The sequence below is a fragment of the uncultured Microbacterium sp. genome, from assembly GCF_945952435.1.
Classification (GTDB): Bacteria; Actinomycetota; Actinomycetes; order Actinomycetales; family Microbacteriaceae; genus Microbacterium.
The window spans coordinates 1-56,457 of record NZ_CAMFHZ010000022.1 but is presented as its reverse complement, the minus strand read 5'-3'; the positions used below and the strand labels follow the sequence as shown (position 1 = coordinate 56,457).

Sequence of the window (56,457 nt, the reverse complement as noted above, 5' to 3'; positions counted from 1 at the left end):
GGACCCGCACGGCTCCGACAGCGCGACGCCCGGATACATGACCCGCGGGATCTCCCACCGGGACGACTACTACTACCGTCGCGTCTTCACCGACGCCGTGCTGCTCGTCGACGCCGTCCAGGGCTTCGACTTCGTCGATCCCGCGCGGATCGCCGTGACCGGCGCGAGCCAGGGCGGGGGGATCAGCATCGCCGCGGCCGCGCTGCACCCCGGCATCGCCGCCACCATGCCGGACGTGCCCTACCTGTGCGACTTCCGTCGATCCGTCGCGCTGACGCCGGAGCCCCCGTTCCGGGAGATCGAGCGGTATCTCTCGGTGCACCGGGATCGGGTGGAGCAGGTCTTCGAGACGCTGTCGTCCTTCGACGGCGTCAACTTCGCGCGACGGATCAAGATCCCTGCCCTGTTCTCGGTCGGTCTCATGGATCCGATCGTGCTGCCGTCGAGCGTTTTCGCCGCCTACAACCATGTGGCGTCGGACGACACGGCGATCGAGGTCTACGAGTTCAACGGCCACGAAGGCGGATCCTTCGCGCAGTGGCTGCGCCAGACCGCCTGGCTCGCCGAGCGGTTCTGACGTCACCCCCGCCCCGCGCGGGCGGGCCGGCCGGCCGATCCGCAACGTCGGCGAAACATGGGATCCGTACAATCGAGGACGCCACAAGCACGCTCTCCCCGAGGACCACCACCATGTCCAGCACGTCCCCCGCGCCCATCACCGTGTCGATCCGCCGCGAGGTCGACCCCGACCGCATCACCGAGGCCACGGCCTGGGTGCAGACGGGGGTGAACCTGGCGAGCCGCTATGCGGGCTTCCTCGGATCGGGGTGGGTGCGCGAGGGAGCAAGCTCCCACCACTGGCACATGCTCTACAGGTTCGCCGACGAGCCCTCGCTGGAGGCCTGGGAGGCGTCGAGCGAACGCGCCTGGTGGCTCGCGATGGGCGAGGAGTTCGTCCGCAGTGCGGAGACCCGCCGCCGCACCGGTATCGAGGGGTGGTTCGACGAACCATCGACCGAGACGATCACCGTGCCGAACGGGACAGGATCGACGACCGTGGTGGTCGCGCCGTCGCCACCGCGCTGGAAGCAAGCCGTGTCGATCTGGCTCGGCTTCTTCCCGGTGAACCTCGTCTTCACGTACCTGATGAGTCCCGTGCCCGGGTGGAACGAGCTGCCGATCTGGCTGCGCGTGATCACGACGACCGTCGTCCTCACGCCGATCATGACGTACTGGGTGCTGCCCTGGGTGACCCGCAGCCTGCGGCACTGGCTGAACCGTTAGCTGCGCGCGGGCGACCGGGCTACGCCAGAGCGTCGACCAGGAGTCGACTAATTGCCCGACGTGCGCGACCGGACGCCCGGACGGGACGCGATATGTCGGGTGATCGCACGATTCTCGGGCGATCGAAACGGATCCACCCTCAAAACCCGCACACACCCGACATATCGCGCCAGGCTGCCCCACCCAGATCGCGCCGAGAGCTGGGCCGCCGACACGCGCGCACGGGCCGGACCGCCCCTACAAACCCGACATATCGCGCCGCGAACCAGACCGAAGCGAGCGCTCAGTCCTCGACGTGGCGCTCGGCGGGGCCGTCGTAGACCGAGAGAGGGCGGATCAGCGCGTTCGATGCCGCCTGCTCCATGACGTGCGCCGTCCAACCGGTGACGCGCGACGCGACGAACAGCGGCGTGAACGTGAGCGTGTCGAAGCCGATGAGGTTGTACGCGGGACCGGACGGGTAGTCCAGGTTGGGGTGGATGCCCTTGCGCGCGACGAACTCGTCGGCCAACGCGGTGTAGAGCTCCGCGACGTCGGGACGGTCGAAGTGCGCGACCAGCTCGTCGAGCGCCGCCTTCATGGTGGGCACGCGGGAGTCGCCGTTCTTGTAGACGCGGTGTCCGAAGCCCATGATCTTGCGCTTCGACGCGAGCGCCTCGTCGAGCCAGGCGTTGACGCGGGACGCCTCGCCGATCTCGTCGAAGATGTGCAGCACGGCCTCGTTCGCCCCGCCGTGCAGCGGCCCCTTCAGCGCCCCGATCGCACCGACCACGGCCGAGTAGAGGTCGCTCAGGGTCGACGTGATCACCCGCGCCGTGAACGTGGAGGCGTTGAAGGAGTGCTCCGCGTACAGGATCATCGAACGGTTGAAAGCGTCGACGACCACCGGATCCGGCTCCTCGCCGAACGTCATCCAGAGGAAGTTCGCCGAGTAGTCCAGATCGTCCCTGGGCTCGATGAGGTCCTGTCCCCGGCGACGACGCTGCCCGTACGCGACGATCGCGGGAAGGGCGGCGAACAACCGGACGCTGCGCTCCAGGTTCTGCTCGGGAGTCCCGCTCGCGTCGAGGACCGATCCGGATCCGACCGCATCCGACGCGCCGAGGAGGCTCACGGCGGTACGGACCTCGTCCATGGGATGCGCCTCGAGCGGCACGAGGTCGATCGCGGTCCGGACGTTCTCGGCGAGCGCACGGTGCTCCCGCTCGGTCGCACGCAACGTCGCGAGCTGGACCGCGGTCGGCAGCTCGCCGTTCCACAGCAGATAGGCGACGGCCTCGAACGGCTGGGTGGCCGCGAGCTCCTGGACGGGGTAGCCGCGGTAGAGCAGGCTGTTGGTCTCCGGATTGACCTTGCTGATCGCCGTCGTGTCGACGACGACTCCGGCGAGGCCCTTCTTGATCTCGGGATCGGTCATGTCACTCCTTCGTGTCCTTCGGCCCGTCGCTGCGCTCGTCGCTCGGCACCCGGGTCGGATGTCGCTTCGCCGCCCTCAGCGAGCGGTCTGGTCCAATGTGAAGTTGAAGACGTTCGTGTCGAAGTGGTTGTAGCCCTCGTAGTCGATGAGGTCGTACAGCTCCGCCCTGTGCTGCATCTCGCCGAGCTTGCCCGTGAGGTGGCCCTCGTCGTTCAGCGTATCCAGGGCCCGGGCGGTCGCGCCCATCGCGATCCGGAGCATCGACACCGGCCAGATGACGATCTGCACGCCCGCGTCGCGCAGCTGATCCGTCGTGAACAGCTCGCTCTTGCCGAACTCGGTCATGTTGGCGAGGATCGGCACGTCGAGCGCGCTCGCCATCCGCTCGAACTCGTCGAGCGTGCGCATCGCCTCGGGGAAGATCGCATCGGCGCCCGCGTCGACCAGGGCCTTGGCCCGATCCACCGCGGCATCCATCCCCTCGACCGCACGGATGTCGGTGCGCGCCATGATGAGGAAGTTCGGATCCCGACGCGCGTCGACCGCGGCCCGGATCCTCTTGGTCGCGGTCGACTCGTCGACGACCGCCTTGCCGTCCAGGTGGCCGCAGCGCTTCGGATTGATCTGGTCTTCGATGTGCGTCCCGGCCAGCCCCGCGTCCTCGAGCGTCTGGATCGTACGCGCCACGTTCATCGGCTCTCCGAAGCCGGTGTCGGCGTCGATGATGGCGGGCAGCTCGGTCATCCGGGCGATCTGCTGCCCCCGACCCGCCACCTCGGTGATCGTGGTGAGGCCGATGTCCGGAAGGCCGAGGTCGGCCGAGAGCACGGCGCCCGAGATGTAGACCCCGTCGAAACCCTTCCGCTCGATGAGCCGGGCGCTCAGCGGGTTGAACGCGCCGGGGAAGCGCAGCAGCTCTCCTGCGGCGAGTCGCTCACGCAGGATCCGCCTCTTCTCGGCGGCGGTGGTGGCCGCGTACAGCATCAGTTCCTCCCTCGGTCGATCCCGCATCCAGAACACGACGCAGGAGAAGCCGTCGCGATTGCCACAGATCCGGCGCGGAGCCGCAGAATCTCCTGCGTCGTGTCCGCGGGCGACATCAGAACAGGCCCTTCGGAGCGGGAGCGGCGGCGAGGACGCCGGGAGCGGCGACGATGGTCAGTGCGCCGACCTCCTCCGGGGTCAGCTCGGGCAGGCGCTCGGCCAGGCCCAGGAACCGCTCGATCTCGGACTCCTCGAGCACGGGCTCTGCCAGGATCCGGAACTTGCGGATGTAGTCGGCACGCGCGAACGGCCGCGCGCCCAGCGGATGCGCGTCCGCGACGGCGATCTCGTCGACGACCGTCTCACCGTTCGTCAGGCGGATCTCCACCCGTCCCCCGAACGCCTTCTCCGCGGGGTCGATCGAGTGGTAGCGGCGGGTCCACTCCGCATCCTCCGCCGTGGTGATCTTGTGCCAGAGCGCCACGGTGTCCTCGCGCTGCGCCCGCTCCGGGGCGTAGGAGTCGACGTGATGCCAGGTGCCGTCCTGCAGGGCGACCGCGAAGATGTAGGGGATCGAATGGTCCAGCGTCTCGCGCGAGGCGTGCGGGTCGTACTTCTGCGGGTCGTTCGCGCCGGATCCGATCACGTAATGCGTGTGGTGGGACGTGTGCAGCACGATCGACTCGACCTGCGCGGGATCCGCGAGTTCGGGACGCTCGCCGTGCAGCTTGCGCGCGAGGTCGATCCAGGCCTGCGCCTGGTACTCGGCGGAGTGCTCCTTCGTGTAGGAGTCGAGGATGGCCCGCTTGGCCTCGCCGGCCGTGGGCAGCGGCACCTCGTAGGAGGCGTCCGGTCCGTCGAGCATCCACGCGATCACGCCGTCCTCCCCCTCGTAGATCGGGCTGGGCGACGTCTCCCCGCGCATCGCGCGGTCCACGGCCTCGACGGCCATCTTGCCGGCGAACGCCGGGGCGTGCGCCTTCCAGGTGGAGATCTCGCCCTTGCGGCTCTGCCGGGTCGCGGTCGTGGTGTGCAGCGCCTGACCGACGGCCTGGTAGATCGTGGGCACGTCGAGTCCCAGCAGCGTGCCGATGCCCGCAGCCGCCGAAGGGCCGAGGTGGGCGACATGGTCGATCTTGTGCGCGTGCAGGCTGATCGCCTTCACGAGGTCGATCTGGATCTCGTATCCGGTCGCGAGCGCGCGGGTGAGCGCGCGTCCGTCGGATCCGACGTGCTGCGCGACGGCGAGGATCGGGGGGATGTTGTCGCCGGGGTGCGAGTACTCGGCGGCCAGGAACGTGTCGTGGTAGTCCAGCTCGCGGACGGCGACACCGTTGGCCCACGCCGCCCACTCCGGGCTGGTGCGCCGCTCGAGCGGGCAGCCGAAGATCGTGGATCCGGCTCCGTTGACCGACACCGGGTGGTCGAGCGCCTGCTGGCGGGCCGCGCTGACCGGGCCGCGCGTGAGGGAGGCGGCGGCCACGGCGGCGTTGTCGATCACGCGGTTGATGATCATGTCGACGACGTCCGCGTCGACCTCCACCTCGTCGGCGGCGATCTCGGCGATCCGCCAGGCGAGCTGCCCCTGCCGCTCGAGCTGCTCGTCGCTGCGGTGCACGCGGAGGTGATGGGTGGTGGTCATGCTCGTTCCTTCGTGTCGGTGTTCGCGCCGTCGCCGGCGGCGGGCTCCAGCGATGCCAAGATGCTCGCGAGTGCGTTGTGCAGGTGGACGTGGGTGGCGTGCGCGGCGAGCTCGCCGTCCCCGAGGCCGATCGCCTCGGCGATGAGCCGGTGCTCGTTCACACTCGCGGTGAGGCGCTGAGGCTTGTCGCGGGCCATGCGGCGCACGCGGACGAGGTGCGTGCGCACGGTGCGCAGCGCCGCGGTGAGGTAGTCGTTGTCGACCGCCGCGTCGAGCGCGGCGTCGAACTGCCGGATGAGCGCGTAGTAGCGTTCCCGGCCGTCTTCGTCGTCCAGCTCGTCCGTCGCGGCGGCGAACCGTCCGGCGAGGTCCAGGAATCCGTCGCGACCTCCGGACGCCGCCGCCGATCGCGCCGCCGTCTCCTCGAGCGCGCGGCGCAGTGCGAAGAGGTCGCGGATGTCGTCGGCGTCGATCGCCGAGACGACGGTCACCCGGGGCGAGACCTGTGCGACGAGTCCGTCGGCGGCGAGACGGCGCAGCGCCTCACGCAGCGGGGTGCGGCTGACGCCGAGGCGTTCGGCCTGCTCGACCTCGGCGAGCACCGTGCCGGCCGCGAGGGATCCCGACTGGATCTCGTCGAGAAGTGCGCGGTAGGCGAACTCGCCTGCGCGCATTCCTTCCGCAACGATGCTCATGCGGTCATTGTATACACAAACGACTCTGAAGTGCTCTCCAGGGATCCCAGATCCTCCCTACGTATACAGATCAGCCGCTCACCGCCGGTTCCGCGATCGGTTCCCGAGCTCCCGGGATCGGCTCGCCGAGCTTGACGAGCACGACGCCGCCCAGCACGAGGACACCGCCGAACGCCTGCAGCAGATCGGGCAGCTGGCCCAGCATCAGCCACCCGAAGAGCAGTGCGGCGACGACCTCCGCAAGCGCCACGAACGCCGCGAGACGCGATCCGAGTCGGCGGGTCGAGGCGATTCCGAGCACGTAGGCGATCGCGGTGGCGACCACGCCCATCGCCAGGACGGGCACGGGCCAGGGCACGGTTCCGAACCGGTACGCCACGACGTGCGTGTTCCACGCGACCGGCAGCAGTCCGACGAGTCCGGCCGCTCCGAGGCCGAGTGCGCCGAGGACGAGACCGGATCCCGCCAGGGCGATCGGCGGCAGCCCGGTGTCGTCGCGCTCCGAGAGGAGGAAGTACGCGGCCGCTCCGACCATCGCGGCGAGCGCCCAGGCGAGTCCGGGAAGGTTCACTCTGGCGCCGAAGACGTCGAGCATGAGAACGAGTCCGACGAACGCCACCGCCGCGCCGAGGACGCTGCGCCGACTCGGTCGCTCTCCGCGGCGCACCCACAGCCAGAGCACGACCGCGACGGGCGCGGTGTACTCGATGAGCAGCGCCATGCCGACGTCCATCACAGCCACGGCCTGGAAGTAGCAGAACTGCGTCGCCGCGACCGCGAGCAGCCCGTAGGCGGCGACCGTGCCCGCGTGGCGCCGCAGCGCGCGCCATCGCCCGCGCAACGCGAGGACCGTGGGCACGAGCAGGACGAGGGCGGCGACCCCGACCCGCGCGAGCACCGCGGCGCCGGGGCTCCATCCGGCGTCCATCAGACCTCGCGCCCAGCCACCGGACATGCCGAAGGAGAACGCCGCGGCGATCGCGAGCAGGAGCCCCCCGCGCGCATCGCGGGACGTCGGCGCTTCCGCCATCACGTCACTGGTGATACCTGCCATGACATGTGACGCTACGATGTGACGCAGTAAGATGTCAATATGGTTTTCGCCGATGACACCGAGGAGTCGCTGCGGGCCGCCGTCGATCTCGTCAACTCCGCAGAGGATCCGGACACCCTGCAGGATCCCGCCGACCTGGACGCCTTCCTCGTCGCGCACCCCTACACCGGGCGCATCGACCGCGACGAGGCGGAGTTCATGGCACTGCGCGCCCTGCGCCCGCGCCTGCGCACCATGCTGCTCGCGCCGCGCGACGCGATGGCTCGCGAGGTGAACGCCGCGCTGGCGGGCGTCCCCCTCGCGGCGCGCCTGGTCCGTCACGACGACGCGGACTGGCACCTGCACGCGGTCGCCGACGACCGCCCGCTCCCGGACCGGATCCTCGTCGAGACGGCGATGGCGCTGATCGACGTGATCCGCGCCGACGAGGGGTCGCGGATCTCGGTCTGCGCCGACGACACGTGCCTCTCGCTCGCCCTGGACCTCTCCCGCAACCGCTCCAAGCGGTACTGCTCCGTGACCTGCGCGAACCGCAATGCGGTCGCGGCCTATCGCGCCCGCCGCGGCGCGGGCACGAGACGCGGCGGCGGCTCCGGGCCCACACCGTAAACCTCGGGGCACCCTCCTCCGAGGGGTCGCGGGCGAGCCTCCGCCCCCGGGAGGTGCGCGACCGCTCCGAACCGGAGGCGGGCCGGATCCGCTGCGCGGGGATCCGGAACCTGCGGGAGGATTCGCACGCGTCGGACGTCCGGCGCCGGCCGCTACCCTCGAACAATGACCGACTGGACCGGATCCGCCATCGCGAAGCTCGAGGCGGACGGGAACCGCAGCGCCGACACGCACCTGCACGTCTTCCCGCTGCCGCCGGAGTGGGGCATCGATCTGTACCTCAAGGACGAGTCGGTGCATCCGACCGGCTCCCTCAAGCATCGCCTCGCGCGCTCGCTCATCCTCTATGGTCTCGTGAACGGCCGGATCCACGAGAACACGACGCTCGTCGAGGCGTCGAGCGGCTCGACCGCGGTCTCCGAGGCGTACTTCGCGCGCATGCTGGGACTGCCCTTCGTCACGGTGGTCCCGCGATCGACGAGCCAGGAGAAGATCGATCTCATCGAGTTCTACGGGGGACGGTGCCACTTCGTCGACTCCTCCCCCGAGATGGCCCCGGAGGCCGAGCGGCTCGCGGACGAATGCGGCGGCCACTTCCTCGATCAGTTCACGTATGCCGAGCGGGCGACGGACTGGCGCGGCAACAACAACATCGCCGAGAGCGTGTTCAGCCAGCTGGCGCACGAGCGGCATCCGATTCCGACCTGGATCGTCGTCGGAGCGGGCACGGGCGGCACGAGTGCGACGTTCGGCCGGTACGTCCGCTATCGCCGCCACGGCACCCGGATCGCGGTCGTCGATCCGGAAGGGTCCGCGTTCTACGAGGGCTGGCGCACCGGGGACCCGACCGTCACGACCGGATGCCAGAGCAGGATCGAGGGCATCGGCCGGCCTCGAGTCGAGCGGTCGTTCGTCCCCGGGGTGATCGACGAGATGTTCCCCGTCCCCGACGCCGCCTCGGTCGCCGCGATCCGGCTCCTGCGCTCTCGCACCCTGCACTGGGCCGGCGGATCCACCGGCACGAACCTCGTCGGGGCGTTCCAGCTCATCGCACGCATGCGCGCCCGGGGCGAGCAGGGCAGCGTCGTCACGCTCATCTGCGACAGCGGCACCCGCTACCTCGACACGTACTACTCCGACGACTGGGTCGCGGCGCAGGGCTGGGACCTCGCCCCGCACCGGGCGCGCCTGGAGCACTTCCTCGACACCGGGGTCTGGGACGCGGACTGAGCCGCGACGACCGACGGGCGGCGCGCGCGCCTGACCCGTCGACGCGTGCGCGACGCCTCGGCGGCGGCGCGGCACGGGGCTACGCTGTCCGCATGATCACGCTCATCCTCACCCTCGTCGGAACCGATCGCCCCGGCCTCGTGGCCACCGTCGCCGACATCGTCGACGAGCACGGAGGCAACTGGGAGAACAGCCGTCTCGCCGAACTTTCCGGCACGTTCGCCGGCGTCGTGCAGGTGACGGTTCCCCTCGACAGGGTGGAGGAGCTGCGCGCCTCGCTGAGCGGGCTCGAGGGCCTCATGACGATCGCCGTGCACGCGGGACCCGGATCCGCCACCGCCGACGAGCTGCAGCGCCTGCACATCACAGTGCTCGGCAACGACCGCACCGGCATCGTCCGCGAGATCTCGAGCGTGCTGAACCGCCGGGCGCTGAGCATCGAGAGCATGACCAGCGAGACCCGCGACGCCGCGATGGCGGGCGGCCGTCTCTTCGAGGCCGCCGTCGTGGCGACCGTGCCCGCCGACGCGGATCCGGAGACGCTGCGCGGGGACCTCGAGCGCCTCGCGAACGATCTCCAGGTCGACATCACCGTCGCCTGACCGGGTACGGGGCGTTCGGCGCCGTACCGGTCCGCGCCGTACCGGTCCGCGCCGTACCGGTCCGCGCCGTACCGGTCTGCACCCGTACCGTTCTCAGGATGGGCTCCGCACGAGGAGCGCGTGAGACGTGGTCGCGCCCTTCGGAGCGGATCCACCCTGAGAACGGTCGGACAAGCACCGACGACAGCGTGCGTCAGACGAGGCGTTCCTTCGGCGAGACGTCGTCCGTGTCGGCCGGATCGTCGTTCACGACCCCGGCGAGCGCCTCGTCGATCGCGCGGAGCGTGTCGGCGTCGAGCACCACGCCGGACGCCTTGACGGTGTCGGCGAGCTGCTCCGGACGGGACGCACCCACGAGCGCCGCGGCCACGTTCTTGTTCTGCAGCACCCAGGCGATCGCGAGCTGAGGCATCGTGAGCCCCGCGTCGGCCGCGATCGGCTTCAACCGCTGCACCGCGGTGAGGATGTCGTCCTGCAGGAACCGCTGGATGAAGTGCGCGCCGGAGTGCGGATCCGTCGCCCGCGATCCCTCGGGAACCGGCTGACCAGGCAGGTACTTGCCGCTCAGCACGCCCTGCGCCATCGGCGACCAGACGATCTGCGAGATGCCCAGCTCCTCCGAGGCCGGGACGACCTTGCCCTCGATCACGCGGTGCAGCATCGAGTACTGCGGCTGGTTCGAGATGAGCTGCACGCCGAGCTGCTTCGCCAGCGCGTGGCCCTCGCGCAGCTGCTCCGCGGTCCACTCCGAGACGCCGATGTAGAGCGCCTTGCCCTGGCGGACGACGTCCGCGAAGGCCTGGAACGTCTCCTCGAGCGGCGTCTCGTAGTCGAAGCGGTGCGCCTGGTACAGATCGACGTGGTCGGTGCCGAGACGCGTCAGCGATCCGTCGATCGACTCCAGGATGTGCTTGCGGCTGAGCCCGGTGTCGTTCGGCCCCTTGGGACCCGTCGGGAAGTAGACCTTCGTGAAGATCTCCAGGCTCTCCCGGCGCTGCCCGGCGAGGGCCTTGCCGAGCACGACTTCGGCGGCGGTGTTCGCGTAGGTGTCGGCCGTGTCGAAGGTCGTGATGCCCGCGTCGAGTGCGGCGTGCACGGTTTTCACGGCCGCGTCGTCCTCGACCTGCGAGGCATGGGTGACCCAGTTGCCGTAGGTGATCTCGGAGATCTTCAGACCGCTGTTGCCCAGGTATCGGTAATTGACCATGGATCCAGCGTAGGCGCGCCCCGACCGGGTGCGGCCGGTTGCGCCCTGCACCGAGCGACACATCAGCTCCCGTCGCGAAAAGTGCCGCTTTCCGGTTGTCTTTCCGGCAGTTTTCGCGACGGGAGCTGGTTCGAACCGGATCAGAGCCCAACGGGGATCAGGGTGCGCCCGGCAGCGGGAGAGCGTTAGACGCGGGCGTTCTCGGGCCGCTCGACCGACGCCGCCGCGCGGGGCGACGAAGGACCCGGATGGGCCGACGCGACTCCGGGGTGCGCGGGGACCGGCCAGGACGGGGCGCTCCCCGGCGCGGACGACGACGCGGCGACGTGCGCGTGCTCGGCGGCGGACGGCGGGACAGGCTTTGCGGCGGCCGGCGGGACGGGCGGTGCGAACGGCGCCGGGACAGGCACCGCGGACGGCGGGACAGGCGGCGCGGCCGCGCGGACCGCCGGGGCCGGATCCGCTGCGGCCGCGGTCTCGGCCTCGTGCGCCTCGGCGAAGGAGCGGTGCTGCGCCTCCTCCGCGATGATCGCGGCACGGTCGCGATACCCCTTGGAGGTGACCCGGTCGAGCTCGACCTGCTTGGCGATCGCCTCGGCCTTCTCGTAGAGGGAAGGATCTCCCCAGCTCGTCAGGACCTTCACGATCACGGGCAGCAGCTCGATCATGAAGAACAGCGCGGCGATGAGCCAGTGCGCGAAGCCCAGCACGGGCTCCTTCGCCGACAGCCGGTCCAGGGCCGAGATCTGGCTGAGCAGACCGATCGCCCCGGCGTTCGTGCCTGCCACGGAGGCCGCACGGGCGTTGTAGGCGTCGAGCGCGGTCTTGTAGGCCTGCTCGGCGGCGGGCAGCTGATCCTTCGCCTGCTGGCGGTTCTGCGTCTCGGAGGCCGACGTCGCGGACTTGGACGAGCTGTCAGCCGACTCGACATCGGCGTTGGCCTGGCGCAGCTGCGCGGCGAGCGAGTCGTAGGTCTGCTGCGCCTGGTCGAGCTGCGACTTCGCCGCGTCGCTGCTGGCGCCGTCGCCCTGCACCCCGGTGCAGCCGGGAACCGTGCCGGCGCCCTCGCCGGTCAGCTCGCACTGGTAGAGCGCGCGGGCCTGATCGATCACCTTCTGCTGCGCGGCCATCTGCGCGGTGATCTGCGTCACCGTGCCCTGGGCCGCCTTCTGCGAGGCGGAGTCGCTGGACGTGCCCTTGACGATGCCGGTCGACGCCTGGTTCTGGAGATCGGAGACACGTTGCGACGCGGCGTCGAGCGCCTTCTTCTCCGGACCGTCCTGCACGGCTTTCTGGTCGCTCTGCGCCTGCACGAGGTTCGTCGCGGTGACCTCGCGGGCGATGTCGTTGTGGAAGGCCTGCAGCACGATCGGCTCCGCCACGACGAACCCGATGATGGCGGCCATGAGCACGCGCGGCACCGCGAGGCCGATGAGACGGCCGACCTTGCGCGTGGAGCGCATGGTCGAGGTGAGGAAGCGGTCCAGGTTGAAGATGAGCAGCGCCCAGACGACCGCGAGCGGCGCCGCGATCCAGACCAGCACCTGCACACCGGTGGTGAGCGCGAAGAGCATGGACAGCGCGGAGACGAGGGCGGTGCCGGCGAGCACGAAGAACATCTGCACGAAACGCGGCTGCTCGCTCGGGACCTTGTCCAGGATCGCGCCATCGGCGCCGCCGAGGATCGCGAGACGACGCAGGAACCAGCCCTGGGGGCGGGGGGTCTTCGGCTCCTTCGGAGTCCTGGGGGCACGGGCGGGGCGGGGGGCCTTGGTCCTGTCGACCTTCTCCCCGCCCTTCTCCGCGGTTCGCGGAGGAAGGGGGGCGGGATCCGGGACCACGAGCGGCTCCGGAGCAGCGGCCGGCTCCGGGGCGGCGGCCGGCTCCGGGGCGGCGGTCTGGGCCGGAACGGCCGGCCCCGCGGCCTCGGTCAGGAAGGGCTCGTCGGCCGGCTCCGCGCCTTCGGGAGCGTAATCGCGGACGTGATAGAGCGGCTCGTCGGGCGTGGTTCCGGGGTCGCCCTGTCCGTCGACGTCGAAGGAGATCCGGCCCTGGGAGTCCATGCGACCGGGTCTGTGCGCGGAATAGGACATCCTGACAGGCTAGAGCCCGCCGGCTGTATGGGAACCGGACGACCCCTGGGCGCCCGCCCAGCGGATCCGAGGTGCCGGCTCAGCGCAGGCTCCCCCGCGCACACGGCACTGCGGCTCAGCGCGCGCTCCACCCGCCGTCCATCGTGTAGGACGCACCGGTGACGGACGCCGCGGTCGGCCCGCACAACCAGCGGACGAGATCCGCGACCTCCTCGGGTTCCAGGAGCCGCTTGATCGCCGACTCGACGAGCATGACCTTCTCGATCACCTCGGACTCGGCGATGCCGTGCGTGCGGGCCTGATCGGCGATCTGCTTCTCGACGAGCGGGGTGCGCACGTATCCGGGGTTGACGCAGTTGCTGGTGACGCCGTGCGGGCCACCCTCGAGCGCCGTGACCTTCGACAGGCCCTCCATCGCGTGCTTGGCCGTCACATAGGCGACCTTGTATTCGCTCGCGCGGAGGCCGTGCACCGAGCTGATGTTCACGACACGCCCCCAGCCGCGTGCGTACATCCCGGGGAGCACCGCGCGGGTGAGCAGGAACGGCGCGGTCACCATGAGGTCGATCATCCGCCGGAACGTGCGCGGATCGAATTCGACGATCGGCGCCACGGTCTGGATCCCGGCGCTGTTGACCAGGATGTCGGCGTCGAAGGCGCGGGTCGCGAGCGCGTCGAGATCGCCGAGATCGACGGCCAGCGCCTCCCCGCCGATCTCGTCCGCGACCGCCGTCGCGGCGTCGCTGTCGCGATCGAGCACGATCACGCGCGCGCCGCTGCGCGCGAGCACCCTGGCGCACGCGGCACCGATGCCGCTGCCTCCGCCGGTCACGAGCGCTCGGCGCCCTTCCAGGTCCGCGTCGCCGCGGCCGGTGGGATCGACGTCGGTCATCACGGGTCGCTGCTCTGCCATTCCAGCACGGTACTTGACTCGGATGCACGCGTCCAAGGGGCGCCACTATGCAAAACTGCATACATGGACGCGCGGTTCCCCACACCCCCGCTCAGCGCCGACGACCTGCTCGTGCTGCTCGCCGTCGCCCGCAGCGGACGGTTCACGAGCGCGGGGCAGCAGCTCGGCCTGAACCACACCACGGTCGCCCGACGCATCGCGGCCCTGGAGGCCCAGCTCGGCGGGCGCGTGCTCTCTCGCGACGGAGCCGGATGGGAGCTGACGCCGCTGGGATCGCGGGCGCTCGCCGCTGCGGAGGGCGTGGAGCGGGCGCTCGAACGTCTCGACGCCCGCGACGGCGCACGGGTGGGCGGCCTGATCCGACTCTCGGCGACCGACGGCTTCAGCGGCTTCGTCGCGGCGCCCGCCATGTCGGCTCTGCGCAGGGTGCACCCCGACGTCTCGCTCGAGGTCATCACGTCGACCCGGCAGGCCTCGCATCAGCGCACGGGCGCCGACCTGGAGGTGGTCGTCGGCCGCCCGCAGGTGCGACGGGCCCGCGCGATCCATCTCGCCGACTACGCGCTCGGCCTCTATGCGAGCCGGGACTGGCTGCGCGACCACCCCGCGCCCCGATCCCCGGAAGACCTCGTGGGGCAGCCGCTCGTGTACTTCATCGAGTCGATGCTGCACGTCGACTCGCTGGACGACGCGCGCAGAGCCGTACCGGGGATGCTCGACGCGGTCGCGAGCACCAACGTGTACGTGCACGTCGACGCGACACGCGGCGGCGCGGGCTACGGCCTCCTGCCCGCCTTCCTCGCCGACCGGCACGACGACCTGATCCGCGTGCTGCCCGACCGGATCGACGAACGGCTCCCGTACTGGCTCATCGCGCGCCCGGAGGCGCTGAACCAGCCGGCGATCTCCGCGTTCCTGGAGGCGCTGCAGCAGCGCCTCGCCGACGTGCGCCCCGCGCTGCTCGGCGAGCGCTGAGGCTCCCTACCCCTCCCCGCCAGCCCCGCCCTTCGCGCGCACGCCACTACGCGCTTCCCTCCCCTCAGTGCCTTTCCCTCCTCCCAGCAGCGTGAGCACGGGGAGGGAAAGACACGCAGGGGAGGGAAACGCGTCAGAGCCGGGACCGAGCGAGCTCGGACGGGAGCGACCGGGGCGGGCACGACCGGGGTGGGCGCGAGTGGGGACCGAGCGAGCGGAGCGGGAGCGAGCGCGGACGCGTCCCGGCGGATCAGGCCATCGCGGCCGCGGCGGCCTCGTCCTCGGTCGTGGCGACGAGCTGACCGCACGCGCCGTCGATCTCCTTGCCGCGGGTGTCGCGGAGGGTGGTCGGGATACCGGCGTCGTTGAGGCGGCGGACGAACTCGTCCTGCACCTCCTTCTCGGACGCGGTCCAGATGGATCCGGGCGTCGGGTTCAGCGGGATCGGGTTCACGTGCACCCAGCCGCGGCCGCGGGCGTTGAGCTTCTCCGCGAGGAGGTCGGCCCGCCAGGCGTGGTCGTTCATGTCCTTGATGAGCGCGTACTCGATCGAGACGCGCCGCCCGGTCTTCTCGAAGTAGCCGCGCGCCGCGTCGAGCGCCTCGTCGACCTTCCACCGCGAGTTCACCGGGATGAGCTCGTCGCGGAGCTGATCGTCCGGCGCGTGCAGGGAGAGCGCGAACGTGACGGGGATGTCCTCGTCCGCGAGCCTGTTGATCGCCGGCACCAGTCCGACCGTGGACACGGTGATGCCGCGTGCGCTCATGCCGAGGCCCTCGGGCTGCGGCGCGACCATGATGCGCACGGCATCCATCACGCGCTTGTAGTTGGCGAGCGGCTCGCCCATCCCCATGAACACGATGTTCGAGACCCGCTCCATCGAGTGGTCGTCCGCCTTCTTGCCGCCCAGCCCGCCCTCGGCGATGAGCCGGTTGGCCCGCACGATCTGCTCGATGATCTCGGCGGTCGACATGTTGCGGGTGAGTCCCGCCTGACCCGTGGCGCAGAACGGGCAGTTCATGCCGCACCCGGCCTGGCTCGACACGCACAGCGTGATACGGCCCGGGTAGCGCATGAGCACCGACTCGACGAGTGCCCCGTCGTGCAGGCGCCAGAGGAACTTGATCGTGTCGCCGCGGTCGGTCTCGAGGCGGCGGACCTCGGTGAGCAGCGGCGGCAGCATCCCGGCCACGAGTTCGTCGCGCTGCGCCGCCGGCAGATCGGTCATGTGCGCGGGATCCGACGTGTAGTGCGTGAAGTAGTGCGTCGCCAGCTGCTTGGCGCGGAACCCGGGCAGGCCCAGCTCGGTCACCTTCGCGATGCGCTCGGCCGGGGTGAGGTCGGCGAGGTGCACGGGCGGCTTGCCGCGGCGCGGGCTCGCGAACTGCAGCAGCGGACGCCCCTCCGCGTCCTTCTTCTGCGTCCAGCCCTCGGTGGCGGGACGCACCTGCGCGGCGCGCGTGGAGGTGCGCCGCATGGGCGCATCGGAGGGCGCGGACGCAGGAGTGTCGCTCATGCTTCCAGGGTACGGCCTGGAGGGTGCGAGCGGGCTGGGCACCGAGGCCCGCCCGCCCGCGCGGATCAGTCGAGGAAGATGTCGGGGAACAGCTGGTCGTCCGGGGTCCCGGGCGTCGCGGCGTAGGCGGAGAAGTCGGTGACCCCCTCACCCTCCAGCACGTCCTCGACGATCAGGGTCTGCCCGGTGTATTCGCGCGCGGGCTTCGTCAGCACGGTGTACGCGGCGTCCGCGTAGATCTCCGGCGTGCGGCTGACCCGCATCATCCGATCGCCGCCGAGGGCGAACTGCACGGCCGCGGTCGCGATCGTCGTGCGCGGCCAGAGGGTGTTCGCGGCGATCCCGGCGTCGGCGAACTCGGCGGCGAGGCCCAGCGTGGTCATCGTCATGCCGTACTTCGCGAGCGTGTAGCCGGTGTGCGCGCCGAGCCAGCGAGGGCTCAGGTTCAGCGGCGGCGACAGCGAGAGGATGTGCGGGTTCGCCGCGTCTTTGAGCACCGGCACCGCGGCCCGCGACAGCATGAACGTGCCGCGGACGTTGACGTCCTGCATGAGGTCGTACTTCTTGGCGGACAGGTCGAGGGATCCGGAGAGGTCGATCACGCTGGCGTTGTTGACGACGATGTCGATGCCGCCGAACTCGCCCTGGGTCGTGAGCACGGCCTCGGTGACGCTCTCGTCGTCACGCACGTCGCCGACGATCGCGAGCGCCTGACCGCCCGCGGCCCGGATCTGCTCCGCAGCGGTGTGGATCGTGCCCTCGAGCTTCGGATGCGGGGTGTCGGTCTTCGCGAGCAGGGCGATGTTGGCGCCGTCTGCCGCGGCGCGCAGAGCGATCGCGAGGCCGATGCCGCGGCTGCCGCCCGACATCAGGATGGTCTTTCCGGCGAGGGGCTTGTTCTCGGTCATGCGTTCCTCGGGTCTCTCAGGTCTCTGGAGGACGGTCAGGGCTGTTCCCGTCGCAGAAGATGTCGCTCCGAACGGCGGAAAGCGGCATCATCTGCGACGGGAGCAAGGATGTGGGATCCGCTCAGCGCGGGGCCATGCGGATCGCGCCGTCGAGGCGGATCGTCTCGCCGTTCAGATAGCCGTTCTCGACGATCTGCTGCACGAGCGCGGCATACTCGTCCGGGCGCCCGAGACGGGACGGATAGGGCACCTGCTCTCCGAGCGAGTCCTGCGCCGCCTGCGGGAGCCCGGCGAGCATCGGCGTCTCCATGATCCCGGGGGCGATCGTGCAGACGCGGATCGCGTAGCGGGCGAGCTCACGGGCGATCGGCAGGGTCATCGCGTGCACGCCTCCCTTGGAGGCGGAGTACGCCGGCTGTCCGATCTGCCCGTCGAACGCGGCGACGCTCGCGGTGTTCACGATGACGCCGCGGTCGCCGTCGGCGGTCGGCTCGTTCGTGGACACGACTGCGGCGGCCTGGGAGATCACGTTGAACGTGCCGACGAGGTTGATCCGCACGATCCTCTCGAAGGCCGCGAGATCGGCGGGGTTGCCGTCGCGGTCGAGCACCTTCGCGGGCGGCGCGATGCCGGCGCAGTTCACCACGATCCGCACCGGGGCCGCGGCCTGGGCGAGGGCGACCGCCTCGGCGATCGCGGCCGGATCGGTCACGTCGGCGGGGGCGAACACGCCGCCCACCTCCTCGGCGATCGCCGCGCCGCGGGAGGACGGCAGGTCGACGATCGTGACGACGGCGCCCGCGGCGGCCAGGCGACGTGCCGTGGCGAGGCCGAGCCCGGACGCACCGCCCGTGACAAGGGCGCCGGATCCCTGGATCTGCATGGATGTTCTCCTTCGAACCTGCAACTGAGTCTCAGCATACGTGAGTCTGCGTCTCAATACTTCGCCGGCCCGCGTCTGCGAGATCTCTATGGCGCGCCGGCCGTGACATGCCCATCTCAGCACGGGAGGACGTCCGTCCGCGACCGGGCGAGCGCGGGCGGCGAACGGCCGGCGCCCACGATCGCGTCGCGCACCGGCGAGGATGGACGCATGACGATCCCCTCCGGCGAGGTGCGCGTGCCCGCACGCGTCCGTGCCCTCGCGCGCGGCGCGGCCCTCACCCCGGTGTGGGAGAACGGGATCGGTGGTCTGACGTTCCGCACCGACGACGGCCGCTACCTCAAGCACGGCCCCCGCCATGCGGAGACGACCCTGCGCGACGAAGCGGAGCGGATGCGGTGGGCATCCGCCTGGACCCCCGTGCCGCACGTGCTCGCCCAGGGCGAGGATGATGCGGAGGAGTGGCTGGTGTCCGTCTCCCTCCCCGGGCGCAGCGCCGTGGATGCCCGGTGGATCGCGCGGCCCGAGATCGCCGTGCCCGCCGTCGGACGGGCGCTGCGCGCGCTGCACGACGCGTTGCCCGTCGCCGAGTGCCCGTGGAGCTGGGGGGTCCCCGAGCGGATCGACGCCGCCGCACGCCGAGGCGTCGTCGTCCCCCAACGCCTGCACGAGCCCCCGCCCATCGATCGGCTCGTCGTGTGCCACGGGGACGCCTGCGTCCCGAACACGCTGCTCTCCGACGACGGCGCTTGGCTGGCGCACGTCGACCTCGGAGCCCTCGGCACGGCCGACCGCTGGGCGGATATCGCCGTCGCGTCGATGAGCACGACCTGGAACTTCGGGCCGGGCTACGAGGACCTGCTCATCGAGGCGTACGGGGTGCGACCGGATCGCGCGCGCATCGCCTACTACCGGGCCCTCTGGGACGCGACCTGAGCGGATCCGCTCCGCCCGCCGCGCGGATCGGTCCTCACGCGCCCGCCCCCTCGCACCCGCCCCCTCACACCCGGCCCCTCACACCCGGCAGAGGATCTCCCCGTGCAGAATCGAGAACCAGCCGTCGTCCTCCCCCGCCCAGGCGCGCCAGCCCGCGCTGATCCGTTCCAGGTCGTCCCCCGTCGCCGCCCCCGTGTCGAGGAGCTGCCGGGTGATCGCGGACCCGAGGATCCGGTCGGCCCACATCCCGCCCCACCACGCCCGGTCCTCGGGACTGGCCCAGCACCACGTGCTGGATGTCGCCACCACGTCCTTCAGGCCCGCCGCCCGCGCCCAGCCGAGCAGACGTCGCCCGGCATCGGGGGCCCCGCCGTTCGCGCGCGCCGCATCCTGGTAGAGCTCCCGCCAGCGGTCGAGGGCGTCCGATTCGGGCCACCAGCGGAAGCCCCCGTAGTCGCTGTCGCGGACCGCGACGATCCCGCCCGGCTTCGTCACGCGCGCGAGCTCGCGCAGCGCCTGTACCGGATCGGCGACGTGCTGGAGCACCTGGTGCGCGTGCACGACGTCGAAGCTCGCGTCGGGGACGTCGAGGGCGTGCACGTCTGCCACTCGGAACGCGATGTTCGTCACGCCCCGTTCTGCGGCCGTCGCCCGGGTGAGCGCCAGCTCGTCCTCGCCGATCTCCGTCGCGACCACCTCGGCGACGAGCCCCGCGAGGTCCGCGGTGATCGTGCCAGGGCCCGCACCCACGTCGAGCAGGCGGTCGGACGCCCTCAGATGCGGCAGCAGGTAGGCGGCCGAGTCCTCGGCGGTGCGCCGCCGATGCGAACGCAGCACCGCGTCTGCGTGGCCGTGGGTGTAGGGGGTCATCGGGCTCCTCCTCGGGTCGTGCCCAGCCTCTCGCCCGGCGCTCCGGCGCGGAAGACCGTAGTCTTCCTAGGAGCGCCGCACCCTCTCACGGCGCGGATCGGGGAACTCGGATGGCGAACGCGCTGGGCGACTTCCTGCGCGCGCGACGCACCGACGAACGGCTGAGCGGATCCGCCCCCGCGGGTCGGCGCCGGATCACGGGCCTGCGCCGCGAGGAGGTCGCGGCCGCGGCCGGCATCAGCGTCGACTACTACGTGCGCCTGGAACAGGGACGCGAGACGCACCCGAGCGACGCCGTGCTGCAGGCGCTGTCCGACGCCCTGCACCTGGACCGGGATGCGGCGGATCACCTGCGCCGCCTGCGGGAGCCGCACCCGCTCCCGGCGCGGATCCCGGACGACGCACTGCTCGCCCGTATGGCGCTCCTCGTCGAGACCGTGCGCCCGAGCCCCGCCTATGTGCTCGACCGGCTCAGCACCGTGATCGCCGCGAATCCCGAGGGACTCGATCTGCACGAGGGCCTCGCCGCGCTGCCGCCGGCACAGCGCAACACGGTCCGCTCGCTGCTGCTCGATCCGCGCAGCCGGGAGCGCTTCGTCGAGTGGGAGGATCTCGCCCGCGGCGCCGTCGCGCACCTGCGGGCGGCGAACGCGCACGACCTCGCCGATCCCGAGCTCGTGGCCCTGGTCGACGAGCTCAGTGCACAGAGCGACCTGTTCGCGACCTGGTGGGGAGAGCACGTCGTGCAGCGCCGCCGCGCCGCCGTCACGCACATCCGCACGGCCGCAGGGACGGTCGAGAAGCGCAGCTACGAGGTGCTGCACCTGCCGGAGGACGGCGTGCGGATGACCCTCTGGCTGCCCGCGGGGTGATCGGCTCGCACGGATCTCGCGCGGTCACTGCTGCCGAGAGGAAGGCACCCGCGGGTCGCGATCCCCGGCGTCCGTCCTGACGACGATCACGACCACACGAACCGGAACGTGCCGGTCAGGACCGCCGCCGCGATCGAGAGCGCCATGATGCCCACGCCGCCCGCGAGCGCGACGGCGTCGCGGGCGTGCAGCCGCGAGGGGCGGGACCAGGTCCGCAGGACGTCCGCACCGAACCCGCGCGCCTCCATCGCAAGAGCGAGCGCCGTCCCCCTCCGCACCGCGAACACGAGCAGCACGAACGACATCGTGAAGAAGCGGCGCAATACGCCGCGATCCCCCACCCCCCGCGCGCGACGGGCGAGGGACATCGTGCGCCAGTCGTCGACGAACAGCCCCAGCATGCGGGTGCCGGCGAGCACGCCGAGCACGAACCGACTGGGCAGGTGCGCGACCTGTGCGAGCGCATCGGCGAGCTCTGTCGGATCCGTCCGGGCGAACAGCAGGATCGTGGGCAGCCCGAGCGCGATCACCCGCAGGCTCACCGCGATCGCGAGCTGGATCGATCCCTCGCTGATGCGGGCGACCCCGAACGAGAGGAACACCTGTCCGGCGGGTGCCGCGTAGAGCAGCATGCTGACGCCCGCGACGGGCGCGACGAGCAGCAGCAGTCCGATCCGGCGCAGCACCGTGCGCACGCGCAGCCCGGTCAACGGCACGCACAGGAGCTGCAGCGCGATCGCCACGAGGCCGCTGGTCACGTCGATCGAGGCGAAGAGCGGGACCGAGAGCACGAGGGCCAGCAGCACCCGGGTGACGGGGTTGACCCCGTCGATCCAGGCGCGCGGGGTCACGACCTCGCGCCGGTCGCGCGCGGTGCGCGCACCACGCTCCGGGCCGCCCGTCCGAGCAGGCTGCGTGCGATGGGTGACGGGCGCCGTCACGAGCGGCCCCCCGCGCCGACGGAGACGCCGCGAGAGGATCCCGGTGCGTCCGGGCCGGCCGCGTCCGTTCCGAGCTCGATGCGCCGCCCCCCGAGGTGACGGATCACATCCTCGTCGTGGGTCACCGCGATCACCGTCGTGCCGCGCGCGATCTCCTCCTGCAGAAGGGCGACGAGGCCGATCCACCCGCGCCGGTCCTGCCCGAACGTCGGCTCGTCGAGGACGATCACGGCGGGCGCCGCCGCGAGCACGGTGGCCACGGACAGTCGGCGCTTCTGGCCGCCGGACAGGGTGAAGGGATTGGCCTCGGCGAGCGGGGCGAGGCCGAGCCGGTCGAGGAGCCCGTCCACGACGGCGTCGATCCGTGCGGCGGGCCAGCCCAGCGCACGCGGACCGACCGCGAGTTCCTCGCGCACCGTCTGGGTGAGGAACTGGTGCTCCGGCTCCTGGAACACCATGCCGATCCGGGTGAGCAGGGATCGCGAGCTCCAGCCGATCGGCCCCGGTCCGAGGCGACGACGGAACCCGCCGCGCGGCGGTCGCAGATCGTCCGCCGCCCGCACGTCGCCCGCGAGCGGCGCGAGCAGACCGGCGAGGGTCAACGCGAGGGTGGACTTGCCGGTGCCGTTGCGACCGGTGATGACGGTCGCGCACCCCCGCGGGATCGCGAGCGCGAGTCCCCGCTGCACGGGATGACGGCGATCCCGCGTGATGGCGAGGTCGCGGGTCGTGAGGATCGGCTCCGCCTCGCGGTCCGCCGGCGGAAGGATCGGCAGCTCGACCGGGCGCCCGGGCACCCACACCCCGGCCGCCGCGAGCGCGTCGCCGTGGCGGCCGAAGACCTCCTCGGGCGTTCCGTCGGCGAGCAGGCCGCCGTCGGAGGCCAGGACGACGACCCGTGTCATCAGGTGCGCCCACACCGCGGTGCGGTGTTCGATGACGACGAGCGTCGCACCGGTCGACGCGACCGCCCGCTCGACGCCCTGGCGCACCTCGTGCACGCCCGCCGGATCCAGGTTCGCGGTGGGCTCGTCGAGCAGCAGCAGGCCCGGGCGCATCGCGAGCGCGCCGGCCAGGGCGAGCCGCTGCTTCTGCCCCCCGGAGAGTGCGCTCGTCGAGCGGTCCTGCGCCACGGGCAGGCCGACGGCGTCCAGTGCATCGGCGACGCGATCCGGGATCTCCTCCGGCGGAACGCCGAGGTTCTCGCAGCCGAACGCCACGTCGTCGCCGACCTTCGACAGCACCACGCCCGCCTCCGGGTCCTGGAGGACGAGGCCGATCCGTCCGCGCTGGTGCGCGGGATCCCGGCCGTCGACGTGGAGGACGCCGGAGCGCTCCCCCTCCTCGTCATCCCCGAGCAGGCCGGCCATGCCGCGCAGCAGCGTCGACTTGCCCGCACCCGAGGCCCCGAGCAGGAGCACGCGCTCCCCCGGCTCGATCGAGAAGGAGACGTCGCGCACGGCGGGGAGCCGGCGCCCGGCGTAGCGCCAGCCCCAGCCCTCGGCGACGACCCGGGCCGCGGTCATCTCAGACCTCGCGGCGACGCTCGCGTCCGGCGGCGAAACGACTCAGGGCGCCGGTCGCGGCGAGCGCCCGCACGAGCAGCCAGCCGAGAAGCCCCGCCAGGAGCGCACCCGAGATCACCAGCGCACCGAGGTAGATCGCGTTGAACTCGACCGACTTCAGGATGTTGGGGGAACTGCCCCAGAACATCTCGAACAGCCAGGATCCGCAGGAGGCGACGACTCCCGCGAGCATCGCGACCGGCAGCGAGAAGCGGCGGTAGAGGAACAGGGCGAAGACGATCTCGGCGCCGAGTCCCTGAGCCAGGCCTTCGAGCACGGTGGAGACGCCCCACATGTTGCCGATGAGCATCGACACGATCGCCGCGACGACCTCGACCACGATCGCGGCACCGGGCTTGCGGATCACGAGACCGCCGACCACGCCGCCGAGCAGCCAGATCCCCACGGCGATCCCGCCGAACCCCGGGGTGAGAGCGTCGGCGGCGGTGAACCAGGCGAAGCCGATCGTGTTCCAGATCCAGAACACGAGGCCGATCGCGACGCCGAGCACGGCGGCGACGACGATGTCGACGACGCGCCAGCTCAGACGGCGCGACGCAGCAGCGGTGACGGTGCGCCCGGGGGCGGGCACGGTGGCATGCATCATCAGAAACTCCTCCCTGCGCCGGCATGATCCGGATCAGGTTCGACGGTCGAAGCGCGATTCGCTCCCTCTCAGCCCGGCTCGCCGGACTCCCGTGGTGATCCGCCCATCATAGCCCCGTCGACGGCGAGGCGCGTCGCCGTCGACGGCGCACGCATGAACCCGGACGGTACGGTAAGACCGTGAACACCGACGAACGACCCAGAGCCGGGACGGGCGACACGGGCGTCGTCGAGACGGTCCCGGATCCGCGTCGCGTCGCCGCGGCCCCGGGCGACGCGGCCCCGAGCACGCCCAACTCCCCCGCGGCCCCCGCGCTGAGCTGGGTCGACGCCGACGGGATCGCCGCCCGCACCGGCGCCGTGGCGACCGTAGACCCGGCGGCGCGCGCGCTGCTCGCCGACGCCCCGCGCCGCTCCCCGCTGCGCCCGGGGGTGCTCGTTCCGATCACCGGGCTCGTGCTCGTCGCCCTCGGCTACGGCGTGACGACCGCCGTGTGGCCGCTGAACGCGGTCGAGCCGGTGGCGTCGGCCGTGTCGTTCGCCCCCGCGCCCGCCCCCGCGGCCGCGGTGACCTGGCCCACGGCCGGAAGCGCCGCGGTCTCGATCGCGGGCATCGGCACGATCGCCTCCTCCGAGGAGCGCGCGCCGATGGCCAGCATCACCAAGCTCGTCACGGTGCTCGCCTCGTTCGAGAAGCTGCCGTTGCAGCCGGGCCAGGACGGCGCCACCTTCGCGTTCACCGACACGGACAGCGCGAACTACTGGAGCTATCTGCGCAACGACGAGTCGGCTCTCGACGTGCCGGCCGGCGGTTCCCTGACCCAGTACCAGTTGCTGGAGGGGATCCTGCTCGGATCGGCGAACAACTACGCCGACCGCCTCGCCCGCGAAGTGTGGGGAAGCGACGCCGACTACGCCGCGGCGGCCAACCAGTGGCTGCGTCAGCACGACCTGTCCGACATCACCGTGACGACGCCGTCCGGCTTCGACTTCGGCAACGTCGCGACGCCCCGAGCCCTCATCGAGCTCGGCCAGCTCGCGGTGCACAATCCGGTGATCGCCGAGATCGTGAAGAAGAAGAGCGTCGAGCTGCCGGGTGCCGGAACCGTGACCAACACGAACGGACTCATCGACGACGCCGGCATCATCGGCATCAAGACCGGGACGATCGGCGACGGCGACGACACCCGGTACAACCTGCTCTCGGGCATGGACGTGACCGACGGATCCACCACCGTGCGGGTGTACGCGACCGTCCTCGGGGAGCCGAGCGATGCGGCCCGCGTCGACGCCTCGCGCCGACTGTACGCCGATGTCGAGGCGGCGCTGAAGAACCAGCCCCAGACGGTCGTCAAGGGCACGACTCTGGGCACGGTCGACACGGCATGGGGAGAGACGACGCAGGTCGTGGCCGCGAAGGACGCTCGTGTCGTGCTCTGGAACGGGGCGGCCGCCTCGGGCACGACGAAGTTCGATCTGGGCGACGAGTGGACCGCCGGCGAGCGGGCCGGTGAGCTCACGCTCAAGGGTCCCCTGGACAGCACGTCCGTGCCCCTCACCCTGCGCACCGCGCTGCACGGGCCGAGCCTGTGGTGGCGCCTGACCCACCCGCTCGAGCTCTTCGGTCTCGATGAGGACTCCCCGCGCGCGTCGGCGTCGGCACGGGGGTAGGACGGCACGGGGCCGGTCGGCACGAGGCCGGTCGGCACGGGGTAGGTCGGCACAGGGGGCGGTTCGGCGTCGTGCGGTGGCGGCCGTCCGTGTCGGTTGTTCGCGACGTTCGTCCGTGACGGTCGCCGGCACTGGCCGACAGCCGCGGCTCTTCGTGCCGCTCACCGACACCGGTCGGCAGCACCGGTTCTCCACGGCGGTCACCTGTTCCGCCTGTCAGTGCGCTTCTTCGCGCCCGCCGCCGGTACCGGTGGTCAGCGTCGATTCTCCACGGCGGTCGCCCGTTCCGGCCGTCCGCACCGATCGCTTGGCGGGGGTGCCGCCGTTGTCCGAACGCGGAGACGCCGCCGACCTCGCAGGATCGGCGGCGTCTCCGGGCGTTCAGACTCTGTCTTCTCCGAGGTCGCTGACCGGCTCCTCGGCGACCGTCTCGGTGCGCTCCGCGACCGCGACCGGAGCGGTGATGGATCCGGGAACCCCTGCGGCACCCGCCTCGATCTCGGCCGCGACGGCGGGAGCCCCCTCGGCCGTCGGCACCGCGCCCGTGACCAGCGCCGCGTCCGCATCGGTGTCGGCGGCGGCCTGCTCGAACTGCGACTGGTAGAGCCGCCAGTACGCTCCCTGCGCCGCGATGAGCTCGTCGTGCGTGCCCTTCTCCACGATGTCTCCGTGCTCCATCACGAGGATGAGGTCGGCATCACGGATCGTGGACAGGCGGTGCGCGATCACGAACGAGGTGCGCCCGTTGCGCAGCGCCGCCATGGCGTGCTGCAGGAGCAGCTCGGTGCGGGTGTCGACCGCGCTCGTGGCCTCGTCCAGGATGAGGATCGAGGGCTGGGCGACGAACGCGCGCGCGATGGTGATGAGCTGGCGCTCACCGGCCGACACGTTCGACGCGTCCTCGTCGAGCAGGGTGTCGTAGCCCTCGGGCAGCGCGTGCACGAAGCGGTCCACGTACGTCGCCTTGGCGGCCTCGGTCACCTCCTCGTCCGTGGCCGTCGACCGTCCGTAGCGGATGTTCTCCCGGATGGTTCCCGCGAACAGCCAGGGATCCTGCAGCACCATCCCGGTGCGCGAGCGCAGATCCGACCGTTCCATCCGGGCGATGTCCTGCCCGTCGAGCAGGATGCGGCCGCCGCTGAGCTCGTAGAACCGCATGATGAGGTTGACCAGCGTGGTCTTTCCCGCCCCGGTCGGCCCGACGATGGCGACGGTCTGGCCCGGTTCCACCCGGAAGGACAGGTCCGTGATGAGCGGGTGATCCTCGGTGTACGAGAACGCCACGTGCTCGAACTCGATCACGCCCTTGCCGTCGCGGGCGGTGGCGGCGTCCTCGGCGTCCGGATCCTGTTCCTCCGCGTCCAGCAGCTCGAAGACGCGCTCCGCAGACGCGGTGCCCGACTGCACGACCGCCGCCATGCCACCCAGTTCGCTGAGCGGCTGCGTGAACTGCTGCGAGTACTGGATGAACGCCTGCACGTCGCCGAGCCGCAGCTGACCGCTCGCGACCATGAGCCCGCCGAGCACCGCGAGACCGACGTAGGTCAGGCTGCCGATGAAGGTCATCGCCGGCATGATGATGCCGGAGAGGAACTGCGCCTTGAACGCCGCCTGATAGAGCTCCTCGTTCTCGTCCTGGAACTTCGCGAGCGCGTCCTTCTCGCGCCCGAACACCTTCACCAGCGCGTGGCCGGAGAACGCCTCCTCGACGCGGGAGTTCAGACGGCCCACCTTCTTCCACTGGATCCCGAACGCCTTCTGCGAGCGCGGGCCGATCACGCCGAAGATGACGCCCATGAGCGGCAGGGCGACGAGGGCGACGAGGGCGAGCTGCCAGGAGATCGAGAACATCATGACGAGCACGCCGACCACGGTGAGCACGGACGTCAGCGCCCCGGACAGCGACTGCTGCATGGTCTGCGTGATGTTGTCGATGTCGTTCGTGACACGGGAGATGAGCTCGCCGCGCTGCACCTTGTCGAAGTACGACAGCGGCAGACGGTTGATCTTCGCCTCGACGTCCTCGCGCAGGCGCCACATCGTGCGCACCATGATGACGTTGATGACGTAGCCCTGGATCCAGCTGAGCAGCGCCGAGACGACGTAGATCGCGAGCACCGCCGTGATGACACCGCGCAACGCGTCGAAGTCGATCCCGTCGCCCACCCGGAAGGGGCTGAAGGCCGCGACCATGTCGGCGAACTGGGTCTGACCCGCCTGCCGCAGCGTCTCGACGACCTGCGCCTGCGTCGTGCCCTTCGGGAACCCGGGCTGACCGTTCTGCCCGTTGCCGAGGGTGAGCGAGACGAAGCCCTCGTAGATGAGGTTCGTCGCGTTGCCGAGCACCTTCGGCGCGGCGACCGACAGCACGACGCCGATCGCGCCGAAGAAGGAGACGAGCAGGAACCAGACCGCGCTGGGCTTGAGCAGCCCGATCATGCGCCGGAAGCTCGGACCGAACTGATTGGCCTTGCCGGGAGCGGGGCCGTCGAACATGCCGCCGCCCTGCTGGCGCGCCTTCTCCGCCTGCTCGGCCTCCTCCCTCTCCGCGTCGGTCATCTCGACCGTCGGCGCGGAGCCGGCCCGATCCGCACGGCGGCCGGACGCTCGTGTGGTGCGGGCGGACGTGGTGTCGATGTCGTCGGTCATGCGTCGACCCCCAGCTGGGATTCCACGATCTCTCGATACGTGTCGTTGTGGGCGAGCAGCTGCTCGTGGGTTCCGACGCCGACCATCGTTCCTCCCTCGAGGACGACGATGCGGTCCGCGTCGGTGATCGTGGAGACGCGCTGTGCGACCACGATCTTGGTGACGTGCGGCAGGTTGCGCCAGAGCGCCTGTCGCAGGCGCGCGTCGGTGGTGAGGTCGAGCGCCGAGAACGAGTCGTCGAAGACGAGGATCTCGGGCTGGTGGACGATCGCGCGGGCGATCGCGAGACGCTGGCGCTGACCGCCGGACACGTTCGTGCCGCCCTGGGAGATCGGGGCGTCGAGGCCGAGGGGCATCTCGGACACGAAGTCCTTCGCCTGGGCGATCTCAAGCGCGGCCCACAGCTCCTCGTCGGTCGCCTCCTCCCTGCCGTAGCGCAGGTTCGACGCGATCGTTCCGGTGAACAGGAACGGCCGCTGCGGCACGAGTCCGATCGTCTTCCAGAGCGCGTCGACGTCGGCCTCGCGCACATCGATACCGCCGACCGCGGTCTTGCCGCCGGTGACGTCGAAGAGACGCGGGATCAACGAGACGAGGGTGGTCTTGCCCGCGCCGGTGGAGCCCACGATCGCGACGGTCTCCCCGGGTTCCGCCGCGAAGCTGATGCCGTGGAGCACCGGCGATTCGGCCCCGGGGTAGGTGAAGGACACGTCGTCGAACGCGACGGATCCGGGGGTCGGGAACCGGGTCACCCCGTCCACGGGGCGGGTCATGCTCTGCTCGGCGTCGAGGACCTCGCCGACACGCTCCGCGGACACCGCGGCGCGGGGGATCATCATCGCCATGAAGCTCGACATGATGATGCCCATCATGATCTGACCGATGTACTGCATGAACGCGAACAGCGTGCCCACCTCGACGGTGCCGTTGTTGACGTCGATGCCGCCGAACCAGATCACGCCCACGATCGTGACGTTGAGGATGAGCATGAACAGCGGGAAGAGCAGGACGAAGAGGGATCCGACGTTGCGGCCGACGACCATGATGTCGGTGTTCGCGCCCCGGAAGCGCTCCTCCTCGATGCGCTCGCGCACGAACGCGCGCACGACGCGCACGCCGGTGAGCTGCTCGCGCATGATGCGGTTCACGTTGTCGAGCTTGCCCTGGTAGCTGCGGAACAGCGGGACCATGCGTCCGATGATGATGCCGGCCACGATGAGCAGCACGGGCACGGAGATCGCGATCAGCCAGCTCAGCTGCAGACTCGTCTGCAGGGCCATGATGATGCCGCCGATCGCGAGCAGCGGGGCCGTGATGAACATCGTCGACCCCATCATCGCGAGCATCTGCACCTGCTGGACGTCGTTCGTGTTGCGGGTGATCAGCGAGCCGGCGCCGAACTGGGAGACCTCTCGCTCGGAGAAGCCGCTCACCCGGGCGAAGACGTCGGCGCGGATGTCGCGTCCGAGGCTCATCGCGGCGCGTGCGGCGAAGTAGGTGGCGATGATCGAGGCGACGATCTGACCGAGCGACACCGCGAGCATGAGGCCGCCGTGCGACCAGATGAAGGCGGTGTCGGCGTTGGCGACGCCCTTGTTGATGATGTCGGCGTTGAGGCGCGGCAGGTACAGCGCGGCGAACGCGCTGCCGAACTGGAACACCAGCACGCCGAGAAGCAGCCACTTGTAGCGCTTCAGATAACGGAACAGGATCTTCCCGAGCACAGGCGGACTTTCCTTGAAGGGAGCGGACTTCCCGGAGGAAGGAGGAGAGGCCGACGGGCGGCCACGAAACACCCTGCCACGCACCACCGACGTTCACATCCCCCATGCGGCGGATCGGATCGGATCTTCGCTCAGGGCGAACGAGGCTCGAGCGGGACGGAATTCTCAGATCGGAGCGAGAAATTCCCGTCTGCGAGGCTCGGAGATCACCGAGATATGAGGAGCGGAGGACGAGGACCCTCGAGGCGCGCGACGCTGATCTTCACCTCGGTGATCTCCGCATTCAGTTCCGCTCGCGCCTCCGACAGGTTGCGCTCGACGCGTTCGATCCGCGCAGAGAGCGAGTCCTCGACCTGATCGATCCGCGTCGACAGCGCATCGTCGACGCGGTCGATGCGTCTCACGACCCAGGCGAAGCCGCCGAACATGCCGAGCCCCAGGGTGACGACCACCGCGAGCGCGGAGACCACCGCCCCCACGAGTTCGACCGACATGTGCATGCCCCCATTCTGCGCGTCCGCGCGCCCCCATGCCAGCACCGTATCCGGACGCGACGTGCGCCGACGCCTTCCTACGGGATCTGTGGAGCACCCAGCCGTGAACTCAGCAGTGGGGGAAGATCATGCCGCTCACGCCCAGAGCGGCACGGAGGGGACGAAGTCGCGGGCGCCCGCCGCCGCGTCGGGGGCGAGGTCCGCGAGAGTCTGCGGATCCCAGTGCGGATCGCGGTCCTTGTCCACCAGTTGCGCACGGATCCCCTCCACCAGGTCGGGGTGGTGGTTCACGAACCAGAGCACGCGACGGTACTCCCCCGCCAGCGCATCCCGCAACGATGCGGCGGCACGCGCCTCGCGGACCGCCTCGAGAGTGACCGCCAGCGCGGTCGGCGCGAGCGACTCGAGCAGATCGGCGGTCGCGGCGGGGGTCAGTCCGGCGGCGGAATCCGCCCCGTCCGAGGACGATGCGATCGCACGCAGGCGGTCCACGATCTCCGACACGGTGCCGGCCGAGAAGGCCTCGTCGATCCAGGCGCGCGCGGCGGGAAGGGTCGAGGGATCCGGCGTCTCGTCGAAGAGCATCACGATCTCGCTCGGACCCGTCGGATCCGCCCGGTGGGCGAGGGCCTCGCGGAGCGCCTCGAGCCGTTCCGAAGGGACGAAGAAGTCGGCGAAGCCGGTGTAGAGGGCGTCCGCGCCGCTCATGCTCGCGCCGGTCAGCGCGAAGAACTCGCCGAGCCGACCGGGGGCGCGTCCGAGCAGCCAGGTCCCTCCGACGTCGGGGGTGAAGCCGATCCGCGTCTCCGGCATGGCGAGCTGCGAGCGCTCCGTGACGATCCGGATCGCGGCGTGCCCTGCGACCCCGACGCCCCCGCCCATCGTGATACCGTCGGCGATCGCGACGACGGGCTTGGGGAACTCCGCCAGCGCCGCGTTCATCGCGTACTCCTCGCGGAAGAATTCGACCGTCTGCGCGCTGCGCCCTGAGACGATCTGGGCGTGCAGCTCGCGCACGTCGCCGCCCGCGCACAGGCCGCGCTCGCCAGCGCCGTCCACGAACACGATCTCGATGTCGCTGTCCTCGCGCCAGGCGTCGAGCGCCGCCTGCACGAGCCGGATCATCCCGACGCTCAGCGCGTTGAGCGCACGGGGGCGGTTCAGCGTGATCCGCCCGAGCGCGCCCTCGGTGCGCACGAGCACCTCCTCTGCGGTCGCGACGGCGGATCCCTGGACGTCTTCGGCGGTGCTCACGGGTGACACGTTACCCCGGCGTCACCGCACCGGCGGACCGGCGCATCCCGCGGAATACACCGGGTCTGCACGCGATTTCACGACCGATCCGACAAGATAGAGGGGAACTGCTTTATCGACGAGAGGCCTCGGATGACCGACGGACAAGTGCTCGAGTTCTCGCGAGCGACGAAACGCTTCGGGGCTCTGACCGCCGTCGACGATCTGTCCGCGCGGATCGAGCCCGGTGCGGTGACCGCGTTCCTCGGCCCGAACGGCGCAGGCAAGACGACCTCGCTGCGCATGCTGCTCGGTCAGGTCCGCCCCACGAGCGGCACCGCCACGATCGGCGGCGTCCCGCATGCGGAGCTGCGCCATCCGCTGCGCACGATCGGATCCGTGCTCGAGGAGGCGATCTACCGCCCGCGCCGCACGGCGCCGCGCCAGTTGACGATCGCCGCGAAGGCCAACGGCATCCCCCTGTCCCGCGTGGACGAAGTGCTGCAGCTCGTGGGCCTGCAGAACGAGACAGAGACGCGCATCGGGGCGTACTCGCTCGGCATGCGGCAGAGGCTCAGCGTTGCCGGCGCTCTCCTCGGGGACCCCGGTGCGCTCGTGCTCGACGAGCCGGCGAACGGTCTCGACCCGGAGGGCATCCGCTGGATGCGCCTGCTCATGCGCCGCCTGGCCGACGAGGGACGCACCGTGCTGGTGTCCTCGCATGTGCTCAGCGAGATCGAACAGATCGCCGACAACGTGCTCGTGCTCGCCAAGGGCCACCTCGTCTATGCCGACAGCATCGGCAAGCTCAGCGATCCCGCGACGGAGTCGGTCGTCGTCGACGCGGACGACCGCGCCGCGCTCGCCGCCGCTCTGCGCAACGCCGGACTCGCCTTCGACGTCCTGCGCTCGGGGCTCACCGCGCACAACACCGATGCGGCGACCGTAGGTGCGATCGCGGCGAACGCGGGCATCGCTCTCACCACGCTCCAGCAGCGCGGGCCCAGCCTGGAAGAGGTCTTCCTCGACATCGTGCACGGTCGTCGCGCGCCGTCGACCGGCGCACTCCCCGTCGTGGGCGCCCCGTCCGCCCCGTCGTCGGACGACGCGGTCGAGCCTGCGGCGACGATCGCGCTGCCGGTCGCCGCCGTTCCCGACGCGGAGCAGGCGTCCGAAGGCGCGGACGAGTCCGGCAGCGGTGCGGGTCCGGATGACGGCACCGCGGCCGAGGACGACGGCTCCGAGGACGCCGAGACCCGCGAAGGGCAGCCCGACGAGGGCCTGTTCGGCACCGCGGCCGCGCCGGTGATCGCGGCCGCCGGGGCCGGTGTCGCCGGTCTCTTCGGCGCGGCTCCGACCACGCCGGAGGTCGCCGCCGAGCTGTTCCCCGTTCCGACCACTCGCCGCGAGGCAGCCGAGTTCGCCGCGGCGAAGTCCGCCGAGGGAGAAGCCGCGAACGAGGCAGAGCCGACTCCCGCGGCGCCGTCGACGGTCGAGGTGACCGAGGGCGGCGCAGGAGCCGCGTCGGTCGCCGACGACGCCGATGACGAGCACCCGGCCGACGGGAACCCCGAGACCGACGGGTCGTCCGCGGAGGGATCCACCGACGACACCGACGGATCCGCGCCTCGGGACGGATCCGAAGATGCCGAGACCGCTGAGCACGCCGCGGAGGCGAGCGAGGACAGTCGCGGGGAACACTCGGCGGAGACCGAACGCTCCGACGACGCCGGATCCGACGACCACAGCGGCGAGCAGGGCGCAACGGACGACGAAGGCGGATCGGACGACGAGGCCACGGCGATCGCCGCCGGCGTCGCGCTGACCGCCCCCATCGCGGCTTCCGGCTACGCCCCGGGTGAGTCCGACACCGACACCGACACCGACACCGACACCGACACCGACGAGCCGATCACGCACGCACCCGCGGAGGAGGCCCTCGGCGCGTTCCGCACCGGAGCGCTGACGATCGCGGAGGCGGCTCCCGTCTCCTTCGACGATCTCATCACCGGCGTCCCTTCGACCGGCCAGGAGGCGCCGGACGAGGAGCGCCAGGACGCGCACGAGCACTCCGCCGACGCGGAGAGCACCTCCGCATCCGTGGACCGCGACGGGGAGAGCGCCGGCACGACGGAGAGCACCGACGACGAGAACGCCGATGGGGAGAGCGCCGAATGGGAGAGCACCGGCGGCGAGGACGCGGACGGCGAAGAGCCGGCACAGGGCGACGCACCGACCGCGGCCACCACGGTCATCGGCACCGCGGGTTCCGGGGACGCGTTCGGGACCCCAGAGCCGAGCACGGAGACGACCGAGATCGCCGGTATCGAGATCTTCGCGGCGCTCGCGGAAGGGCGCACGCAGGAGATCCAGGTGATCTTCGACGGCGCGCACGACGAGGACTCCGACGACGTGACCGAGGGCGAGATCCCGCAGGACGAGATCCCGCACGACGAGGACCCGCGCGCCGCAGCGGTCAGCGCCTCGCTCGCCGCCGCCGCCCGCGCGTTCTACGACGACGAGGCCCCGGCGTACGCCGCGGGCCCCGAGGCCGAGGCCGAGGCCGAGGAGCAGCGCGACGCACGGGACGAGCACGCGGAGGGCGACGCACCGCACGAGCACGAGGCGCCCTCCGAGCAGGACCCGGACCACGAGGTCCGACCGCAGCACGACGGCGAGCACCGCGAGGACTGAGCCGCGGCGCACTCGCGCTCGATGCGGCGATCGTCTCCGGACGGTCGCCGCATCGCCGTTCCGGCGCCTCTCTCCCTACCCGAAACGGCCTCTCTCCCTGCCCGAAACGGGAGGGGCGTGCGGATCCCCCGGCTGAGCGGACGGCTCAGACGGGACGGACGGCGGGCTTTCCGCGACGCCGAGGGGCGCCCTGCACCGGGATCGACGCGGTCGCGGCGATGTCGGTCACCTCGGCCAGCTCGGCGCTCGCGTCCAGACGCAGGGCCTGCGCGAGAGCCGGACCGTGCCGGGTGGTGAGGACCAGGCGCTGGAACTCCGCGCCCTCCAGGTCGATCACCACGCTGGGCTTGTGTCGACGGATCAGGACGAAGTCGTCGCCGTTCGCCGACTTCCAGGTGCCCGCCGCGAGGAGCAGCGGCACATGGGTTCCGGGGCTGCCGACCCCGCGCAACCAGGTCCAGGCGTCATCGGTCAGCTGGACCTTGACGATGCACTCGCGCGGGATGTGCAGGTTCTCCCGGCGGAACGAGACGGCGCGTTCGAGCGGCGAGAGCTCCACCTCGAGGCGGGTCCGATCGAGCAGCAGCGTCACCATCTCTCCAGTCTGCCAGCGCACCCCCGAGATCTGCAGGGGTGCGCCTCACAGGAAGGCAACGATCGTCGAAGACGGTCCGTCGTCGACGACTCGGAGCCTAGGGCGTCGCTCCCGCGGCGGCCTCCGCGGCGAGCGGAAGGGCGGCCTCGATCGCCGACAATTCCTCCTCTCCGTGCGCGGCGGTCAGGAACCAGGCCTCGTACACGCTGGGCGGCAGCGCCACGCCCTGCGCGCGCATGGCGTGGAAGAACGGGGCGTAGCGGAACGCCTCCTGGGCCTGTGCCTGCGCGTAGTCCCGCGGTGCTGCGGACGAGAACGCGACGCCGAAGAGGTTCCCCGCCCGCGGCACGGCGTGCACCACACCCGCGGCGGTCAGCGCGTCGTCGAGCGCGGACGAGAGCCGGAGGGAGGCGGCGTCGATCCGGGCGTACACGTCGTCGGTCGCGAGGCGCAGGGTCGCGAGCCCCGCCGCGACGGAGAGCGGGTTCCCGCTCAGCGTCCCCGCCTGGTACACGGGGCCCGTCGGCGCGAGCTGATCCATGACGTCCGCCCGGCCGCCCAGGGCGGCGAGCGGCATCCCTCCGCCGACGACCTTGCCGAACGTGATGATGTCGGGCAGGTACTCCTCGCCCGTCGTCTGCTGCAGGCCCCAGAACCCCGCGGGGTGCACGCGGAAGCCGGTGAGCACCTCGTCCAGGATCAGGAGGGCCCCGTGGTCGTGTGCGGTCTCTGCGACGAGACGGTTGAAGCCCGGCTGCGGTGCGACGACGCCCATGTTGGCCGCGGAGGCCTCGACGATGACCGCCGCGATCCGGTCCCCGTACTCCGCGAACACCGAGGCCAGCGCCTCCGGCGAGTTGTAGTCGATGACCAGCGTCTGCGCCGCGATGGGAGCAGGGACTCCGGCGGATCCGGGCAGAGCGAGCGTGGCGACGCCGGATCCGGCCGCGGCCAGCAGCCCGTCCGAGTGCCCGTGGTAGTGCCCGGCGAACTTCACGAGCAGATCGCGCCCGGTCACGCCCCGCGCGAGGCGGATCGCCGTCATGGTGGCCTCGGTCCCGGTCGAGACCAGACGCACGCGTTCGATGGGTCGCGCCTCTCCGACGCGCACGCGATCGGCGATGAGGGCCGCGAGCTCCACCTCGCCCTCGGTCGGCGCGCCGAAGGACAGACCCCGCGTCGCCGCCTCCTGCACGGCGGCGACGACCTCGGGATGCGCGTGCCCGAGCAGCGCAGGACCCCAGGACGCGACGAGATCGACGTAGGTCGTGCCGGCGGCGTCGGTCACCGTCGCACCGGCCGCGCTCGCGAGGAAGCGCGGCGTGCCGCCCACGGATCCGTAGGCGCGGACGGGCGAGTTCACCCCGCCCGGGATCACGGCACGGGCGGCGTCGAACAGGTCGTCATTGCGGTCGGTCATGCATCCATTCTCCCGGAGGTGGCTGTGCCGTTCCTGCCCCCCTGCCCGCTCCGGAAGCGCCTGGGTCGCCGCACAACCCGCTCCCGTCGCGATCTCTGCCGCTTTCCCTTCAGCTTTCCGGCCGTTTTCGCGACGGGAGCGAACTGGCGACCCGAGAGCAGCGCGGGAGCGACCCGAGAGCTGTGCGACGAGCGACCGAGCGACGGAGGCGTCAGCCCCGGGAGATCCAGCGGGCGGCCTCGGTCGCCCAGTACGTCAGGACCGCGTCGGCACCCGCGCGACGGATCGACAACAGCGACTCCAGGATCGTCCGCTCGCGATCGAGCCAGCCGTTCTGCGCGGCGGCCTCGATCATCGCATACTCCCCCGACACCTGGTACGCCCAGACGGGCACCCGCACGGCATCGCGTACCTCGCGCAGCACGTCGAGGAAGGCCATCGCCGGCTTCACCATCACGACGTCGGCGCCCTCGGCCTCGTCCAGCAGCGCCTCGCGCACGCCCTCGCGCCGGTTGCCCGGGTCGAGCTGATACGTGCGCCGGTCGCCCTGCAGCTGGGAGTCGACCGCCTCACGGAACGGTCCGTAGAAGGCGCTCGCGTACTTCGCCGCGTAGCCGAGCAGGAGCACATCCTGGAAGCCCTCGGCATCGAGCGCATGCCGGATCGCCGCGGTCTGTCCGTCCATCATGCCGGAGAGCCCCAAAAGCCGGGATCCCGCGCGGGCCTGGGCGAGCGCCATCGACGCGTAGCGCTCCAGCGTGGCGTCGTTGTCCACCGAGCCGTCGGCGGCGAGCACCCCGCAATGGCCGTGATCGGTGAACTCGTCCAGGCACAGATCGGTCTGCACGACGAGCGCATCGCCCACCTCGGCGGCGAGCGCCGCCGTCGCGACGTTGAGGATCCCCTCCGGGTCGTCGGCGCCGGATCCCTGCGCATCGCGGACCGCGGGGACGCCGAACAGCATCACGCCGCTGACGCCCGCCTCTGCGGCCTCGACCGCGGCTCGGCGCAGCGAGTCGAGGGAATGCTGGGCGACGCCCGGCATGGACCGGATCGCGACCGGCTCGTCGATGCCCTCGCGGACGAACAGGGGCAGTACGAGGTGCCGCGGCAGCAGATCTGTCTCCCGGGCCAGCGCACGCACCGGAGCCGACTGACGCAGACGCCGCGGACGCACGTCCGGGAACCCGGCCGTCTGGCCCAGCCCGTCGATGCGGCCGCTCACGGCGCGAACTCGTCGGCCGCGTGCGGGAGGGTGAAATGCGAGACGGCGTCGATCAGCGCGTCGACCGTCTGCCTGTCCGCGATCACCGTGATCGGCAGGCCCGCCCTCTTCGCGTCCTTCGCCGTGCGCGGTCCGATCGCGGCGAGCAGCGTCTCGTCCGGGATCTCGGGGAACTGCTCGCGCACCTGCTCCGCGACGGATCCGCTGGTCACGAGGATCGCGTTGATGCGTCCGTTCTCGACGTCGCGGCGGATCCGCTCGGTCACCGGCACACCCACGGTGCGGTACGCCACGACGCTGTCGACGTGGTGCCCCGCCTTGATGAGCGACTTGGTGAGCACGGGCTTCGCGATCTCGCTGCGCAGGGTCAGGATCCGCTTCGGCTCCGGTTCGAGGGCGATGATCTGACGGGCCATGCCCTCTGCGGAGTTGTCGTCCTCGGGGACGAGGTCGACGTGATACCCCACCGCGGCCAGCGCGGCGGCGGTCGTCTCGCCCACGGCCGCGATCTTCGTCGAACGGGGGATCTCGGCTCGCTCCGCGAAGAGCACGTCGACCGTCGTGGCGCTCGTGATGGTCAGCCAGTCGTAGGCGCCGGCCGCGAGCTGGGCGAGCGCGTCGTCGAGCGTCGCCTGATCGGTCGTCGGTGCGAAGTTGATGAGCGGGGCGACCACGGGGACCGCGCCCTGCGCGCGCAGGCTCGCGGCGACGCCGTCGCCCCAGGGACCGCCGCGCGGCACGAGCACGCGCCACCCGGCGAGGGGCTTGGCTTCTTGCTTCGATTCAGTCATGTCATCGGGTTCAGGCGCGGGGAAGGAGGTCGGCCGCTCCGCGTTCGAGCAACCGTCGGGCAACAGAGAACCCGACCTCGCGCGCCGCGCCGATCGGGTCCGCATCATCGGCAGAGTCCGCTCCGTTGCCCCTGCCGTTGGGATGAATATACTCCTGGTCGGCGGCGCCCACGTCCACGTTGCCTGGACGCGGATCCTCGCCCTCTGGCCGCGGGGCCCGATCGAGCCGCTCGGTGACGTCGAGTCCGATCCGCCAGCCGTCGCGCGGCGCGTACACCACCGCGCGGATCCGCAGCACCCCGTCGACGAGCTCGGCGTGCGCGGCCATCGGCGCCTGGCATCCGGCGTCCAGGCCCGCGAGCACGGCCCGCTCCGCCGTGACGGCGATCCGCGTGGCCTCGTCGTCCAGCGTGCGGATCGCGGTGAGCAGGTCGGCGGGCGCGTCGGCGGCGGTCTCGACCGCGAGGGCACCCTGGCCGGGGGCGGTCGGCCATTCGGCGAGGCCGAGCGGCTCGGCGTGCAGCGCCCCGAGGGGATCGCCGTCGAGGCGGTCGAGCCCGGCGGCAGCGAGGATCACCGCGTCGAGCTCGCCCTCCGCGACCCGGCGCAGCCGCGAGTCGACGTTGCCCCGCAGATCGACCGTGTGCAGCCGCGGGTTGCGCACGTGCACCTGCGCGATGCGACGGGGGGAGCCCGTGCCGATCGCGGATCCGGCCTTCAGCTCGTGCAACGGCGTGCCGTCGCGGGTGACGGCGACGTCCCGCGCATCCGCGCGCGCGGGGATCGCGGCGATCGTCAGGGCCGCGGGCACCGTCGTCGGCAGATCCTTCAAGGAGTGGACGAGCAGGTCGCACTCACCGCGCAGCAACGCCTCCCGCAGCGCGGTGGCGAACACCCCCTGACCGCCGATCTCGGAGAGCGACGCCCGATTCACGTCCCCCTCGCTCGTGATGGGGACGAGCTCGACACGACGGCCGGAGGTCTTCTCCAACGCGGCGGCGACATGGCCCGACTGCGCCTGGGCGAGCGCGCTGCGCCGGGTGCCGAGGCGGATCGGCGCGCCGGATCCGGTCACTGCAGGACCTCGGGGATCTCGTCGAGGCGGAGCCGCCGGCCGGTGTAGAACGGCACCTCCTCCTTCACGAAGCGGCGGGCGTCGGTGTAGCGCAGGTCGCGCATGAGGTCGACGAGCTCCGTCAGGTCGTCCGCCTCGAGAGGGAGCAGCCACTCGTAGTCGCCGAGCGCGAACGACGCGACGGTGTTCGCGATGACGCCGCGGAAGGCGGCGCCGCGACGGCCGTGCTCCGCGAGCATGCGCCGGCGCTCGGCCTCCTCGATGAGGTACCACTCCGGCGTCCGCACGAACGGGTACAGGCAGAGCCAGTCCTTCGGCTCGACGCCCCTGAGGAACCCGGGCACGTGGGCGCGGTTGAACTCGGCATCCCGATGCACGCCCAGCACGTTCCAGACCGGGACGAGGGAGCGCAGCAGCTCGGTGCGGCGCAGCCGGCGCAGCGCCTTCTGCAGTTCCTCGGCGTCGGGTCCGTGCAGCCACACCATCAGGTCGGCGTCGGCCTTGAGCCCCGACACGTCGTAGAAGCCGCGGACCGAGATGCCTCCGCGTTCGACGAGCCCGACGATGTCCTCGAGCTCCGTCGCATCGGTCTCGGTCACCGGTGCGGAGGGGTCCCGACGCCACACGGCCCAGAGGGTGAAACCCTGGGGCGATCCGACGTCGTCGGGGGCGGACACGGGCGAGTCAGCAGCTTCGGCCATGCTTCCCAGTCTGCCCCCTCCCGCTGTGAACCGTGACCACGGTCCGCTCCGCCGGGACCGCTGAGGCGGGGCGGATCAGCGCGCGATGCTGCGGGCGACGGCCCAGACGATCCCGCCGACCGCCGCGGCGACACCGAGCACGGCCGCGCCCGCACCGACCGGATTGCGCTGCGCGAACGCGCGCGCCTTCACCCCGGCCTTCTGCAGCTGCCGGGGGACGTTGCCCTTCTCCTCGATCGCGAGCAGCGCCGCCTTCAACTCCGCCCGCGCCGACGCGACGGGATCGGTGAGGCCGTTCGGCACGGCCGTGCGGGGCAGGTGGGCGTCAACGGCCATTGCCGGCCTCCTTCACGATGCGGACGTCGGTGGCGACGGCCTGAGCAGGATTCTCCCGGCGCAGCACCTTGCGGAACTTCAGCAGGCCGAGGAGCGCGAAGACCACCACGGCGAGCAGCAGGATCCCGAACGTGATGATCGCGGAGAGCCACACGGGGAACCACGAGGAGAGGCCGGCGATCGAGAACACCAGGATGACCGGCACGGTCCAGAACAGGAAGAAGAGGGCCACGAGGAACCAGACGCTGCCGATCCCCGCGTCCTTCGCGGTGCGGGACACCCAGGCCTTGGCCGAGTCGATCTCGGCCTTGACGAGGTTGCTGACGAGGTCGGGGAGGTCGCCGAGCAGCGTCAGCAGGCTGTCGTCGGCGCGATCCCGGTAGTCCTTGGCCATGTCAGGAGCCGTTGCGCGAGGCGGGCTTCGCCGCGTTCTTCGAGGAGGACGGCTTGGCCGCCTTCTTCGCGGGGGCGGCGACCTCGGCGGCGGCCTTCTCGGCGGCGCGCTTCTCGGCGGCGGCCTTCTCGGCCTCCTCCGTCGCGTCCTTGACCGTCTCCGCCACGTCATGCGCCGAGGTGCGTCCCGCAGCCACGGCGGCGTCGACGCGCTCCTGCGCCGATCCATCGGCCGTAGCGGCCTTCACGACCTTCACGCCCGCGTTCCACAGGGCCTGCGGCACCGCCGCGGCCTGGGCCTTCGCGAACTCCTGCACGCGGGTGACCTGCGTCTGCACCGGATCCAGGTGCCAGACCTTCAACCACTGCTTCTTGATCTGCTCGTAGCGCTCGCGGCCGGCGCGCGTTCCCAGGACGTATCCCACGCCGAGTCCGACGACGAGTCCGATCTTCCCCTTCATGGGGTCTCCTCACTGCTCGACCATGCGGATGCCCAGCCTATCGCCGTATGCCGTTGTCGGCATCTATCGGCGGGCGGGGCTTGACTTCGGGCGCGGGACACGGTTCGCTGTGCGCCCCGTGCCGGGTGCCAGGGGAGCCGGTCAGCCCCAGAGCAGGGCGTGCCGGAGCCGCTCCGCCTCGGCCTTCGCGTGCGGGACGACCTGCGCGAGACCGGTGCCGCTGAGCCAGGCACCCGTCGCCGCGACCCCGTCGACGGCACGGATCGCCGCCGTCGCCGCATCGCGCCGTTCCACGGCGCCGAGCACCGAGGACGGCTGCGCCTGCACATACCGCGCACGATCGCTGCCGCGCAGCTGATCCGCGGTCAGCTCCACGCCGAGCAGGGCGCCGGCTTCGGCGAGAGCGAGAGCCGCGGCAGCGGCGTCGTCCAGGGCGGCGGTCGCCGGCTCCTCGTCCTGGGATCCGAACGACACCCGCACGACGTGGCGCGACCCTGCGGCTTCGCGCAGCCACCGCCACTTCGCGGTGCTGTGGGTGAGCGCCTTGGCGGTGTGCGAACCCGGGACGGTGAGCACGCCCGACCCCCGGGGCGCGGTATCGAGCACCGGCGCGTCGAGCACGAGGGTGACGATCTCGATGCGGGGAGACGACCCCGCTGCGACGTCGTCCAGACCGGGCACGTGCGGAGCGAGCAGGCGCCGTGCCGTGGGCTCGTCGGTCGCGACGAGCACGGCGTCGAAGGGCGCCTCCGCGGCCGTGGCGTGCGCCGTCTGCGACGGGGCAGCGGCCTCAGGACGCACGGGGAGTAGCGCGGGGAGATCGGCGTCACGATCGTCGGCGACCGCACCCTCCCCGGACGCCGGATGCACGACCCAGCCGCCGTCCGCGCGTTCCAGACGCTCGATCGGGCTCGACGTGCGCACCTCGGATCCGAGCAGCGCGATCCGCGAGACGAGCGCATCGACGAGGCCCGACATGCCTCCGTCGAGGCCCTGCACGGCGGTACCGGGGGTGCGCGCCGCGGTGCCGACGATCTCGGTGACCGCGCCCGACAGCGATCCGGCGCGGGTGAGCGCCGCGTTGAGTGTCGGGGCCGCCGCGTCGACGTCGATGTCGTCGGGGTGCGCGGAGTACACGCCCGTGCTCACGGGCGCGACAAGCCGCTCCAGGACCCTCGCCCCCATGCGCGTGCGCACGAGATGGCCGAGGCTGCGGTCGTGGCCGATCGTGAGCGGCGGGCGCAGCCGGTCCAGCCACGCGCGCCACGTGCCGCGCCAGCCGATCACCCGGCGCACGTCCTCGGCGAAGGGGTTGGCCGGGATGCCGAGAAGGCCGCCCTTCGGCAGCGGCGCCGCCCCGGACGGGATCCCCGCGACCCAGGCGCCGCCCGGATCGGGCGAGACCACGCGGTCGGCCAGGCCGAGCTCGTCAATGAGGGCGCGCACATGACCTCCGCGCACCGCGAAGCTCTCCGCCCCGGCGTCGAAGGAGAGACCGTCCGCCTCGCCGCGACGCACCGCTCCCCCCGGCTCCGGCTGGGCCTCGAACACCGTGACCCGCGCGCCGATGGCCGCGATCGCCTCCGCGGCCACGAGTCCCGCGACCCCGCCGCCGATCACCGCGACGCGCAGGCGCGCGGCCTTCTCCGCGAGCTCCGGCGCAGGAGGGGCGGTCCCGTCCGGACCGGGCCGACCGGCCTCGTCGGTCACCGGCCCGCCCCGACGAGACGTTCGGCGTCGACCGTGCGCACGAGCTCGACGATGCGGGTGAGGACGGCCGGGTCGGTCTCCGGCGGGACGCCGTGGCCGAGGTTGAGGATGTGCGCGCGGGCCGCCGTGCCGCGCCGCAGGACGTCGCGCACGTGCGCCTCCAGCACGGGCCACGGAGCGGTGAGGAGCGCAGGGTCGATGTTGCCCTGCACGGTGACGTCGCCGCCGAGCACCGCGGCCGCCTCGTCGAGCGGCAGGCGCCAGTCCACGCCCACGGCGTCGGCCCGGCCGTCGAGGCGCATGTCGCCGAGGAAGGGTCCCGTCCCGACGCCGAAGTGGATGATGGGGGCGGCGATCGCGTCGACCGCCTCCGCCGAGTGCGGGGCGACGAAGGAGCGGTAGTCGAAGGGACTCAGGGATCCGGCCCAGGAGTCGAAGAGCTGCACCGCGCGCGCGCCCGCCTCGCGCTGCGCGTCGAGGAAGACCCGTGAGACGCGGGCGAGCCAGCCCGCGAGGCGGTGCCAGGCCTGGGGATCCGTGTGCATCATGCCCCGGGCCCGCAGGTGCTCCTTGGAAGGCCCGCCCTCCACGAGGTAGGCGGCGAGCGTGAACGGCGCACCGGCGAAGCCGATGAGGGGCGTGGTCTCCCCGAGCTCGGCGACGACGAGCCGGACCGCCTCGGCGATCGGGGCGGTGTCGAGGTCGGCGGGGTCGATCGCCGTGATCCGGTCGACGTCGGCGGACGTGCGCACCGGATCCGCGAAGACCGGTCCGCGACCGGGCTCGATGTGCACCTCGACCCCGGCCAGGCGCAGCGGCACGACGATGTCGCTGAAGAAGATCGCCGCATCGACGTGGTGCCGACGCACCGGCTGCAGCGTGATCTCCGCGGCGAGCGCGGGAGTCAGGCACGCGTCGAGCATGCGCGTGCCGACGCGCAGCTCGCGGTATTCAGGGAGCGAGCGGCCCGCCTGGCGCATGAACCAGACGGGGGTGCGGTCGGGGCGATCTCCGGCGAGGGCGCGCAGCAGCGGTGCGTCGTTCAAGGGCATGGCCCCATTCTCCCCCGCCCGTGCTCTGAGCCGCCTGCGGGGCTGTCCTCTCGGCGCGATCCCGCGGCGCGATGCCCGTTCCTGGCGCCACGCGCGCTGTCCCCGGCGGGGCGTCCGGATCCTCCGCGGGTACGGATCCGAGGCCCGATCCCTTCCGGATCCGGCCGGGAGGCAGTGTCGGATCGGGACGCGACACCGCACCCGATCCCGCCGGGAGACCGCACAGCTCCAGCCGGGATGCAGCGCTGGATCCCGCCGGAAAGCCGCACAGATCCGGCCGGGAGGCAGCGCCGGATCCATGCCCGATCCGGCCGGACGGGCCGCGTCCAGGATCCGCAAAGCGGACGGCGCGTAAACTCTCAGGGTGCTGCTCTGCGTCACGGCCAATCACAAGACGGCCCCCTTCGATCTCCTCGAGCGACTCAGCCGCACCCCGGAAGACCTCGCCGGATCGCTGTCCGACGCCTCCCGAGGCGCGGTGGTCCTCGCCACCTGCAACCGCTTCGAGGCGTACGTCGACGTCGACGACGATGCGTCCGACGACGCCGTCGCCCGGGTCCTCGGCGCGGTGTCCGCGCGCAGCGGCATTCCCACCCCCGACCTGGAAGGCGCCTCGACCGTCCATCGCGGTCCCCGCGTGGTCGAGCACCTCTTCGCGGTCGCCTCCGGGCTCGAGTCCGTCGTCTCCGGAGAGGGCGAGATCGCCGGCCAGGTGCGCCGCGCGCTCAGCTCGGCCCGCCGGCACGGCACCACCTCGCCCGAGCTCGAGCGCCTGTTCCAGCGCGCCAGCGAGACCCAGCGCAAGGTCAAGAACGACACGGCCCTGGGTCGCGCCGGCCGGTCGCTCGTGCGGCTCGCGCTCGAACTCGCCGACAGCCGCGTCGCGGACTGGTCCGCCGCGCGGGTCCTGCTCGTCGGCACCGGATCGTATGCGGCCGTCACGCTGGCCACGCTCCGCGAACGCGGCGCCCAGGACATCAGCGTGCACTCCCCGTCCGGTCGCGGGGCGGCGTTCGCCGCCAAGCACGGGATCCGCGCGCTGCCCGCCGCCGAATACGCCCGTGCCGCCGCCCACGCTTCGATCGTGATCACCTGCACCAGCGCCGAGGATGTGCTCGACGCCGCGATCCTCCGCACCGGACGCGGTCCCTCCCTCGCCCTCGTGGAATCGACGTCAGGGTGTCCGGTCCCCGGTCACGGATCCGCCGCTCAGCTCATCGTCGACCTCGGCATGCCGCGCAACGTCTCCCCCGACGTCGCCGAGCTCGAGGGCGTGAGCCTGCTCGATCTGGAGACGATCCGCCTGCACGCCCCGCTCGAGGAGCTGCAGGCGACAGACGCCGCCCGCACGATCGTGCGCGAGGCCGCGGCGACGTTCCACGAGATGGGAGCGCGCGAGAGCGTGACGCCCTCGGTGGTCGCCCTGCGCGCCCATATCTTCGATCTGCTCGATTCCGAGATCGATCGCGCCCGCCGCCGCGGGGACGACGACGGACGCGTCGAGCAGGCGCTGCGCCACCTCGCGGGCGTGCTGCTGCACACCCCGACGAGCCGGGCCCACGACCTCGCCGCGCAGGGTCGCGGAGCCGAGTTCACCGCAGCCGTGGACGCCCTCTACGGCCTGGCGCCTGCGGATCCCGCCCGGGTGTCCTCCGACGAGAGCCCCGACGCCGCCTCGGCCTGAGGCGGGTCGGGCGCATCGCGTCGGGCGCATCGCGTCCCTCGAGCGGCTGGCGACGGGCTCGGCCCGGGTGGCCGGCTGGGCCCGGGGGAGCGCAACTCGCCCCTGGAAGCGCCCTCCGGGCGTACGTACGCCCGGAGGAACCCGATATGTCGGCCCAGCGCACGAACATCGGCTCCGATCCGGATTCTGAACCGTTTTCGCTGATCTCACCCGACATATCGGAACGCACTCCGTGAGGCGGCCCCATCCGCGTCGTCGCGCATCGCACGTGAGCCTCCACTGTGTGCGCAGCATCTCTCACGCGCGGTCCCACGCGATATGTCGGGCGGCCGCACGACTGTCGGATCCGGACCCGTCTCGGGGCCGACGTTCTGGAGGTCACCCGACATATTGCCCGGAGCTCGCTCGACATATCGCGTGCGGAGGTATCTCGGGTCGAGCGGCTGACATGAGAACGTCGCTCTGGGGCCCGGCGCACGTCGGTGCCCCGGGGCCTCCTACGGGGCGATCGATCGACGGCCGATCGACGCTTGGAATCGAAGGAGATACCCGTCGGGATCGGTGACAAGGAACTGCTGTACGCCCGCTTCCACATCTTCGTCGATGCGGTACCACGTCGATTCGGTCTCCATGAAAAGGGGGTAGTCCGCCTCGCGCAGAGCGGTGATGACGGGGTCCAGGTGCGAGATGGCGATCTGGAAGTTGATTCCTCGCCCCAGAGGAGGTTCCAGCGGCCCAGTGATCCAATTCCGTCCGATGCCCCGCTGTTCGAGCATGAGGTGAGCGGATCCGCGCGCGATGTAGACAAAACCCTCTTCGGGACGCCTGTAGGAGATCTGGAATCCACAGAGCCCGCACCAGAATTCGATGCTTCTCGCTAGATCGTTGACCAGCAATTCAGGAACCAGGGCGGGATCGACGGGTGAGTCACTCACGAGTTCATCGTCCCAGAGCCCGACCAGGGGCGCAGCAGGCTTCAGCAAACGTGCGCAGCGTTCCAATGACACGCCCTCCGTCGTCCGCCCACCCGCTCTGACGCAGAGACTGCCTGTCACACTGGACCTATGACTCTCCACATCACCGGCGACTCCGCCGCGGACGCGCTCCTGACGGACAACCCTCTCGCGCTGCTCGTGGGGATGCTGCTGGATCAGCAGGTCGCGATGGAGACCGCGTTCGCCGGGCCGCTCAAGATCGCGGAGCGCACGGGGGCGACCGACGCCGCCGCGATCGCCCACTACGACCCGGACGAGTTCCTCGCCGCCTTCAAGGAGTCTCCGTCCGTCCACCGGTATCCCGGGTCGATGGCGGCACGGGTGCAGAGCCTCAGCCGCGTGCTGGTCGACGACTGGGGCGGGGACGCGGCCGCGCTGTGGACCCGTCCCGACGCCGCGGGGAACGCGCCGGACGGCGCCGAGGTGTTCCGTCGCCTGAAGTCGTTGCCCGGGTTCGGCGAGCAGAAGGCGAAGATCTTCCTGGCGCTCCTCGGCAAGCAGTACGGCTTCACCGGCGCCGGCTGGCGCGAGGCGTCCGCTCCCTACGGCGAAGACGGATCCTTCCGCTCGGTCGCCGACATCGTCTCCCCGGAATCGCTCGCGAAGGTCCGCGAGCACAAGAAGGCGATGAAGGCCGCCGCCAAGGCGAAGGCCTGACACCTCGCCGGGCGACACCGTTCTCAGGAACGATTCCCCGGATCCGCGTCACCTCGCTCGTACTCGGCGTCGAGCAGCGCGTTCTTCCGGAGATCGGTCGTGCGGCCCCGATCGGCATGTTCACCTCGCCCCACGCGCCGTAGCCGACGGTGGTTGGCGAAGAGATAAATCGCTATAGTTTCGGGCAGGAAACTCGGCGACTCGCCCCACCCCCGCCAGCCCGTCCCGGAAGGACGAACACGATGACCCTCGGCACCGACGTCGCCCCTCGCGGGGACGCTCCGCTCCGGTTCGGCGCGAATTACACGCCGTCGAAGGAGTGGATGCACTCCTGGCTCGACCTCGATCTCGACGCCGTGCGTCGCGACTTCGCCGGGCTCGCGGCGCTGGGCCTCGATCATGTGCGGATCTTCCCGCTCTGGACGGTGCTGCAGCCCAACCGCACCCTCATCCGGGAGAAGGCTGTCGCCGACGTCCGCGCGGTGGTGGACGTGGCCGCCGAATTCGGCCTCGATGCGAGCGTCGACGTGATCCAGGGCCACCTGTCGAGCTTCGACTTCATCCCGTCGTGGCTGTTCACCTGGCACGACAAGAACATGTTCACGCATCCGCAGGCGCTGAGCGGTCAGGTCGCCCTCGTCGAACGACTCGGCACGGCGCTCGCGGACGCCCCGAACTTCCTCGGATTCACCCTGGGCAACGAGGTGAACCAATTCTCCGCCGCGGTGCATCCCTCCCCGTGGCCCGTGAGCCCCGCCGAGGCGGCCGGTTGGCTGACGACCCTGCTCGACGCCGCGGAACGCGCGGCACCGGGGCTCCCGCACGTGCACAGCGAGTACGACGCCGCATGGTACATGGACGGGCACGGTTTCGTGCCCGCCCACGCGACCCGGATCGGTGCGATGACCACGGTGCACTCGTGGATCTTCAACGGCACCGCCCAGCGCTACGGCGGGCGCAGCGCCGCGAGCGACCGGCATGCCGAGTACATGATCGAGCTCTCCCGCGCGTTCGCGACGGATCCGGCGCGCCCCGTCTGGCTGCAGGAGGTCGGCGCGCCGTCGAACTGCCTCGCGCCCGAGGAGATGCCCGACTTCCTCGAGGCGACGGTGCGCGCCGCCGCGCGCACCGAGAACCTCTGGGGCGTCACCTGGTGGTGCTCGCACGACGTCGCACGGAGCCTCGCCGACTACCCCGAGCTCGAGTACTCGCTGGGGCTGATCGACCAGGAGGGCCGCGCGAAGCCGATCGGAGAACGCTTCGCCGAGGTCATCCCGACGCTGCGCCGACGGGTGCCGGCGCCGGCGCGCACGACCGCGATCGTCGTGGAGGTCGACGAGGACGACGTACCGCTCAGCCGCGCGGCGCTGAGCCCCGGAGGAGCGGTGTTCCAGGCCTGGGTGGACGCCTGCGCGGCGGGACAGGACGTCGCGTTCGTCACCTCGCGGGTCGCCGCAGACCCCGCGGGTCTCGCCGCCCGGGGGATCGACGCGCTGATCCGTCCCGACCTGGGAACGGGATCCGGGGTCTACTCCTCGAACAACACGGTCGTCGCGGAGTGAGCCGGGGCGCCGTGGCCCGGCGCGGTCGCGTCAGACGCGGCTGAGCCGCTCGGCCTCCTTGGCCGCGACGATCCTGCGCAGGCCGGAGCTGGAGAAGCGGTGATCCCGGCTGTTGAAGTACAGCTCGATGCCCGCCTCCTCGCAGTACGCGCGGCCGGTGAAGTCGCGGTCCTCGTACTCGTCGCCGACGATGCGCACGTCGAGCTTGAACGAGCGGAGGATGTCCTCCAGGTCCTGCTCGGTCGAGTAGGGCACGATCTCGTCGACGTACTCGCAGCCGCGCAGCTGGATGTAGCGCTCGACCACGGTCTGCGTGGGAGCGTTCTTCTCCGGGCGGTCGAGGGTGGGATCCATCTGCAGCCCGCAGATGAGGTAGTCGCACTGCCGCTTGGCCTCGGCGAGCATCATGATGTGCCCCGCGTGCAGCAGGTCGAAGGTGGAGAACGTGATCCCCACCCGCGGACCCGGGTTGTAATCCTGATGCTTCTTCACGGGGGCGGTCTCGCCCGCGGTTGGTTCCGGCGCCATGGCGTCTCCTCTTTTCAGCCCGTGAAGCCTATCGGATCCGCCCTGAGGGATGCCCCGGCCGCGGAACTGCGGCCGCTCAGCGCCCGGCCGGCGCCGCCGTGCTCTCGCGGATCGTGAGCGCGGGCGCAGGGCCGCGTCGCGCGGGGAGCGGATCCGCGGCGTCGATCGTCTGCAGCAGGAACTGCGCCGCCTGCTCGCCGAGGGCGAAGGTGTCGCGCGTGAGGCAGGTGATCGAGGGATGCACGAGGCCGGTGACGACGGAATCGTCGAAGGAGGCGATCGAGAGCGCACCTGGCACGGCGACGCCCATCTCCTGGGCGACCCTGAGGCCCGCGATCGCCATCACGTCGTTGTCGTACACGATCGCGGTCGGGCGTTCTGCGCGGCGGAGCAGGGTGCGGGTCTCCGCCGCCGCGGCCGCGGGCGAGAAGTCGGTCACCCGCGTCTCGCCCGACACTGCGCGCGCGGCGAGCGCGTCGAGCACCTCCGCGCGGATCCGGGTGTGCTGGAACTCCTCCGGTCCGGAGACGTAGGCGATCCGGCGGTGCCCGAGCGCGGCGAGGTAGTCGAAGAGGGCATTCGCGGCGGCCCCGTCGTCGAGCCAGATGGTCGGCGGGACATCGGCCGACGCACTGCTGCCGATCACGACGGCGGGGAGGGGCAGCGCGGCCAGCAGCGTCAGACGGGGGTCGTCGTCGCGCGGGTCGATGACGATCACGCCGTCGACCTGGTTCGCGCTGCGCCAGCGCCGATAGGTGGCCAGCTCCTCGTCGATCGACGACACGACGACCAGCTGCAGGGCGATGCCGTGTTCGGCGAGCGCCGACTGCACGCCTGCGATGAGGTCGGTGAAGAACGCCTCGGTGCCGAGCGTGCGCGCCGGCCTGTTCACCGCGAAGCCGACGACCCCGGCGCGGGATCCCACGAGCGCCCTGGCCGCGGAGCTGGGCTGCCACTGGTGCGCGTCGGCGATCTCGAGGATGCGCTGCCGGGTCTGCTCGCTCACGCCGGGGCGCCCGTTGAGCGCGAAGGAGACCGCTCCCGGGGAGACGCCCGCGAGCCGGGCGATATCGGCGATGGTGGTGCGCTTCGCCTGTGACATAGACTCACCGTACTAGATCGTTTTAGTTGGCTCGTCCCCCTCCGATCCGGCGGACGTATCCCCGATTCTCGCACCGCGAAGGAGCGCCCCGTGCACGAAGAGACCTCGCTCACCACCGGCCGCGCCCAGCGCGTGCTCTCCGAGCGCGTCCGCCCCGCGGTCCATTCCGCCCGGATCCCGCTCGAGATCGCCGCGCACGCGCTCCCCGGCGAGCCGGTCCCCGTCGCCGACGGCCTCGCCCTCGACTACACGCCCTTCTCGGCCGGTGGCGCCTGGGGTCCGGCCTGGGGCACGACCTGGTTCCGGATCCGCGGCCAGGTCCCCGCGGAGTGGGCGGGCAAGCGCGTCGAGGCGCTCGTCGACCTCGGATTCGACGTGAACATGACCGGCTTCCAGTGCGAGGCGCTCGCCTACCGCGCCGACGGCACCCCCGTGAAGAGCCTGAACCCGCGCAACCAGTGGCTGCCGATCACGGAGGAGGCGCGGGGCGGCGAGCCCGTCGAGCTCTACCTGGAGGGCGCGTCCAACCCGGTGCTGCTGGACTACCACCCCTTCCTGCCGACGCAGGAGGGCGACGTGCTGACGTCTTCGCCGGAACCGCTCTATCGGGTGCGGCACATGGACCTCGCGGTCTTCGAGCCCGAGGTGTTCGAGCTCTCCCTCGACCTGGAGGTCCTGCTGGAGCTGCAGGCCGAGCTGCCCGAGACCGGCCCGCGCCGCATGCGGATCCTGCAGGCCCTCGACGACGCCCTCGACGTGCTCGACCTGCAGCGCATCGTCGAGACCGCCGCGGACGCGAGGGTCCGGCTCGCCGACGTGCTCGCCGCGCCCGCCGACGCGAGCGCGCACCGCATCGCGGCGATCGGCCACGCCCACATCGACTCCGCCTGGCTCTGGCCGGTGCGGGAGACGATCCGCAAGGTCGCCCGCACCACCTCCTCCATGACGACGCTGCTCGAGGAGCAGCCGGCGTTCCGCTACGGCATGTCGAGCGCGCAGCAGTACGCGTGGATGAAGGAGCACCGACCCGAGGTGTGGGAGCGCATCGCGGCCGCCGTCGCCGAGGGACGCTTCCTGCCGCTGGGCGGCATGTGGGTCGAGTCCGACACGGTGATGCCGACGGGCGAGTCGCTCGTGCGGCAGTTCTCCTTCGGACAGCGCTTCTTCGCACGCGAGTTCGGGATCCGCTCGAAGGGCGTGTGGCTCCCCGACAGCTTCGGCTACTCCCCCGCCCTGCCCCAGCTCATGCGTCGGGCCGGGTTCGAGTGGTTCTTCACGCAGAAGATCTCCTGGAACCAGCGCAACGTCTTCCCGCATCACACCTTCGACTGGGAGGGCATCGACGGATCCCGCATCTTCACGCACTTCCCGCCGATGGACACGTACAACTCCCAGCTGTCCGGGATGGAGCTCGCCAAGGCCTCCCGCCAGTTCAAGGAGAACCGCGTCGCGACGCGCTCGATCGCCCCGGTCGGCTGGGGGGACGGCGGTGGCGGGACGACGCGGGAGATGACGGGAAAGGCCGCGCGCCTCGCGGATCTGGAGGGATCCGCGCAGGTCGAGTGGATCCATCCCGACGACTTCTTCGACGCGGCGAAGGCCGAGCTGCCCGATCCCGCCGTCTGGGTCGGCGAGCTCTACCTCGAACTGCACCGGGGCACCCTCACCAGCCAGCACGCGACCAAGGCGACGCATCGCCGCGCCGAACAGGCGCTGCTCGAGGCCGAGCTGTGGGCGGCGACCGCGGCGGTCCGCCTCGGCACCCCCTACCCGTACGACGAGCTGGACGCCCTGTGGCGGCAGGTGCTGCTGCACGAGTTCCACGACATCCTGCCCGGCACGTCGATCGCGTGGGTGCATCGGGAGGCCGTGGCGGTGCTGTCACGGGTCGTCGCCGAGGCCGAAGCACTGTCGGCGTCGGCGCGGCAGGTGCTCGCGGGCGACGGGGAGGTGGAGCTCGTGTTCACGCCGACGTCGGTCCCCACAGGGTCGTTGAGCGAGCGCAGCGAGACGAAACGCGGTGCCTCGACGGAGCACGGCGTTTCGTCTCCGTCGCCTGACGGCGTCGTCGCTCAACGACCGTTCGGCGGTGCTCGCTCAACGACCCCGGAGGAGAGCGCCCCCGTCTCCCTCACCGAGACCGCATCCGGCTTCCGGCTCGAGAACGACCTCGTCGTCGTCACGGTCTCGCCGGAGGGCTTGATCACCTCGGCGGTCGACAAGGCCTCGGGCCGCGACGCGATCCCGGAAGGGCAGCCGGCCAACCTGTTCCAGCTGCACCAGGACTTCCCGAACATGTGGGACGCCTGGGACATCGACCGCTACTACCGCAACCGCGTCGAGGATCTCGTCGCGGTCGACACGCTCTCGGCCGCCCTGGTCGACGGCGTCGCGGAGGTCGTCGTCGAGCGGTCGTTCTCGGCGTCGTCGCTGCGGCAGACGATCTCCCTGGCACCGGGATCGCGCACGCTGCGGCTGCACCACCGGATCGACTGGAACGAGGCGGAGAAGCTGCTCAAGCTCGCCTTCCCCTTCGACGTGTTCGCGCGGGAGACCCTCGCGGAGACGCAGTTCGGCTTCCAGCGGCGGGTCACGCACGTCAACACCAGCTGGGAGGCAGCCAAGTTCGAGACCTCGATGCACCGCTTCGTGCTCGTGCAGGAGGACGACGGATTCGGCGTCGCACTCGTGAACGACTCGCTCTACGGATACGACACGAGCCGCTCGGTCGAGGGCGACGACGTCACCACGACCGTGCGGCTCTCCCTGCTCCGCGCGCCGCGCTTCCCCGATCCGGACACCGACCACGGCGTGCACGAGATCGTCGTCGGCCTTGTGATCGGCGCGGATCCTGCCCGCGCCACCGCCGAGGGACAGCGTCTGAACGCGCCGGAGACGGTGGTTCACGGCGCCCACCCCGTCGAGCCGCTCGTCTCCGTGCGCGGCGACGGCATCGTCGTCTCCTCGGTGAAGCTGGCCGACGACCGCTCCGGCGACGTGATCGTGCGCGTGTACGAGGCGCTCGGCCGTCGCACGACGGGAGCCCTCTCCGTCGCGTTCGCGCACGCGGGGATCCGGGAGGTCTCGCTCATCGAGGACGAGCTGGACGATCCGCGCACCGGCGGCGACCTGTCGCTGCGCCCTTTCGAGGTCCGCACCCTGCGGATCGCGCGCGCCTGATCCCCGGACCGGCGCTCCGGTTCGGGGGGGGCGGTCCGGGGCGGGCGGTTCGGGGGCGGGCGGTTCGGCGCCCGCTCGTCTCCGGGGGTTCGGCGCCTCTCGGGGAGGGCTCCCGTCGCAGAACCCGCCGCTCCACCCCGCTCCCGTCGCGAATCCTGCCGCTCTGAGGAGCCCAGAGCGGCACTCATTGCGACGGGAGCGGGTGGCAGAGGCGACCACCGGGCGATCGCAATCGGCGCGGCAGGAGCCCCCGGGGGCGTGCACGGCGGCCGGACTGCGAGGGAACGACAACCGCAGCGGGCGCGGCAGGAGCCCACAGGGCGACCCACGACGACCGCAGATCAGCGCCGCAGGGCAGGCGCCCAAAGGCAGCGCGCCGAACGGCAGGCGCCGAACGGCAGGCGCCGCGGAGCGCGATCAGCTCAGAACACGTTCGAACGCGTCGCGGCTGATCCCCTGCTCGACGATCCGCGCGGCCCACTCCCGGGCGCCGTGCAAGCTGTGGTCGCGGTAGTTGCCGCACTCGACGGCGCTGACGCCGGGCACGTCTGCCCACTCGGCGTCCTCGGCGATGAAGCGCAGGCTCTCCGTGACGGCCTCGACGAGCGCGGGGATCTCGGGTCGACCCCAGACAATCAGATGGAAGCCGGTGCGGCAGCCGAACGGCGAGATGTCGATGATGCCGTCGACGCGGTCGCGCAGCAGGGAGGCGAGCGTGTGCTCGATCGTGTGGAGGGCCGCGGTCGGGATCTCGCCCTCGTTCGGCTGCACGAAGCGCACATCGAAGTTCGAGATCTCGTCGCCGCGCGGGCCCTCTTCGACCCCGATGAGGCGGATGTAGGGGGCTTTGACGGCGGTGTGGTCCAGGGTGAAGCTCTCGACCTCGGCCATACGGATCTCCTTCGGTGCGGCAGACGGCCCGGATCGGACCCGCGATCGAGGCTACCCCCGCACGTCCGTCCCCGGCCGCGCCGGCCGAAACACGACGACGTGCAGCTGTGGGCTCAGTCCCGCCCGTAGCGCGCGACGATCTCGTCGGTGAGCGGCGGCCAGATCCGCTTGTGCTCCTCGCCGAACGGGACGCCGGAGAGGAAGGCCCCCGCGAGATCGTGCGCGCGGTCGATGAGCAGGAAGCTGCCCAACGCCCCGAAGTGCCCTGCGGTCTGCGGCGGGAAGGAGTCGCTGATCCAGTGCGGGCTCTTGACGCCCTTGAGCTCGAACCCCAAACCCCACTGGTTGTCGGGGAACGCGCCGTAGCCGGGCACGATCCCGCGCAGCCCGGGATGCGAGACCGTGAGGGCGAGATCGCGCAGCGCGGCCGGGATGAGGGTCGGGCGCAGCACCTCGCGGCCGAAGATCAGCAGGTCCCCGATCGAGCTGTGGGCGCCGGCGGACGGCCGCCCCGTGACGTCGGTCCGGCGCATGCCGAGCGGCCCCACGACCTCCTGGCGCATCCAGTCCGCGAAGTCCATGCCGACCGCGTCGGCCACGTGTGCGGCGAGGGCGTCGAAGCCCGCGTTCGAGTAGATGCGCCGCTCACCGGGCGGCCGCTGCGGTTCGGTGCCCTCCATCGGCAGCCCGCTCGTGTGGTCGAGCAGGTCGAGCACGGTCGACCCGTGCGGTCCCGCGTCCTCGTCCAGATCCACCAGACCGCGCTCGATCGCGACGAACACGCCCCACGCGGTGAGCGGCTTGGTCACCGAGGCGAGCGGCAGCACGGTCTCCGGATCGCCCTGCACCGCGCGGGTCGCGTCGGGGCCGGTCACCCCCACGAAGGCCGGATGGGGAAAGTCGTCGGTCGCGGCGAAGGTCGTCGTCTCCACGGATCCATCGTGCCACGCGCGCGGAGGACGACGTCGCGGGACCGCCGCCTACTCCCGCGAGGAGAGAAGCGTGACGGCTCGCGGATCCGCGAGGGCGCCGAGGACGATCGCGACGATCCCGAGGAACACGATCGCCGCACTGCGGATCACGGAGAGTCCTGCGACGACGCCGACGACCGCGCCGGCGTCGAGGCCGGGGATCGAGACGAGCAGCATTGCGATCGCCTGCGTCACGGCGACCGTGCACAACGCCCACAGCGGAGCAAGCCGCCACGGCGACGGCACGACGCCCTGGCGGGCGATCCGCACGACCGCGACGATCGCGCAGGAGAGTTCGACGACCGTGAGGACGAGGTCTGCGACCGCCAGCGAGGGGAAAGGCCCGACGGACCGTATCGCCTCGACGGGAGATGGGAGCAGCGCATGGGTCAGCAGCGGGCGGACGACCACGAGGACGATCACCAGTGCGAGGATCGCCCCGGTCCCGAGCGGTCGACGAGCGGTCACGCTGCCCGGCCGCCCGATCCCGATCGCGAGCACCGTCGCGCCAAGGCCGAAGAGCGGCAGGGTCGCCGCGTTCAACGAGGGCAGGGTGCTCTGCCCGGCGAGCCCGGTCAACGCCGAGAGGACCAGCAGCACTCCACCGATCGTCCACGTCAGACGACGGGAGCGTGCCGCGGATCCGGTGTCGACGGTGACCATCCCCCGAACCTAGCGCGGGGGATCCCCTCAGGCGCCGCGCAGACGCTCCGACAGGTAGGCGTCGAGACCGGCGAGCGGCACCCGCTCCTGCGCCATGGTGTCGCGGTCGCGCACCGTCACCGCGTCGTCCTCGAGGGAGTCGAAGTCGACCGTGACGCAGAACGGGGTGCCGATCTCGTCCTGGCGGCGGTAGCGGCG

51 protein-coding genes and 1 riboswitch (1 of these 52 only partly in view) are annotated in these 56,457 nt (G+C 71.4%); of the genes, 14 read left to right on the top strand and 37 right to left on the bottom strand.

All coding sequences use genetic code 11. The features are described 5' to 3' along the window. Both Q0P88_RS12050 and Q0P88_RS12045 read left to right on the top strand, forming a co-directional pair. On the top strand, positions 1–577 hold the 3' portion of the coding sequence (locus Q0P88_RS12050; protein WP_295014442.1) for an acetylxylan esterase. 389 nt of this gene lie to the left of the window's left edge; 577 of the gene's 966 nt are visible here — the last part of the coding sequence; the start codon falls outside the window, past its left edge; it ends in the stop codon at positions 575–577. Positions 578–690: 113 nt separating this feature from the next. Then, complete coding sequence (locus Q0P88_RS12045) at positions 691–1,284, top strand: antibiotic biosynthesis monooxygenase (protein ID WP_295014440.1); 594 nt, start codon at positions 691–693, stop codon at positions 1,282–1,284. Positions 1,285–1,567: 283 nt separating this feature from the next. On the opposite strand, the gene Q0P88_RS12040 is transcribed toward Q0P88_RS12045, so the two are convergent. From Q0P88_RS12040 to Q0P88_RS12020, 5 genes are all read right to left on the bottom strand, one after another. After that, a complete protein-coding gene (locus Q0P88_RS12040) occupies positions 1,568–2,701 on the bottom strand; it encodes a bifunctional 2-methylcitrate synthase/citrate synthase (protein WP_295014438.1) in 1,134 nt (377 codons plus the stop codon). Between the two features lie 75 nt (positions 2,702–2,776). Further along, the gene (gene prpB, locus Q0P88_RS12035) at positions 2,777–3,685 is read right to left on the bottom strand and encodes a methylisocitrate lyase (protein ID WP_295014436.1); all 909 of its coding nucleotides are present in this window, start codon (positions 3,683–3,685) and stop codon (positions 2,777–2,779) included. 115 nt (positions 3,686–3,800) lie between these two features. Continuing rightward, on the bottom strand, positions 3,801–5,327 hold the full coding sequence (locus Q0P88_RS12030) for an MmgE/PrpD family protein (protein ID WP_295014434.1): 1,527 nt from the start codon (positions 5,325–5,327) through the stop codon (positions 3,801–3,803). Then, complete coding sequence (locus Q0P88_RS12025; protein ID WP_295014455.1) at positions 5,324–6,001, bottom strand: GntR family transcriptional regulator; 678 nt, start codon at positions 5,999–6,001, stop codon at positions 5,324–5,326. The genes Q0P88_RS12030 and Q0P88_RS12025 overlap by 4 nt, the downstream gene beginning before the upstream one ends. A 91-nt stretch (positions 6,002–6,092) precedes the next feature. Beyond that, complete coding sequence (locus Q0P88_RS12020; RefSeq protein WP_295014431.1) at positions 6,093–7,076, bottom strand: DMT family transporter; 984 nt, start codon at positions 7,074–7,076, stop codon at positions 6,093–6,095. A gap of 39 nt (positions 7,077–7,115) precedes the next feature. Between Q0P88_RS12020 and Q0P88_RS12015 the strand changes: the two genes are divergently transcribed. The 3 genes from Q0P88_RS12015 (at position 7,116) to Q0P88_RS12005 (ending at position 9,517) form a co-directional block, all read left to right on the top strand. Continuing rightward, positions 7,116–7,685 carry a CGNR zinc finger domain-containing protein gene (locus tag Q0P88_RS12015; RefSeq protein ID WP_295014429.1) on the top strand — a complete coding sequence of 190 codons (570 nt, stop codon included), beginning with the start codon at positions 7,116–7,118 and terminating at the stop codon, positions 7,683–7,685. Between the two features lie 165 nt (positions 7,686–7,850). Next, positions 7,851–8,915, top strand: coding sequence for a PLP-dependent cysteine synthase family protein (locus Q0P88_RS12010; protein ID WP_295014427.1), 1,065 nt, complete (start codon positions 7,851–7,853; stop codon positions 8,913–8,915). Positions 8,916–9,007: 92 nt separating this feature from the next. Continuing rightward, positions 9,008–9,517, top strand: coding sequence for a glycine cleavage system protein R (locus Q0P88_RS12005; protein ID WP_295014425.1), 510 nt, complete (start codon positions 9,008–9,010; stop codon positions 9,515–9,517). Between the two features lie 193 nt (positions 9,518–9,710). Here Q0P88_RS12005 and Q0P88_RS12000 read toward each other — a convergent pair whose 3' ends face one another. The 3 genes from Q0P88_RS12000 to Q0P88_RS11990 form a co-directional block, all read right to left on the bottom strand. Beyond that, complete coding sequence (locus Q0P88_RS12000) at positions 9,711–10,724, bottom strand: aldo/keto reductase family protein (RefSeq protein WP_295014423.1); 1,014 nt, start codon at positions 10,722–10,724, stop codon at positions 9,711–9,713. Positions 10,725–10,909: 185 nt separating this feature from the next. Further along, positions 10,910–12,817, bottom strand: coding sequence for a DUF4407 domain-containing protein (locus Q0P88_RS11995; RefSeq protein WP_295014421.1), 1,908 nt, complete (start codon positions 12,815–12,817; stop codon positions 10,910–10,912). Positions 12,818–12,932: 115 nt separating this feature from the next. Beyond that, a complete protein-coding gene (locus tag Q0P88_RS11990; protein ID WP_295014419.1) occupies positions 12,933–13,730 on the bottom strand; it encodes a 3-hydroxybutyrate dehydrogenase in 798 nt (265 codons plus the stop codon). A 63-nt stretch (positions 13,731–13,793) separates the two neighbouring features. On the opposite strand from Q0P88_RS11990, the gene Q0P88_RS11985 reads away from it, so the two are divergent. Continuing rightward, a complete protein-coding gene (locus tag Q0P88_RS11985; RefSeq protein WP_295014417.1) occupies positions 13,794–14,705 on the top strand; it encodes a LysR family transcriptional regulator in 912 nt (303 codons plus the stop codon). Positions 14,706–14,955: 250 nt separating this feature from the next. On the opposite strand, the gene rlmN is transcribed toward Q0P88_RS11985, so the two are convergent. From rlmN to Q0P88_RS11970, 3 genes are all read right to left on the bottom strand, one after another. Next, positions 14,956–16,182: a 23S rRNA (adenine(2503)-C(2))-methyltransferase RlmN gene (rlmN, locus tag Q0P88_RS11980; RefSeq protein ID WP_295014453.1), complete on the bottom strand. Its 1,227-nt coding sequence runs from the start codon at positions 16,180–16,182 to the stop codon at positions 14,956–14,958. A 104-nt stretch (positions 16,183–16,286) separates the two neighbouring features. Then, entirely contained in the window at positions 16,287–17,129 is an 843-nt protein-coding gene (locus Q0P88_RS11975; RefSeq protein WP_295014415.1) for an NAD(P)-dependent oxidoreductase, read from the bottom strand. A 121-nt stretch (positions 17,130–17,250) separates the two neighbouring features. Beyond that, positions 17,251–18,012, bottom strand: a complete 762-nt coding sequence (locus tag Q0P88_RS11970) for an SDR family NAD(P)-dependent oxidoreductase (RefSeq protein WP_295014413.1) — start codon at positions 18,010–18,012, stop codon at positions 17,251–17,253. 210 nt (positions 18,013–18,222) lie between these two features. Between Q0P88_RS11970 and Q0P88_RS11965 the strand changes: the two genes are divergently transcribed. Continuing rightward, on the top strand, positions 18,223–18,948 hold the full coding sequence (locus Q0P88_RS11965; protein WP_295014411.1) for an aminoglycoside 3'-phosphotransferase: 726 nt from the start codon (positions 18,223–18,225) through the stop codon (positions 18,946–18,948). Between the two features lie 78 nt (positions 18,949–19,026). On the opposite strand, the gene Q0P88_RS11960 is transcribed toward Q0P88_RS11965, so the two are convergent. Next, entirely contained in the window at positions 19,027–19,818 is a 792-nt protein-coding gene (locus tag Q0P88_RS11960) for a class I SAM-dependent methyltransferase (RefSeq protein WP_295014409.1), read from the bottom strand. Between the two features lie 110 nt (positions 19,819–19,928). On the opposite strand from Q0P88_RS11960, the gene Q0P88_RS11955 reads away from it, so the two are divergent. Continuing rightward, positions 19,929–20,690, top strand: a complete 762-nt coding sequence (locus Q0P88_RS11955) for a helix-turn-helix domain-containing protein (RefSeq protein ID WP_295014407.1) — start codon at positions 19,929–19,931, stop codon at positions 20,688–20,690. Between the two features lie 86 nt (positions 20,691–20,776). Here the strand turns inward: Q0P88_RS11955 and Q0P88_RS11950 are convergent, their stop codons facing one another. The 3 genes from Q0P88_RS11950 to Q0P88_RS11940 form a co-directional block, all read right to left on the bottom strand. Continuing rightward, positions 20,777–21,541, bottom strand: coding sequence for an energy-coupling factor transporter transmembrane protein EcfT (locus Q0P88_RS11950; RefSeq protein WP_295014451.1), 765 nt, complete (start codon positions 21,539–21,541; stop codon positions 20,777–20,779). An 86-nt stretch (positions 21,542–21,627) separates the two neighbouring features. Next, positions 21,628–23,157 (bottom strand): ABC transporter ATP-binding protein, encoded by a 1,530-nt coding sequence (locus tag Q0P88_RS11945; protein WP_295014405.1) that lies wholly within the window; start codon positions 23,155–23,157, stop codon positions 21,628–21,630. A gap of 1 nt (position 23,158) precedes the next feature. Beyond that, positions 23,159–23,800, bottom strand: a complete 642-nt coding sequence (locus tag Q0P88_RS11940; RefSeq protein ID WP_295014450.1) for an ECF transporter S component — start codon at positions 23,798–23,800, stop codon at positions 23,159–23,161. After that, a riboswitch (TPP riboswitch) is annotated at positions 23,797–23,906 on the bottom strand. (Overlaps the previous gene by 4 nt.) Before the next feature lie 76 nt (positions 23,907–23,982). Here Q0P88_RS11940 and Q0P88_RS11935 point away from each other — a divergent pair. After that, positions 23,983–25,473: a D-alanyl-D-alanine carboxypeptidase family protein gene (locus tag Q0P88_RS11935; RefSeq protein ID WP_295014403.1), complete on the top strand. Its 1,491-nt coding sequence runs from the start codon at positions 23,983–23,985 to the stop codon at positions 25,471–25,473. Between the two features lie 381 nt (positions 25,474–25,854). Here Q0P88_RS11935 and Q0P88_RS11930 read toward each other — a convergent pair whose 3' ends face one another. The 4 genes from Q0P88_RS11930 to Q0P88_RS11915 all read right to left on the bottom strand — a co-directional run bounded on the left by Q0P88_RS11930 (position 25,855) and on the right by Q0P88_RS11915 (position 31,594). Beyond that, complete coding sequence (locus tag Q0P88_RS11930) at positions 25,855–28,032, bottom strand: ABC transporter ATP-binding protein (RefSeq protein ID WP_295014448.1); 2,178 nt, start codon at positions 28,030–28,032, stop codon at positions 25,855–25,857. A gap of 86 nt (positions 28,033–28,118) precedes the next feature. Beyond that, positions 28,119–29,846 carry an ABC transporter ATP-binding protein gene (locus tag Q0P88_RS11925; RefSeq protein ID WP_295014401.1) on the bottom strand — a complete coding sequence of 576 codons (1,728 nt, stop codon included), beginning with the start codon at positions 29,844–29,846 and terminating at the stop codon, positions 28,119–28,121. A gap of 206 nt (positions 29,847–30,052) precedes the next feature. Next, on the bottom strand, positions 30,053–30,346 hold the full coding sequence (locus Q0P88_RS11920) for a hypothetical protein (RefSeq protein ID WP_295014399.1): 294 nt from the start codon (positions 30,344–30,346) through the stop codon (positions 30,053–30,055). A gap of 129 nt (positions 30,347–30,475) precedes the next feature. After that, entirely contained in the window at positions 30,476–31,594 is a 1,119-nt protein-coding gene (locus Q0P88_RS11915; RefSeq protein ID WP_295014397.1) for an enoyl-CoA hydratase/isomerase family protein, read from the bottom strand. A 132-nt stretch (positions 31,595–31,726) separates the two neighbouring features. Between Q0P88_RS11915 and Q0P88_RS11910 the strand changes: the two genes are divergently transcribed. Next, positions 31,727–34,267, top strand: a complete 2,541-nt coding sequence (locus Q0P88_RS11910; protein WP_295014395.1) for an ATP-binding cassette domain-containing protein — start codon at positions 31,727–31,729, stop codon at positions 34,265–34,267. A 145-nt stretch (positions 34,268–34,412) separates the two neighbouring features. On the opposite strand, the gene Q0P88_RS11905 is transcribed toward Q0P88_RS11910, so the two are convergent. The 11 genes from Q0P88_RS11905 to hemE form a co-directional block, all read right to left on the bottom strand. After that, positions 34,413–34,862 carry a hypothetical protein gene (locus tag Q0P88_RS11905; protein WP_295014393.1) on the bottom strand — a complete coding sequence of 150 codons (450 nt, stop codon included), beginning with the start codon at positions 34,860–34,862 and terminating at the stop codon, positions 34,413–34,415. A 97-nt stretch (positions 34,863–34,959) separates the two neighbouring features. Then, positions 34,960–36,282 (bottom strand): glutamate-1-semialdehyde 2,1-aminomutase, encoded by a 1,323-nt coding sequence (locus Q0P88_RS11900; protein WP_295014391.1) that lies wholly within the window; start codon positions 36,280–36,282, stop codon positions 34,960–34,962. Between the two features lie 211 nt (positions 36,283–36,493). Next, positions 36,494–37,486, bottom strand: coding sequence for a porphobilinogen synthase (gene hemB / locus Q0P88_RS11895; RefSeq protein ID WP_295014446.1), 993 nt, complete (start codon positions 37,484–37,486; stop codon positions 36,494–36,496). A gap of 17 nt (positions 37,487–37,503) precedes the next feature. Next, entirely contained in the window at positions 37,504–38,298 is a 795-nt protein-coding gene (locus tag Q0P88_RS11890) for a uroporphyrinogen-III synthase (RefSeq protein ID WP_295014389.1), read from the bottom strand. 10 nt (positions 38,299–38,308) lie between these two features. Beyond that, positions 38,309–39,373 carry a hydroxymethylbilane synthase gene (gene hemC, locus Q0P88_RS11885; RefSeq protein WP_295014387.1) on the bottom strand — a complete coding sequence of 355 codons (1,065 nt, stop codon included), beginning with the start codon at positions 39,371–39,373 and terminating at the stop codon, positions 38,309–38,311. Continuing rightward, entirely contained in the window at positions 39,370–40,074 is a 705-nt protein-coding gene (gene hemQ, locus Q0P88_RS11880; protein ID WP_295014385.1) for a hydrogen peroxide-dependent heme synthase, read from the bottom strand. The genes hemC and hemQ overlap by 4 nt, the downstream gene beginning before the upstream one ends. A gap of 75 nt (positions 40,075–40,149) precedes the next feature. After that, positions 40,150–40,410 carry a hypothetical protein gene (locus Q0P88_RS11875; RefSeq protein ID WP_295014383.1) on the bottom strand — a complete coding sequence of 87 codons (261 nt, stop codon included), beginning with the start codon at positions 40,408–40,410 and terminating at the stop codon, positions 40,150–40,152. Next, on the bottom strand, positions 40,400–40,804 hold the full coding sequence (locus tag Q0P88_RS11870; RefSeq protein ID WP_295014381.1) for a phage holin family protein: 405 nt from the start codon (positions 40,802–40,804) through the stop codon (positions 40,400–40,402). The genes Q0P88_RS11875 and Q0P88_RS11870 overlap by 11 nt, the downstream gene beginning before the upstream one ends. A 1-nt stretch (position 40,805) precedes the next feature. Beyond that, on the bottom strand, positions 40,806–41,264 hold the full coding sequence (locus Q0P88_RS11865) for a hypothetical protein (RefSeq protein WP_295014379.1): 459 nt from the start codon (positions 41,262–41,264) through the stop codon (positions 40,806–40,808). Between the two features lie 141 nt (positions 41,265–41,405). Continuing rightward, positions 41,406–42,974: an NAD(P)/FAD-dependent oxidoreductase gene (locus Q0P88_RS11860; protein WP_295014377.1), complete on the bottom strand. Its 1,569-nt coding sequence runs from the start codon at positions 42,972–42,974 to the stop codon at positions 41,406–41,408. Beyond that, positions 42,971–44,026, bottom strand: coding sequence for a uroporphyrinogen decarboxylase (gene hemE / locus Q0P88_RS11855; protein ID WP_295014375.1), 1,056 nt, complete (start codon positions 44,024–44,026; stop codon positions 42,971–42,973). The genes Q0P88_RS11860 and hemE overlap by 4 nt, the downstream gene beginning before the upstream one ends. Positions 44,027–44,390: 364 nt before the next feature. Here hemE and Q0P88_RS11850 point away from each other — a divergent pair, with 364 nt between their 5' ends. Beyond that, positions 44,391–45,710 (top strand): glutamyl-tRNA reductase, encoded by a 1,320-nt coding sequence (locus tag Q0P88_RS11850; protein ID WP_295014373.1) that lies wholly within the window; start codon positions 44,391–44,393, stop codon positions 45,708–45,710. 497 nt (positions 45,711–46,207) lie between these two features. On the opposite strand, the gene Q0P88_RS11845 is transcribed toward Q0P88_RS11850, so the two are convergent. Further along, complete coding sequence (locus tag Q0P88_RS11845) at positions 46,208–46,645, bottom strand: VOC family protein (protein WP_295014371.1); 438 nt, start codon at positions 46,643–46,645, stop codon at positions 46,208–46,210. A gap of 129 nt (positions 46,646–46,774) precedes the next feature. Between Q0P88_RS11845 and Q0P88_RS11840 the strand changes: the two genes are divergently transcribed. Both Q0P88_RS11840 and Q0P88_RS11835 read left to right on the top strand, forming a co-directional pair. Next, positions 46,775–47,362, top strand: a complete 588-nt coding sequence (locus tag Q0P88_RS11840) for an HhH-GPD-type base excision DNA repair protein (protein ID WP_295014369.1) — start codon at positions 46,775–46,777, stop codon at positions 47,360–47,362. Between the two features lie 242 nt (positions 47,363–47,604). Then, positions 47,605–48,924, top strand: a complete 1,320-nt coding sequence (locus Q0P88_RS11835) for a glycosyl hydrolase (RefSeq protein ID WP_295014368.1) — start codon at positions 47,605–47,607, stop codon at positions 48,922–48,924. Positions 48,925–48,954: 30 nt separating this feature from the next. On the opposite strand, the gene Q0P88_RS11830 is transcribed toward Q0P88_RS11835, so the two are convergent. Further along, positions 48,955–49,452 carry an adenylyltransferase/cytidyltransferase family protein gene (locus Q0P88_RS11830; protein ID WP_295014365.1) on the bottom strand — a complete coding sequence of 166 codons (498 nt, stop codon included), beginning with the start codon at positions 49,450–49,452 and terminating at the stop codon, positions 48,955–48,957. A gap of 76 nt (positions 49,453–49,528) precedes the next feature. Further along, the gene (locus Q0P88_RS11825) at positions 49,529–50,554 is read right to left on the bottom strand and encodes a LacI family DNA-binding transcriptional regulator (protein ID WP_295014363.1); all 1,026 of its coding nucleotides are present in this window, start codon (positions 50,552–50,554) and stop codon (positions 49,529–49,531) included. A gap of 90 nt (positions 50,555–50,644) precedes the next feature. Here Q0P88_RS11825 and Q0P88_RS11820 point away from each other — a divergent pair, with 90 nt between their 5' ends. Then, on the top strand, positions 50,645–53,734 hold the full coding sequence (locus Q0P88_RS11820; RefSeq protein ID WP_295014361.1) for a glycoside hydrolase family 38 C-terminal domain-containing protein: 3,090 nt from the start codon (positions 50,645–50,647) through the stop codon (positions 53,732–53,734). A gap of 417 nt (positions 53,735–54,151) precedes the next feature. On the opposite strand, the gene Q0P88_RS11815 is transcribed toward Q0P88_RS11820, so the two are convergent. The 4 genes from Q0P88_RS11815 to Q0P88_RS11800 all read right to left on the bottom strand — a co-directional run. Further along, positions 54,152–54,625: an S-ribosylhomocysteine lyase gene (locus Q0P88_RS11815; protein WP_295014359.1), complete on the bottom strand. Its 474-nt coding sequence runs from the start codon at positions 54,623–54,625 to the stop codon at positions 54,152–54,154. 113 nt (positions 54,626–54,738) lie between these two features. Then, entirely contained in the window at positions 54,739–55,557 is an 819-nt protein-coding gene (locus Q0P88_RS11810; protein WP_295014357.1) for a serine hydrolase, read from the bottom strand. A gap of 48 nt (positions 55,558–55,605) precedes the next feature. Continuing rightward, the gene (locus tag Q0P88_RS11805; RefSeq protein ID WP_295014355.1) at positions 55,606–56,259 is read right to left on the bottom strand and encodes a hypothetical protein; all 654 of its coding nucleotides are present in this window, start codon (positions 56,257–56,259) and stop codon (positions 55,606–55,608) included. Between the two features lie 27 nt (positions 56,260–56,286). Next, positions 56,287–56,457 (bottom strand): His/Gly/Thr/Pro-type tRNA ligase C-terminal domain-containing protein (locus Q0P88_RS11800; RefSeq protein ID WP_295014444.1); only part of this gene is annotated, 171 nt, incomplete at its 5' end.

Bases quoted from the DNA above. Each gene is read 5' to 3' on its own strand.
- Q0P88_RS12045 (WP_295014440.1), top strand. From the start codon at position 691: ATGTCCAGCACGTCCCCCGCGCCCATCACCGTGTCGATCCGCCGCGAG.
- Q0P88_RS12040 (WP_295014438.1), bottom strand. From the start codon at position 2,701: ATGACCGATCCCGAGATCAAGAAGGGCCTCGCCGGAGTCGTCGTCGAC.
- prpB (WP_295014436.1), bottom strand. From the start codon at position 3,685: ATGCTGTACGCGGCCACCACCGCCGCCGAGAAGAGGCGGATCCTGCGT.
- Q0P88_RS12030 (WP_295014434.1), bottom strand. From the start codon at position 5,327: ATGACCACCACCCATCACCTCCGCGTGCACCGCAGCGACGAGCAGCTC.
- Q0P88_RS12025 (WP_295014455.1), bottom strand. From the start codon at position 6,001: ATGCGCGCAGGCGAGTTCGCCTACCGCGCACTTCTCGACGAGATCCAG.
- Q0P88_RS12020 (WP_295014431.1), bottom strand. From the start codon at position 7,076: ATGGCAGGTATCACCAGTGACGTGATGGCGGAAGCGCCGACGTCCCGC.
- Q0P88_RS12015 (WP_295014429.1), top strand. From the start codon at position 7,116: ATGGTTTTCGCCGATGACACCGAGGAGTCGCTGCGGGCCGCCGTCGAT.
- Q0P88_RS12010 (WP_295014427.1), top strand. From the start codon at position 7,851: ATGACCGACTGGACCGGATCCGCCATCGCGAAGCTCGAGGCGGACGGG.
- Q0P88_RS12005 (WP_295014425.1), top strand. From the start codon at position 9,008: ATGATCACGCTCATCCTCACCCTCGTCGGAACCGATCGCCCCGGCCTC.
- Q0P88_RS12000 (WP_295014423.1), bottom strand. From the start codon at position 10,724: ATGGTCAATTACCGATACCTGGGCAACAGCGGTCTGAAGATCTCCGAG.
- Q0P88_RS11995 (WP_295014421.1), bottom strand. From the start codon at position 12,817: ATGTCCTATTCCGCGCACAGACCCGGTCGCATGGACTCCCAGGGCCGG.
- Q0P88_RS11990 (WP_295014419.1), bottom strand. From the start codon at position 13,730: ATGGCAGAGCAGCGACCCGTGATGACCGACGTCGATCCCACCGGCCGC.
- Q0P88_RS11985 (WP_295014417.1), top strand. From the start codon at position 13,794: ATGGACGCGCGGTTCCCCACACCCCCGCTCAGCGCCGACGACCTGCTC.
- rlmN (WP_295014453.1), bottom strand. From the start codon at position 16,182: ATGCGGCGCACCTCCACGCGCGCCGCGCAGGTGCGTCCCGCCACCGAG.
- Q0P88_RS11975 (WP_295014415.1), bottom strand. From the start codon at position 17,129: ATGACCGAGAACAAGCCCCTCGCCGGAAAGACCATCCTGATGTCGGGC.
- Q0P88_RS11970 (WP_295014413.1), bottom strand. From the start codon at position 18,012: ATGCAGATCCAGGGATCCGGCGCCCTTGTCACGGGCGGTGCGTCCGGG.
- Q0P88_RS11965 (WP_295014411.1), top strand. From the start codon at position 18,223: ATGACGATCCCCTCCGGCGAGGTGCGCGTGCCCGCACGCGTCCGTGCC.
- Q0P88_RS11960 (WP_295014409.1), bottom strand. From the start codon at position 19,818: ATGACCCCCTACACCCACGGCCACGCAGACGCGGTGCTGCGTTCGCAT.
- Q0P88_RS11955 (WP_295014407.1), top strand. From the start codon at position 19,929: ATGGCGAACGCGCTGGGCGACTTCCTGCGCGCGCGACGCACCGACGAA.
- Q0P88_RS11945 (WP_295014405.1), bottom strand. From the start codon at position 23,157: ATGACCGCGGCCCGGGTCGTCGCCGAGGGCTGGGGCTGGCGCTACGCC.
- Q0P88_RS11940 (WP_295014450.1), bottom strand. From the start codon at position 23,800: ATGCATGCCACCGTGCCCGCCCCCGGGCGCACCGTCACCGCTGCTGCG.
- Q0P88_RS11930 (WP_295014448.1), bottom strand. From the start codon at position 28,032: ATGACCGACGCGGAGAGGGAGGAGGCCGAGCAGGCGGAGAAGGCGCGC.
- Q0P88_RS11920 (WP_295014399.1), bottom strand. From the start codon at position 30,346: ATGCACATGTCGGTCGAACTCGTGGGGGCGGTGGTCTCCGCGCTCGCG.
- Q0P88_RS11910 (WP_295014395.1), top strand. From the start codon at position 31,727: ATGACCGACGGACAAGTGCTCGAGTTCTCGCGAGCGACGAAACGCTTC.
- Q0P88_RS11905 (WP_295014393.1), bottom strand. From the start codon at position 34,862: ATGGTGACGCTGCTGCTCGATCGGACCCGCCTCGAGGTGGAGCTCTCG.
- Q0P88_RS11900 (WP_295014391.1), bottom strand. From the start codon at position 36,282: ATGACCGACCGCAATGACGACCTGTTCGACGCCGCCCGTGCCGTGATC.
- Q0P88_RS11890 (WP_295014389.1), bottom strand. From the start codon at position 38,298: ATGACTGAATCGAAGCAAGAAGCCAAGCCCCTCGCCGGGTGGCGCGTG.
- hemQ (WP_295014385.1), bottom strand. From the start codon at position 40,074: ATGGCCGAAGCTGCTGACTCGCCCGTGTCCGCCCCCGACGACGTCGGA.
- Q0P88_RS11875 (WP_295014383.1), bottom strand. From the start codon at position 40,410: ATGGCCGTTGACGCCCACCTGCCCCGCACGGCCGTGCCGAACGGCCTC.
- Q0P88_RS11870 (WP_295014381.1), bottom strand. From the start codon at position 40,804: ATGGCCAAGGACTACCGGGATCGCGCCGACGACAGCCTGCTGACGCTG.
- Q0P88_RS11865 (WP_295014379.1), bottom strand. From the start codon at position 41,264: ATGAAGGGGAAGATCGGACTCGTCGTCGGACTCGGCGTGGGATACGTC.
- hemE (WP_295014375.1), bottom strand. From the start codon at position 44,026: ATGCCCTTGAACGACGCACCGCTGCTGCGCGCCCTCGCCGGAGATCGC.
- Q0P88_RS11840 (WP_295014369.1), top strand. From the start codon at position 46,775: ATGACTCTCCACATCACCGGCGACTCCGCCGCGGACGCGCTCCTGACG.
- Q0P88_RS11835 (WP_295014368.1), top strand. From the start codon at position 47,605: ATGACCCTCGGCACCGACGTCGCCCCTCGCGGGGACGCTCCGCTCCGG.
- Q0P88_RS11830 (WP_295014365.1), bottom strand. From the start codon at position 49,452: ATGGCGCCGGAACCAACCGCGGGCGAGACCGCCCCCGTGAAGAAGCAT.
- Q0P88_RS11825 (WP_295014363.1), bottom strand. From the start codon at position 50,554: ATGTCACAGGCGAAGCGCACCACCATCGCCGATATCGCCCGGCTCGCG.
- Q0P88_RS11815 (WP_295014359.1), bottom strand. From the start codon at position 54,625: ATGGCCGAGGTCGAGAGCTTCACCCTGGACCACACCGCCGTCAAAGCC.
- Q0P88_RS11805 (WP_295014355.1), bottom strand. From the start codon at position 56,259: ATGGTCACCGTCGACACCGGATCCGCGGCACGCTCCCGTCGTCTGACG.